Source organism: Streptomyces sp. NK15101 (assembly GCF_020400725.1).
In the GTDB taxonomy this organism is placed as follows: domain Bacteria; phylum Actinomycetota; class Actinomycetes; order Streptomycetales; family Streptomycetaceae; genus Streptomyces.
This window is the reverse complement of sequence record NZ_JAINVG010000052.1, coordinates 1-51,723: the sequence shown is the minus strand read 5'-3', so window position 1 is coordinate 51,723 and position 51,723 is coordinate 1. Positions and strand designations below refer to the sequence as shown.

Sequence of the window (51,723 nt, the reverse complement as noted above, 5' to 3'; positions counted from 1 at the left end):
CCAGCGGGACGACCGCCCACACGGGCGGGGGCGGGGGCGCCATACGGCCCGGCGCGGGCCCCACACGCCGGGCACGAGCCCGCACGGGCGTGAGGCCCCGCCGGTGGGAAGCCCCGCCGGCATGAGGCCCGCCGGCATGAGGCCCCGCCGATGGGAGGCCCTGGCAGCAGGAGGCCCCGCCAACGGGAGGGCTCGTCGGCGGGAGGGCTCGCCGGCGGGAGGCTCTGCCGGCAGGAGGCCCGGCGGCGTGAGGTCCCGTGTCAGCGGAGGCGGCGGAGGAGGCGGCCCGCCCTCGCCTTCTGGGAGTAGACCGCGTCCACGACCCGCCCCACCTCCCGGTGCACCCGCGCCCGCCCGGCCCCATGCACCCGCCGCCCCGCGCCCCGCGCGACGAGTTCCGTCCACAGGGCCTCGTGCCGCGCGGCGATCCGCGACGGGTCGAAGCGCTCGGACGCGGCGAGCGCAGCCCGCCCGGCCTCGGCCCGGAGCTCCTCGTCCTCGACGAACGAGCGCAGCGCCCCCGCGACCGCGGCGACGTCGTCGACCGGCACGAGCCGCCCGTCGACGCCGTCCTCGATGATCTCGCGCGGCCCGTGGGGGCAGTCGGTGGAGACGACCGGCAGTCCGCACCGCATCGCCTCGACGATCGTCATGCCGAAGGACTCGCGCTGTGAGGTCACGGCGGCGATCGAGCCCTTGGCCCACTCGGATTCCATGGGGGTGACCGTCCCCATGAGGAAGACCTGCCCGTCGAGCCCTCGGTCCTTGACCTGCCGGGCCAGTGCGCCCCTGAGGTCCTGGACGGCGTCGCCGGAGCCGTAGATCCGCAGCTTCCAGTCGGGGTGATCGGCCGCCACGTCGGCGAAGGCGTCGATCAGCACGTCGTACCGCTTGACCCGGGTCAGCCGGCCCGCCGCGACGACGGTCCTCGCCGTGGGGTCGGCGGGTGGTACGGAAGGGGCGGGCACGCTGTTGGGCACGGCCTCGATGCGCACGCCGGGCAGCCGGAGCTCGCGGTAGGACCGGGCGTCGGCCTCGGTGACGGTGGTGACGGCGTCGAGGAGCGTGTACTCGTGGGCGATGTCCCGGCGCAGCCGGTAGCTGTGACCGCGCAGTATCAGGTGTTCCTGGCCGACGAGAACCGGCCCCCGCCTCGCCTGCCGGGCGATGTGCACGTTGAGCCCGGGACGGGTGCCGACGAGGACGTCGGTCTCCACCCCGCGCAGGTACTCCCCGATCCGGGCGTCGGTGAGCGCGCTGTACTGCTTCCAGCGGCCGTCGCCGCGCGGGAAGACCTCGGCGGGGCGGTGGAAGTCGGGGTGGTCTCCGTCGTATCCGGGACTGTCCCGGCGCAGGTCGACGAGGTGGCGCAGGGTCACGCCCGCCGGCAGGCCGAGTAGGGGCCGGTCACGGTGGCGGAACACCGAGACGATCTCGACCTCGTGGCGTTCCGCCAGTTCCTCGGCGAGCGTGAACGTCGTCTGGATCGTGCCGCCGTAGTGGTAGCCGTTGTGGAGCAGAAAGGAGATGCGCATCGTACTGCCGGTTCCCCCAGGTCAGTCGGTCAGTCGGTCGGTGCCCGACTGTACTGCCGGTGCGGGGGGACTGTTCACGGCCGGTAGCCGAGCTGGGGGACGGTCGCGCAGTTCCGCGTCATCTCGCCCTGGCTCACCCAGCCCCGCCCGTCCTGCCAACGGGCCACGGACAGACAGGTGTTCCGGGTGGCGGGTGGCCGCGCCAGGTGCTCGAACCGTACGGGGAGCAGCAGTCCGCGCGCGGTGTACGGTTCCGGACGGTTCATGAACTCCTCGACGCAGCCGCGGGTGAGCGCGCCCCGGGCGAGGCAGGAGCGGGCCGCGTCGGTGAACCACATCGCCGCCGCCCAGCCTTCCAGCTGCCACTGCGACAGGGGACGGTCGCCCATGGCCGCACGGAAGGCGCGGACCTCGGGATGTCCGGTGTCCTGGTGGTTGCGGCTGGAGCCCGTCACCCACAGCGAGGCCCGGCAGCCGGGGGCCCGGGCGTAGTCGCGGGAGACGGCGGAGGACCAGTTCTGCACGTTGGTCACCTTGGCGGCGACACGGACCCCGAGCGTCTCCATCGCCTCGCACAGGCGCACGTTGCCGTGGGTGTCCATCGCGTCGAAGAGGAGGTCGGCGTGCTCGGCCCGCAGATCGGCGGCGACCGCGCGGAAGTTGGGGAGGGCGAAGTCGACCTGTTCCTCGACGACGCGGTAGCCCTCGGCGCGCAGTCCCCGGACGACCAGGCGGGCGTAGGCGGCGGAGGCGGCCTGGTTGTAGGAGACGACGGCGGCGGTCCGCGCGCCCCGTTCCTTCCGGAACCAGCGGTAGACCTCGGTCCCGCCGTACAGCGTGCCGCCCCAGCCCGGTTCGCGGCCGGTGCGCGGGGCGGAACTGCCGTAGATGCCGTAGAGGTGCGGGTAGGTCTCGTAGGCGGGGGTGAGCGGCTGGCCGCCGATGTCGGGGACCCCGGCCCGGGCGACGAGGGGGGCGCCCGCGTAGTTCAGGGCGGTGGTGGCGACGAGGGCGAAGACGCCGCGCTCGTCGATCAGCCGGTGCACGCACGCGTTGTCGCCGACGCCGCTGCCGCCGTCGTCGCAGGTCTCGACCTCGACGCGGCGCCCGTCGAGGCCTCCGCGCGCGTTGAGGGCGTCGAACCAGGCGCGGGCCCCGTCGCGCGGGCCTGTGAAGGCCTGCCCGCCGACGGGGCTGGTGGCACTGGTGATGATCCCGACGCGGAGCGGCTCACCGCCGGAGGGGTCGGCGGTGGGCCGCGTCTCGAAGACGCGCTCCGGGAGCCGGCTGCCGCACGCCGCGAGGAGGGCGAGGAGCACGGCCAGGAGCAGTGCCCCGACCGCCTCAACAGCCCGGGACGGCGACACCGCTCAACTCGACCAGGCCGCACAGGGTCTTCACGGAGACCTTCCAGGTGTCGCCCTGGAGGACGGAGGTGCCTTTCGAGTCGGGCAGGGCGGGGTTGCCGCCGACGAGCAGGTCGTAGGTCACGTTCGCCCCGTCGGGCGAGGTGAAGTCGATGCCCTTGACCTCGGCCGTCGTCGCCGCCGCGTTCTTGTCACCGGCGAAGGCCGCGAGGACGGGTGCCATCTGTTCGCCGTTCTCCAGCAGTCTGGTCTTCTCGGCCGTCGGGGTCTTCGGATCGAAGAAGGCCGTCCAGTTCTTGGTGATCTCGGCCCGTGCCGCTGCGGGGTCGTCCGGCTGGACGGCGCCACCGGGGGGCTGGCCCGTCATCCCGGGCGGCGCGGTCGTGGTGGACCGGTCCCCGGAGGAGCCACCGTCGTCCGAGCAGCTCGCGACGGCGGGGGTCAGGACCAGGACCGCGGCGGCCGCGAGCGCCGCCCCACGTCGCTTGAGAACCATGTGGCTCACCACCGGGTGTCCGTGCAGGCCGGGCGGCCTGATGATTCCAGGGTGGGACGGTTCAGGGCATAGTGCAAGGAAGAGGACATCCCGCAAGGGGGTGCCGCAGGGAGGCCGCGATGGCGCCGACATCCCGGATCCTGCTCTGGAGCGGTCTCGCGGCCGCCGCCGGGGGCGCGGTGCTCTGCGCGCTCGGCTGGTACGGGATCTCCGGCGAGCGCTTCGCGGAGCGCCAGCTGCCCTATCTGGCCTCGTGCACGGTGCCGGGGGCCGCGCTCCTCGTGGCGGGCGCGGTCCTCGCCGGTGCGGCGGCGCTGCTTCCCGTACGCCCTCCGCGGCCACGCCTCCCCGGCCCGCAGGAGCCTCCCCCGCCGTCCTCGGACGGTCCTCTCCTGCGGGTTCCGGCCGGGACCCTCGCGCACCGCCCGGACTGCCCGCTGGTGGCGGGCAAGGCGGAGGCCGTGGAGGCGGGGGACGCGGAGCTCGCCCCCTGCCCGGTGTGTGAGCCGTGGCCTCCCTGACGTACGAGCTGACGCTCGCCGGCCTCGCGGTCGGCAGCGCCGCCGCGCTCACCGGCATCGGACTGGTCGTCACCCACCGGGCGACGGGGGTGCTGAACCTCGCGCACGGGGCCGTCGCCATGGTCTGCGCGTACGTGCTCCGCCAGCTGGTGGTCGAGTGGGGCTGGCCGCTGCCCCTGGGCGCCCTGGTCACGCTCCTCCTCGTCGCCCCCGCCCTCGGCCTGGTCCTCGACCGGGGCGTCTTCCGCCCCCTGGCGCTGCTCGGCTCCCATCCGGCGCAGACCCTGGTGGCGACGATCGGCGTCTTCGTCCTCCTGGTGGGCGGAGCGGTGCTGCTGTGGGGCCCCGGGGCCCGGGACGACGCGCCCGTGCTGCTCGGCGACGATCCGTGGGCGCAGCTCGCGGCGGTGGTCGCGCTGGCCTGTCTGGTGGGGGCGGTGACCCGGTGGACGCGGTTCGGCCGGGAGCTGCGGGCGGTCGTGGACAACCGCCCGCTCGCCGTCCTGGCGGGCATCGACGCGGACCGGGTCGCGGCGGCGGGCTGGGCGTTCGGCTCGTTCACGGCCGGCCTCACGGGCGTGCTGCTCGCCCCGTACGTACGGCTCGACCCGTACGGGATGCCGCTGCTCGTCGTCGAGGTGATCGCGGTCGCGGTGATCGCCCGGATGCGGTCGCTGCCGGTGGCCGTGGCCGCCGCGCTCGCCATCGGCGTCGCCCAGGCGCAGCTGACCCGGCTGCACCCGGAGGGCTGGGCGGGCCCCCTCCTCCAGGCCGTCGGGGCGAACCTGTTCGTGGTGGCGCTCCTGGTGGCGGCGCTCGTCCTGCCGGGCGTGGGCGGCAAGGGCGAGGACGCCCTGCCGCCGCCGGCACGGCCCGCCCGCGTACCGACGGCCCTGTGGCCGGCGGCCGGCGTCCTGTTCCTCCTCCCGCTCGGTCTCGCGGGCTCCGACCTGCACACGGCGGTCCAGGTCCCCGCGCTCGCCGTGATCCTCCTGTCGCTGGTCGTGGTGGCGGGCCGCGGCGGCCAGATCGCGCTGGGCCAGGCGGCGTACGCGGGCCTGGGCGCCCTCTTCACGGCGCTGCTCGCGGCCGGCGGGGTGCCCACGCTTCCGGCCCTCGGGCTCGCGGTGCCGATGGTGGCGGTGGCGGGCCTGGTGACGGCCCGGCCGGCGATCCGGCGGCACGGCCTGGCCCTCGCCCTGGCGACGCTGGCCGTGGGGGTGGCGGTGAGCCGCTTCGTCCTCACCCAGCCGTACGCGACGGCCGGCCTGGCCCTCGGCCGCCCGGCGGGCTTCTCCGACGACCGCGCCTTCTACGCCCTGGAGCTCGTCGTCCTGGCCGGCTGCCTCGCCCTGGTGGCGGCCCTCCGCCGGGGCCGCACGGGCCGCGCGCTCGCCGCCCTGCGGGACCACGAGCCGGGCGCCGAGGCGGCGGGCGTCCCGGTGCCCCGCCTCAAGCTCCTCGCCTTCGTCCTGGGCGCGGCCCTGGCGGCCCTCGGCGGCGGGCTCCTCGGCATGGGCCTGCGCGCCTTCGACCCCGAGCAGTACGACCCGGTGCGCGGCCTGCTCTGGTTCGCCGCCGTCCTGGTCCTGGGCGCCGACAGCCTCCTGACCCCGCTGGCCGCGGCGGCCTGCCTCACTGCCCTGGACGCGGGACCCCAGGCGGGCACGGCGGCAGCCCTGACAGGCCTCCTGGCAGCGCTGACGGGCCGCATCCCGCCCCTGCTGACGCTGCTCCCGGACCCGAGACGCCCCGAGCCCCACGCCCCACCGGCCACCACGGGCCCGGACGGCCCTCCCGTCGCCGCCCCGGGCAGGTCTCCCGTCGCCGCTCCGGGCGGGTCACCCGTCGCCGCTCCGGGCGGGTCCTCCAGCGGCGTCCCGACCGGGCCCCTCGGCACCGGCCCGGCCGGAGGCCGGCCGCACGCCCACGGCCCGCCGGCCGCCGCCGGAGCCCCGCACCGCCCCGCACCGCCCCGCGAGGGGCTCCGCGCGCACGACCTCACCCTCACCTATCCCGGAGGCGTCACCGCCCTCTCCCACGTCACCCTCGTCCTCTCCCCCGCCCGCGTCACCGCCCTCGTCGGCCCCAACGGCGCGGGCAAGAGCACCCTGTTCGACTGTCTCGCCGGGACCCTCCGCCCCCGCCGGGGCCAGGGGCGGATCACGCTCGACGGCACCGACATCACCGCCCGGTCCGCCCACGCCCGGGCCCGTCTCGGCATCGCCCGGACCTTCCAGCGGCTCGCCGTGTTCCCGTCGCTCACGGTCGAGGAGAACGTCCGCCTCGGCCAGGAGCAGGGCGAGGGGCGCGGGGACCCGGCCGCCGTGGAGCGGAACCTGCGGCTGCTCGGGCTGGCCGGGCCCGTACGGCACCGGGCGGCGGCGGACCTGCCCACCGGAACGCTGCGCCGGGTCGAGCTGGCCCGCGCCCTGGCCGGGCGCCCGCACACACTGCTCCTCGACGAGCCGGCCGCCGGGCTCGACGCCGCCGAGACCGCCGCGCTCGCCCGGATCCTGGCCGCGCTCGCGGCGGACGGCCTGACCGTCCTCGTCGTCGAGCACGACCCGGACCTGGTCGCCGGGATCGCGCACACGGTGCACACCATGGAGGGGGGCCGGATCCTGTCGTGAGCGTCGAGATCGCCCTGCGCGCCGCCCGGGTCCGCTACGGCCCCCTGGAGGCCCTGCACGGTCTCGACCTGCCCGTGCCCGCCGGGACGGTGACGGTCCTTCTGGGCCGCAACGGCGCGGGCCGGACGACCGCCCTGCGCGCCCTGGCCGGCACGGTGGGGCTCGCGGCGGGCCGGGTGGAGTGGCGCGGGGCCGACGTCTCCCGCCTCCCGGCGCACGAACGGGCGCGCCGCGGGCTGTGCTTCGTACCGGACCTGCGGGCGGTGTACGCGGGCCTCACCGTCGCCGAGAACCTCGCGCTCGCCGCGCCCGGGGCCGAAGCACCCGACGCCACCGCCCCGTACCCGGAACTGGCCCCCCTCCTCCCCAGGACGGCCGGGACGCTCTCCGGCGGGGAGCGCCGGATGCTGGCGCTCTCCCGCGCGTTCCTCGCACGCGCGCGCGTGGTGCTGGTCGACGAGCCGGCGCTCGGCATGGCCCCGCCGGTCGCGGCCCGTACCTACCGGATGCTCGCGGAGCTCGCCGTGGCGGGCGGGGCGGCCGTGGTCCTGGCCGAGCAGCGGGTACCGGACGGACTGCCGCCCGGCTCGCTCGTGCACGAACTGCGGCGCGGCTCCCGCGCGTCGAGCGGGGAGCCGGCCGAGTACCGCTGAGGCCCCCGGGTCTCAGAGGGGGGCGATCCGCAGCATGGTGCCGACGACGATCCGGTTCGGATCGGGCCCGATCAGGCTCCGGTTCGCCGCGTACAGCGCCTGCCAGCCGCCCCTGAGGGCGAAGCGGCGGGCGATCGAGCCGAGCGTGTCGCCGGACTGGACGGTGTGGACGCGCCCGGAGAGGCCGTACCGCTTGGAGCAGACGGGCCAGGCACCCCACCCCTGGGTGCGCAGCACCTCCTCGGCGACGGTGATCTGCTGCTGCCGGGTCGCCAGGTCGGCGCGCCGGGCGTACTTCTGTCCGCCGTGCTCGACCCAGGTGGGATGCCAGAACTGGAGCCCGCCGTAGAAGCCGTTGCCGGTGTTGACGTGCCAGCGGCCGCTGCTCTCGCACTCGGCGACGCAGCCCCACGGCCACTGGTCCTTCGCGCAGGCGTACGAGGGCACGGAGGCGGCCTCCCGGAGCACCTCCGAGACGCCCAGGAGCACGGCGGAGGCCTCCCGCACGCCCCGCACGCCGACGGCCACGTCCTCCAGGGCTCCGGGCACGTCCCGCGCCCCCGCGACCTGGCCCGGGACGGGCCCGGCGGGCGTGTCCCGGGCCTGGGCGGGCGCCGGAGCCAGGGTCAGGAGCGCGGCCGCGGACGCCGCCACGAGGGAACCCGCCGTCCAAAATCGGATCTTCGACATCGGGGAAGGCTAGGCAGCCCCCCGCCACCGCCGGCCCGTGCCGCGCGGAACACTGTTCACACCCCACCCGGTCGGAGTCACGGCCCCGGACGTCCGCGAACGCCCCCGGAGGGCCGGGGGCGCACGCGCCACCGGCAAGTTGCCTCGCTTCCGCGCGTGACCCCGGCCGAGGCTGACCCGTTGAACTCGGCATGAGACGCCCGGGAACGGCCCGGCGTCCCCGTACCGAGTCCAGGGAGCCCCCCGTGCCGCGCATGCTCGACGTCAGCGAGGACGTACGCGCCGAGATCGGCGACGAAGAAGCGGACCGGCTGCTGGCCGGCGACAACGCCCCGGGCAGCTACGACTGCACCTCCTGCCGCACGCCGGGAGACTCCGACCAGGAGCGCACCAGCACGGTGCTGTTCGTGGGCGAGGAGACCGCGGTCCTCGCCTTCGCCCACGCCAGCTGCATCCCGTCGCAGGTCGTCCGGGTCGCCGAGGAGCAGCTCCAAGGCGCCGTCGCCTCCATCACGGCCTCCGACGCCGCCGACGCGCTCTCCGCCTCCCACCCCGAGCAGGCCGTGCTCGGGGTCACCAGCGGTCTCGTCCTGATCGAGGGCGAGCTGCACCCGGCGCTCGTCGTGGAGCCGACCGCGCCGGTGGCCCGTCCCGGTTCGGACGGCCTCACCGACGAGTTCCTGTCGCTCCTGGCCGAGCAGGGCTTCCAGCCGGTCGTGGACCTGGGCGAGAAGCCGGCGATGCTGCCGGGCTGGTCGGTCCTGGTCGCCATGGGCCAGCTGCACTCCGTGCTCCAGCCGGGGCCGGGCGGTGCCGGTCAGGCCGCCTGGTGGCAGGCGCACCAGCCGCTCCAGGTCACCGAGGGCTGGCGCGCGGCGGCCAACAAGTCGCACACGGTCCTGGTCTTCGCCGCCCCGGTGGGCTCGATCGGCCAGCAGCCGCGCGAGGACCTGCTGCGCGACGCCCTGGAGAAGGCCGCCGCGAACGGCCGTCTGGTGGCCGCCGCGATGCCCCTGGCCGGCACCTGATGGAAGACGGCCGACCGGGCATAGGGCGGGCGCGGCGCCCGGGGGCGGGCGTGCCGACCGTGCCGCGTCCCCGGGCCGCTCCTCTTTCGGAGAGCCGCCCGCATCCGACGGACGGCGGTCTCGTTGGCACCTATGTGCACCCATACGACCCCTTCCCCCAGCCGTATCCGAGCCAGATCCCCGCGATGCGTCCCGCGCGGGACGTCACGGCGGGCCCTTCGCCGACGCCGATCTACGACGCCCTGTACTCGGAGTACCGCAGGTCGTTCCGTACGCTGCCGGGCGACCGCAGCGGCGAGGAGGAGCTGAGCTTCCGGGCCTTCGGCACGGTCCTGAGCACGGGCAGGCACGGGCACGCGACGGGGTATCCGACGGCGTGGTCGGGGCAGCAGCACCCCCACACCCAGGCGGCGCTGCCACCGGGACCCCGCAGAGGCCTCTAGCCCGCAGAGGCCTCCCGTACGGAAGCGGGCAGGACGGCAGGACGAACGGCCGAGGGCCGGGGCGCATCGCCCCGGCCCTCGGCCGTGTGTCACCGCGCGGGTGCGCGGGCGCTACTTCTTGCGGCCGCGCTTCTCGCGCACCCGGACCGAGATGTGGATCGGGGTGCCCTCGAAGCCGAACTCCTCGCGCAGCCGGCGCTCGATGAAGCGGCGGTAGCCGGCCTCCAGGAAGCCGGAGGCGAAGAGCACGAAGCGGGGCGGCTTGGTGCCGGCCTGCGTGCCGAAGAGGATGCGGGGCTGCTTGCCGCCGCGGACCGGGTGCGGGTGGGAGGCGACGATCTCGCCCAGGAAGGCGTTGAGCCGGCCGGTGGGGACGCGGGTCTCCCAGCCGGCGAGGGCGGTCTCGATGGCCGGGACCAGCTTCTCCATGTGACGGCCGGTCTTGGCGGAGACGTTGACCCGGGGCGCCCAGGCGACCTGCTGCATCTCGGTCTCGATCTCGCGCTCGAGGTAGTAGCGGCGCTCCTCGTCGAGCTCGTCCCACTTGTTGTAGGCGATGACGATGGCGCGGCCCGACTCGACCGCCATCGTGATGATGCGCTGGTCCTGGACCGAGATGTTGTCGGTGGTGTCGATGAGGATGACGGCCACCTCCGCCTTCTCGACGGCGGCCGCGGTCCGCAGGGAGGCGTAGTAGTCCGCGCCCTCCTGGAGGTGGACCTTCTTGCGGATGCCGGCGGTGTCGACGAACTTCCACGTCACGCCGCCGAGCTCGATGAGCTCGTCGACCGGGTCGCGGGTGGTGCCGGCCAGCTCGTTGACGACGACCCGGTCCTCGCCCGCCACCTTGTTGAGCAGGGAGGACTTGCCGACGTTCGGGCGGCCGATGAGGGCGATGCGGCGGGGGCCGCCGACCGCGTTGCCGAAGCGCTGCTCGGGGGCCTCGGGCAGCTTCTTCAGGACCTCGTCGAGGAGGTCGCCGGTGCCGCGGCCGTGCAGCGAGGAGACGGGGAACGGCTCGCCGAGGCCCAGGGACCAGAGCATGGCCGCGTCGGCCTCGCCGGACTGGCCGTCGACCTTGTTCGCGGCGAGGACGACCGGCTTCCCCGCGCGGCGGAGCAGCTTGACGACGGCCTCGTCGGTGTCGGTGGCGCCGACGGTGGCGTCCACGACGAAGAGACAGGCGTCGGCGGCCTCGATGGCGTACTCGGCCTGGGCGGCGACGGAGGCGTCGATGCCGAGGACGTCCTGCTCCCAGCCGCCGGTGTCGACGACCTTGAAGCGGCGGCCGGCCCACTCGGCCTCGTAGGTGACGCGGTCGCGGGTGACGCCCGGCTTGTCCTCGACGACGGCCTCGCGGCGGCCGATGATGCGGTTCACCAGGGTCGACTTGCCGACGTTCGGGCGGCCGACGACGGCGAGGACGGGGAGCGGGCCGTGGCCGGCCTCCTCGATCGCGCCCTCGACGTCCTCGACGTCGAAGCCCTCTTCCGCGGCGAGCTCCATGAACTCCGCGTACTCGGCGTCGCCAAGTGCCCCGTGGTCGTGCTGGTCGTTCATGAAGTCCGTTCCTTGATCATTCGTGGTCGGTGGTCCCGGACGGCCGGAGCCGTGGGGGCCACTACTGAGAGTGTCGCTCAGCGCCCGGTGAGGCGCCTGGCGTTTTCCAGGTGGGCGGTGAGCTTCCCCTGGATCCGTACGGTGGCCTCGTCGAGCGCCTTGCGGGTGCGGCGGCCGGAGCCGTCCCCCGCCTCGAAGGCGTCGCCGAAGACGACGTCGACGCGGCCGCGCAGCGGAGGCAGTGCCTTGACCAACCGTCCGCGGCGCTCGGTGCTTCCCAGCACGGCGACCGGGACGATCGGCGCGCCGCTGCGGACGGCGAAGTACGCCAGGCCCGCGCGCAGCGAGGCGAAGTCGCCGTCGCCCCGGGTGCCCTCGGGGAAGATCCCGAGGACGCCGCCCTGCTCCAGGACGCCCAGGGCGTCGCCGATCGCCCTGCGGTCGGTCGAGTCCCGGTCCACCTTCAGCTGCCCGATGCCCTCCAGGAAGCTGCCGAGCGGTCCGACGAACGCCTCCTTCTTGATGAGGAAGTGCACGGGACGCGGGGCGGTGCCCATGAGCATGGGGCCGTCGATGTTGTGCGCGTGGTTGACGGCGAGGATGACGGGGCCGGCGGCCGGCACCCGCCAGGCGCCGAGGACGCGCGGCTTCCAGAGGCCGTACATCAGCCCGATGCCGATGCGACGGCCGACGGCGGCGCCCTTCTCGGAGGGCAGGGTCACTTGGCGGCCGCCCGCTTCTCGTCCACCAGGGTGACGACGCACTCGATGACCTGGTCCAGGGTGAGGTCGGTGGTGTCGACCTCGACGGCGTCGTCGGCCTTGGCGAGCGGGGAGGTCTTCCGGCTGGAGTCGGCCGCGTCCCGCTTGATCAGTGCCTCCTTCGTCGTGTGCACGTCGGCGCCCTTGAGCTCGCCGGAGCGGCGGGCGGCACGGGCCTCGGGCGAGGCCGTGAGGAAGATCTTCAGGTCGGCGTCGGGCAGGACGGTGGTGCCGATGTCCCGGCCCTCGACGACGATGCCGGTCCCGGCGCTGCGGGCGATGGACCGCTGGAGCTCCGTGATCAGGCTCCGCACCTCGGGGACGGCGCTGACGGCGCTGACCTTGGAGGTGACCTCCTCGGTGCGGATGGGTCCGGAGGCGTCGGCGCCGTCGACGGTGATGGTGGGGCGGGCCGGGTCGGTGCCGGAGACGATGACGGGCTTCGACGCGGCGTTCGCGACGGCCTCGGCGTCGGTGACGTCGACGCCGTTGCTGATCATCCACCAGGTGATCGCCCGGTACTGGGCGCCGGTGTCGAGGTAGCTCAGCCCCAGCTTGGCGGCGACCGCCTTCGAGGTGCTGGACTTGCCCGTGCCGGAGGGCCCGTCGATGGCGACGATCACGGATTCCACGGTGGGAACACCTTCCTGGGGTGAACGGTTAGGGCCCGGCGGTTTGCGGGGGACCCCCACAAGGTTACCGAGTCCCGGGCCCCCGTTCGGCCCAGCCCGTACGGCCCCTGTCCGCGCGGGCCGCGGCTCGCCGGGCCGGTGCCCACCCGCCCGTGTGGGCCACGCCCGCCTGGGCGGCGCCCCGCCCCACCCGCCGCGTTCCGCGCCCGGACCCGCACCAGGTGTGAGCTGTGCACGGGGTGCGGGTCCAGGCCCAGGAGCCTCGGGCGCCGGCAAGGGGCGCCGTTCCGTTGTGCCCACCCGTTCCGCCCCTTGCGGAACGCCTGCCCACAACGGTGGGGGTGGGCGCCGGCCCGGCGGAACGGCCGCCCACAACGGCGGGGCGCGTCAGCTCGTGCGCAGGGCCCAGCCGCGTTCCCGGAGCGCCGCCCCCAGCACCGGCGCCGCCGAGGGTTCGACCATCAGCTGCACCAGACCCGCCTGCTGGCCGGTCGCGTGCTCGATGCGGACGTCCTCGATGTTGACGCCCGCGCGCCCCGCGTCGGCGAAGATGCGGGCGAGCTCGCCCGGCTGGTCGCTGATGAGGACGGCGACGGTCTCGTAGACGGCCGGGGCGGCACCGTGCTTGCCGGGGACGCGGGCGCGCCCGGCGTTGCCGCGGCGCAGGACGTCCTCGACACCGGAGGCGCCGTCCCGTCGCTCGTCCTCGTCGGCGGACTGCAGGGACCGCAGGGCGCGGACGGTCTCGTCGAGGTCGGCGGCGACGCCGGAGAGGACGTCGGCGACGGGCCCGGGGTTGGCGGAGAGGATCTCGACCCACATGCGCGGGTCGGAGGCGGCGATGCGGGTGACGTCGCGGATGCCCTGCCCGCAGAGGCGTACGGCGGACTCGTCGGCCTCCTCCAGGCGGGCGGCGACCATGGAGGACACCAGCTGCGGGGTGTGGGAGACGAGGGCGACGGCCCGGTCGTGGGCGTCGGCGTCCATGACGACGGGGACGGCCCGGCAGAGGGCGACGAGCTCCAGGGCGAGGTTGAGGACCTCGGTGTCGGTGTCCCGGGTCGGGGTGAGGACCCAGGGCCGGCCCTCGAAGAGGTCGGCGGTGGCGGCGAGCGGGCCCGACCGCTCCTTGCCGGACATGGGGTGGGTGCCGATGTACGCCGTGAGGTCGAGGCCCAGCGCCTCCAGCTCCCGCTTCGGACTGCCCTTGACGCTCGCCACGTCGAGGTAGCCGCGGGCCAGGCCGGCCGTCATGGCCTCGGCGAGGGTGGCGGCCACGTGCGCGGGGGGTACGGCGACGATGGCGAGGTCCACGGGGCCTTCGGGCTCCTCGTCGGTGCCCGCGCCGAGCGCGGCGGCCGTGCGGGCGCGCGCCGGGTCGTGGTCGCGCAGGTGGACCGTGACGCCCCGGCCCGCGAGGGCGATGGCGGCGGAGGTGCCGATCAGGCCGGTACCGATGACGAGCGCTGTTCTCACTGGGCGATGTCCTTGCGCAGGGCGGCCGCGGCACCGAGGTAGACGTGCGCGATCCGGGTCTTGGGCAGTTCGGTCTCGACGTGGGCGAGGAGCCGGACGACCCTCGGCATCGCGCCCTCGATGTCGAGTTCCTGTGCGCAGATCAGGGGGACGTCGACGATCCCGATGTGACGGGCCGCGACGGCGGGGAAGTCGCTGTGCAGATCGGGCGTGGCGGTGAACCAGATGCTGATGAGGTCGTCGGTGGTGAGCCCGTTGCGCTCGAGGACGGCGGTGAGCAGCTCCTCGACCTGCTCGCGCATGTGTCCGGCCTCGTCCCGTTCCAGCTGGACGGCTCCTCGGACCGCTCGTACCGCCACGTCGTGCTCCTTAGCCTGCGTCAGTGCTCCGTTCAGCCTAGTCAGCGGCGGGGGCGCCGCGCCGCGCCGCCCGCCCTCCGAGACGGACGGGACGGACGGGACGGGCGGGACGGGCGGGAGGGGCGGGACGGCGGCCGGCGTCGGACGCGCTCAGAGCCGCTGCTGCCGGATGATCTCCTCCAGGGAGGCGCCCTCGGGCAGCGAGCCGTTCGGGGTCAGCCTGTCGACGGCCTGCGGCAGGGACCGGGCGATCTCGTCGGCGGCCTCCTGGGGGCTGACGCCGGCGTCCGCCGCGACCTTCCGGAGGGTGTCGTCGGGGAGGGCCCCGGCGATCTGGGCGCCGCTGACGGCCTGGTTCTCGCCGGTGCCGATCCAGGACCGGGCCTGGTCGGTGGGGCCGGACCTGATCAGCATGTCGAGGAGGCCGCCGAGCGGGTTCGAGCCGTTCGCGCCGGTGCCGCCGCCCTTGCCTCCCGCGAGGGCCCCGAGGAGGCCGCCGAGGTCGTCGCCCGCCATGGTCCTGCCTTTCGTACCGGTACGGAACAGGCCCGATGTCACCCGGGCCGGGGTGCTCCGCCACTCGGCGTACACGGCGGGCGGGGCGGCCGTGCGGGGGAGCCGGGCGCCGCGCGCAGGCGTGTTGCGGGCCCCGGGGGCGGGGCGCGCGGCCAAGCTGGCGGCATGACCTCACGCCCCACCACACGCCGTACCGTCCTGTTCGCCGCAGCGGCCCTGACGACGGGCTGCGGCTCGGACGACGGGGGTGCCGACGGTACGAACACGAGCGCGCCGGCCGCCACCGAAGCGTCCCCGACCGCCGGCGAAGCGTCCCCGACCGCCCCGGCCTCCACGGCCGCTCCGAGCGGCGGAGCCCCGCTGGCCAGGACCTCCCAGATCCCGGTGGGCGGCGGCATGGTCTTCCCGAAGGAGAAGGTGGTCGTGACCCAGCCCACGGCGGGCGAGTTCAAGGCGTTCTCCGCGGTCTGCACGCATCAGGGCTGCACGGTGAACAAGGTCGCGGACGGCACGATCGACTGCCCCTGCCACGGCTCCAGGTTCCGCGTCGCCGACGGCTCGGTGGCGGCGGGCCCGGCGCCCAGACCGCTGCCGGCCGAGCAGATTATTGTCTCGGGAGAAACGATCACCCTCGCGTAATCTGCCCCGCATGACTCCGGACGAGCTGGTGCGCGAGCACACGATCTACTCCTGCGTGATGGGCTCGCGCGCCTTCGGTCTGGCGACCGAGGACAGCGACACGGACGTGCGGGGCGTCTACCTCGCCCCCACGCCCCTCTTCTGGCGCTTCGACAAGCCCCCGGCGCACGTGGAGGGGCCCGGCGAGGAGCAGTTCAGCTGGGAGCTGGAACGCTTCTGCGAGCTCGCCCTGCGCAACAACCCGAACGTCCTGGAGTGCCTCCACTCCCCCGTGGTCGAGCACGTCGACGAATGGGGCCGCGAACTCCTCTCCCTCCGCGGGGCCTTCCTGTCCCGCCGGGCCCACCAGACCTTCGTCCGGTACGCGGGCGGCCAGCGCCGCAAGCTCGACGCGGACGTCCGCCAGTACGGCGGTCCGCGCTGGAAGCACGCCATGCACCTGCTGCGGCTGCTGGCCAGCTGCCGCGACCTGCTGCGCACGGGCGAGCTCCGCATCGACGTCGGCGAGGACCGCGACCGCCTCCTCGCGGTCAAGCGCGGCGAGGTGCCATGGCCGGAGGTGGAGTCCTGGATGGACCGCCTCCAGGACGAGGCCGACCGGGCCCACGACACGACCCCGCTCCCCGCCGCCCCGGACGAACCCCGCGTCCAGGACTTCCTGATCCGCGCCCGCCGCGCCTCAGCGCTGGGCGTGCTCTAGCCGGACCCGTACGACGAGGTCGTGCAGCGCGTCGTGGACGCGCACCGACTCCGGGAGCCCCGAGGCCGCCTGGGCCTCGTCCAGGACCGCGTGCAGGGCCTCCGTCTCGGCCCGTACCGCCTCGGGGTCCACCTCGGCCCGCCCGTGCTCGGCCTCCGTCTTCGCCGCGACGAGCTCGGGCAGCCGGGCCGGGGCCTCCGCCACTTCTCCCACCAGGGTCGGCAGATGGGCCTGCACCTCGCCCGAGCGCATCAGGTGGATGCCGGTGAGCAGCGCCCGGTAGGTGTAGAGCAGCGGCTTGAGCTCGCCGCTGCTCTCGAAGAGCCGCCACTGCGTGCCGGCGAAGCCGCGGTAGTGGTGGGCGTGGTGGCGGGTGAGCAGCTCCGGCACGAGGGAGACCAGTTCCGCGTGGGTCTGCGTGGTGTGGGCGACGAGCGGGGAGGTGAGCTGCTCCAGGACGTAGCCGTTGCGGCGCAGCATCAGCCGGGCGAACTTCCGCAGGTCGTGGGTGACGAGGTCCATCTCCACGCCGTCCCGGTCCCACATCCGGCTGCGGGTCTCCTCCGGCTCTCGCAGGCCTGTCAGGGCCTCCAGGGGCAGCAGGTGCGCCCCGCGCAGGTCCACGTCCGAGTCGCGGGACGGGAAGCCGTACAGGTGCGCGCCGGAGACGGTCGCGAAGAGCAGGGGGTCGGGCTGTTCCGCCACGACGGCGGAGAGGTCCGGGTCCAGGGCGAGCGTCATGGATCAAGCGTCCCAGAGCGCGCCGAAGGTCAGCAGGTCGCTGCGGTACTCGACGCGCTCCGCCCACTCCTTCGGCCAGGCGTCCGCGCCGAGGTGGGCGCCGGCGAAGGCGCCCGCGAGGGCGGCGATCGAGTCGGAGTCGCCACGGGTGCAGGCGGCGCGGCGCAGCGCGGTGAGGGGCTCGTCCGGGAAGAGCAGGAAGCAGAGGAGGCCGGTCGCGAGGGCCTCCTCGGCGATCCAGCCGTCGCCGGTGTACTCGCAGGGGTCGAGCTCGGGGTCGGCCGTGCGCTGCACGGCGTCCAGGCGCTCCAGGACCGCCAGGCACTCGTCCCAGCCCCGCTGGACGAAGTGGAGGGCGCTGGGGTCCTGGGAGCGGGTCCACAGGTCGCCGAGCCAGTGCTCGTGGTAGCGGGAGCGGTTCTCGTAGGCGTACGAGCGCAGCTGTCCGACGAGCCCGGTCGGGTCCACGCCCTGCGCGAGCAGGTACACGGCACGGGCGGTGAGGTCGGAGGCGGCGAGCGCGGTGGGGTGACCGTGGGTCAGGCCCGACTGGAGCTGCGCGGCGCCCGCCCGCTGCTCCTCGCTCAGCCCGGGGACGAGCCCGATGGGCGCGACGCGCATGTTGGCGCCGCAGCCCTTGGAGTGGATCTGGCTGGCGTCCTGCCAGGGCCGGTCGCCGTCGAGGAGCATGCAGGCGCGCAGGCAGGTGTTGCCCGGGGCGCGGTTGTTCTCCGGGGAGTGGTACCAGTCGACGAACTCGTCGCGAACGGGCCGGGCGAGGCGCAGCGGGGCGAGCAGGCCCCGGTCCATGGCCGTGCGGATGCCGCGGGCGAAGGCGAGGGTCATCTGGGTGTCGTCGGTGACGTACGCCGTGCCGTTCCTGACGGGCAGTGCCATCTCCCGCCAGGGGCCGACCTTGGCGAGGATCGACGGCACGTCGTTGAACTCGGTCGGGAAGCCCAGCGCGTCCCCGAGCGCCAGCCCGATCAGGGAGCCGGTCGCGGCCTGCTTGGTGGCGGTGCGGGTGAGGTTCATGCGGGGCGTCCTTCCGGTCGCAGGAGGGGCGGGTGGAGGGTGGTGGCCCCGCCCGCCCGGTAGAGGGCGGCCGGTTTCCCCCGTCCGCCGGTGAGGCGCGGCGGTCCTTCCACGGCCTGGACGAAGCCGGGCGTGGTGAGGACCTTGCGCCGGAAGTTGGGGCGGTCGAGTTCGACGCCCCAGACCGTCTCGTAGACCTGCCTCAGCTCGCCGAGGGTGAACTCGGGCGGGCAGAAGGCGGTCGCGAGGCAGGTGTACTCGAGCTTGGCGCCGACCCGTTCGTGGGCGTCGGCGAGGATCCGGTCGTGGTCGAAGGCGAGCCGGCCGTGTGTTCCGTACGGGATCCAGCGGGCCTGCGCCGCGTCGCCGCCGCCGCGCGGTTCGGGAGGGTCGGGTACGAGCGCGGTGAAGGCGACGGAGACGACCCGCATCCTCGGGTCGCGGTCGGGTTCGGTGTAGGTGCGGAGCTGTTCGAGGTGGAGGCCGGCGACGGTGGCCTCGGAGAGTCCGGTCTCCTCGGCGAGTTCGCGGCGGGCGGCCCGCTCGGCGGACTCGCGGGGCAGCACGAAGCCGCCGGGCAGGGCCCAGGATCCGGCGTACGGCTCCTGCCCGCGCTCGACGAGCAGGACGTGGAGGCGTTCCTCGCGGACGGTGAGGACGGCGAGGTCGACGGTGACGGCGAACGGCTCGAAGGCGTAAGGGTCGTAGCCCTCGGGGGCCCGGTGGTCGGTCATCGGCGCTCCGGCAGGGGGTCGGTGAGGTGCCAGCCCTCGGCGAGCAGCGCGTCGACGGCGGCGACGGCGGCCGCGAGCCGCTCCTCGTGGGGGCCGGTGAGGACGGCGGTGCGGCGGCCGGTGTGGGCGAGCTGGGTGAGGAAGCGCGCGGTCATCCAGGGCCGCAGGTGCTCCCCGTCGCGCAGGCCGTCGTCCTCGAAGTCGACGCCCCGGTGGTCGGTGAGGAGCCAGAGGTGCTGTCGACCGAGGGCGGCGATCTCGCCGGTGGCGCGGCTGGTGGTGCCCATGTAGCGCTCGTGCCAGATGGTGGTGGCGAAGGCGTCGGTGTCGCAGAAGAGGACGGGCGAGCCGTCCCGGGCGGCCTCCTCCTCCAGTTCGGCCTGGCGCTGGGCGATGACGGGGAAGTCGGAGGAGCGGAAGGCGACCTCGGACCAGTCGGCGCCGGGGCGTTCGGCGCGGAGTTCGGCGAGCTTGAGTTCGCTGTACTCGCGCCCGTACTCCGGTACGTATCGCGTGCGGGCCCAGACGCCGCCGCGCCGCCGGTAGTGGTCGGCGAGGGCGAGGGCCATGGTGGTGGTGCCGGTGGACTCGGCGCCGAGGACGACGACCCGGCGGGTGAGCGCGGCCCGCACGGGTGCTTCCAGGAAGTCCCAGCAGCCGGCGGGGTCCGCACGGACGGCGGTGCCGGAGACGGGGTGGCGGACGCGCTCCTGGTCGACGAGGACGGATGCGGCGCCGAAGCGGCGGCCGAGCTCCTCCCCGTACGGCTCCGAGGTGAAGACGGCGTCGACGCGCTCGGGCACGGCGGCCCGGAAGACGGCCATGTGGGCGGCCCACACGTCGGGGTCCCGGAGGTCGACGGGGATGTCGTCGACGGCGCCGACGACGAGGACGTCGGGGTGGATCTCGCGCATCCAGGCGACCCGGTCCTCCAGGGGGATGCTCTCCACGGAGGAGGCGCAGACCAGGACGGTGAGGCGCTCGCAGCGGTCGCGGGCGGTGCGGACGAGGTGGTGGTGGCCGGCGTGCGGCGGATAGAACTTGCCGAGGACGAGGCCGTGGCCGTAGCGCTTCACGCGGTCGCTCCCGCCGGTCGGGGGGAGCCCGTGAGGTCCCTGGTCCAGCCGCGCAGGCCGACGGCGCAGAGCATCATGAAGCCGACGTACAGCAGGGAGGTCAGGTAGAGCCCCTTGTACGCGTAGAGCGGTACGTAGACGACGTCGGCGGCGATCCAGAGCCACCAGGACTCCAGCCGCTTCCGGCACTGGCCGTACGTCGCCATCAGGGAGAGCGCGGTCGTGAGGGCGTCCCAGAAGGGGACGGTCGAGTCGGTGGCGCGGTCGAGGAGCAGGGTGAGCGCGAGGGTCCCCACCGCCCCCGCCGTGAGCAGCCAGGTCCACTCGGTGCGCGTGGTGCGGCGCACCGGGAGGCCGTCGGAGCCTGGTCCACCCCCGTGGGTCCAGGTCCACCAGCCGTACACGGCGAGGGCGATGAAGACGATCTGGAGGCCGGCGTCGGCGTAGAGCCCGGCCTGGGTGAAGAGCAGGACGAAGAAGAGGTTGTTGGCGATGCCGACGGGCCAGTTGGCCGTGCGCCGGCGGGCGACGAGCCAGACGCAGAGCGCTCCGCTGCCGAAGCCCAGGACCTCGGTCCAGCCGACCGGGGTGTCCAGGACGGTGAAGAGGGGTTGCTGCAGGGGTGCGAGTACGTCTGCGAGGCTCACGCCCGCCTCCTTAAGAGTCATTCTGACTATAAAGGTGGACGGGGTGCCGCCACAAGCCCCGTCGCGGACGCGACGAAGCCCGTGACCGCCGGGCGGTCACGGGCTTCGTCGGTGGAGCGGGGGCCTTACATGCCGACTTCCTTCATCAGCATGCCGACCTCGGTGTTGGTGAGGCGGCGCAGCCAGCCCGACTTCTGGTCGCCCAGGGCGATCGGGCCGAAGGCGGTGCGGACCAGCTTCTCGACCGGGAAGCCCGCCTCGGCGAGCATCCGGCGCACGATGTGCTTGCGGCCCTCGTGCAGGGTGACCTCGACCAGGTAGTTCTTGCCGGTCTGCTCGACCACGCGGAAGTGGTCGGCGCGGGCGTAGCCGTCCTCCAGCTGGATGCCGTCCTTCAGCCGCCGGCCGACCTCGCGGGGCAGCGGGCCGGTGATGGCGGCCAGGTAGGTCTTCTTCACGCCGTACTTCGGGTGCGTGAGGCGGTGGGCCAGCTCGCCGTGGTTGGTGAGCAGGATGATGCCCTCGGTCTCCGTGTCGAGCCGGCCGACGTGGAACAGCCGGGTCTCGCGGTTGGTGACGTAGTCGCCGAGGCACTGGCGGCCGTCGGGGTCCTCCATGGTGGAGACGACGCCGGACGGCTTGTTCAGCGCGAAGAAGAGGTACGACTGGGTGGCGACGGTCAGGCCGTCCACCTTGATCTCGTCCTTCTCCGGGTCGACGCGCATGCCCTGCTCGAGGACGATCTCGCCGTTGACCTCGACGCGGGCCTGCTCGATCAGCTCCTCGCAGGCGCGCCGCGAGCCCATGCCGGCGCGGGCGAGGACCTTCTGCAGCCGCTCGCCCTCCTGCTCGGCGCCGGGGAAGGTCTTGGGGGTCTTGATCTCGGGCTTGCCGGCGTACCGCTCCCGGTTGCGCTCCTCCGTGCGGGCGTCGTACTCGCGCGAGCGGGCGGGCGCCGTACGGCCGCCGCCGCGCTGCGGGGACTGCCGGGGACCGCCCTTGGCGCCGCCGCGCGCGGCCGCGCCCCGGCCGCGCTTGGGGGCGTCCGAGGAGCCGCCGGAGCTGTAGCGCTCGTCGTAGGTGCGCTCCTCCGGGCGCGCCTTGCGCGGGCTGGAGCCGGTCGGCCGGCCGCCGCCCTGACCCGGGCGCCCGCCACCGCCCTGGCCGGCACGGCTGCCGCCGCCCTGGCCGGGACGGCCGCCGCCCTGCCGGTCGTCGCGGCCGTTGCCGGCGCCGCGGTAGTTCCCGCGCCCGCCGCCACCGCCGCTGTTGCCGCGGCCTCCGCCGCTGCCGCCGCGGCCGCCGCTGTTGCCACCACGGCTCCCGCCGTTGTTTCCGCTGCTGTTCCTGCCGCTGCTGCTTCGCATCAAAGTTCCGTCTTGTCGTCTACGTCTGCGTCCGGGTCGAACGACGGGACGCCTTCCAGGGAGTCCGCCTCGACCGCCTCGGCCTCGGGGAGGAAGGGGGCGAGTTCGGGGAGTTCGTCCAGGCCGCGCAGGCCCATCCGCTCCAGGAAGTAGTTCGTCGTCCTGTACAGGATCGCACCTGTTTCGGGTTCCGCGCCCGCCTCCTCCACCAGGCCCCGCTGGAGGAGGGTCCGCATCACGCCGTCGCAGTTGACCCCGCGGACCGCGGAGACCCGGGAACGGCTGACCGGCTGGCGGTAGGCGACGACCGCGAGGGTCTCCAGGGCCGCCTGGGTGAGCCGGGCCTGCTGCCCCTCCAGGACGAAGGCCTCGACGGCCGGGGCGAAGGCGGGACGGGTGTAGTAGCGCCAGCCCCCGGCGACCCGCCGCAGCTCGAAGCCGCGGCCCTGGGCGGTGTACTCCTCGGCCAGCTCGTGCAGGGCGTCGGCCACCTCGGCCGGGGAGCGCTCCAGGACCTTGGCGAGGTGCTCCTCGGTGGCGGGCTCGTCGACGACCATGAGGACGGCTTCGAGGGCGGGCTTGAGGTCGCTCATGCGGTGGCCTCCTGGTCGAATTCGTCGGTCACGGCCGCGGACGGGTCCGTCTCCCCGCCGGTCCAGGAGACCGTGAGGTCCCCGAGGGCGGTCTCCTGGTCGAGGGCGACGGCCTTCTCCCGGTAGAGCTCCAGGAGGGCCAGGAAGCGGGCGACGACGGTGAGGGTGTCGCCGGCGTCCTCGATCAGCTCCCGGAAGACGGCCGAGCCGCGCTCGCGGAGCAGGGCGACGACCACCGCGGCCTGGTCCCGGACGCTGACGAGCGGGGCGTGGATGTGGTCGACGTACACCTGGGGCTCGGGCTTGGGCTGCATGGCCTTGGCGGCGAGCCTGGCGAAGCCCTCGGCGCCGATGGAGATGACGACCTCGGGGAGCAGCTCGGCGTGGTGCGGTTCGAGTCCGACGGTACGGGGGTGGCGGTGGCCCTCGGACTCCCAGCGCTCCTCGAAGATCTCGGCGATCCTCTTGTACGCGCGGTACTGGAGGAGCCGGGCGAAGAGCAGGTCGCGGGCCTCCAGGAGGGCGAGGTCGGCCTCGTCCTCCACCTCGGCGGCGGGGAGCAGCCGGGCGGCCTTCAGGTCGAGGAGGGTGGCGGCGACGACGAGGAACTCGGTGGTCTGGTCGAGGTCCCCGTCGGGCCCGAGGGCCCGCAGGTGCGCCATGAACTCGTCGGTGACCCGGGAGAGGGCGACCTCGGTGACGTCGAGCTTGTGCTTGGTGATCAGCTGGAGGAGCAGGTCGAAGGGCCCCTCGAAGTTCGAGAGCCGCACGGTGAACCGCCCGTCGCCCCCCTCGGCGGCCTCGCCTCCGGCCGGGGCCTCGGGGCCCCCGGGGACCTCCAGGGCCTCGGGCACTCCCGGGGTCTCAGGGGTCCCCGGAGTCTCCGGGGCCTCGGCCGGAGCGGCGGGTGCCGTCCCCGGCGTCTCGCCCGGGCCGCGGCCCAGGGGGCGGCGACCCGGCGGGCGGGACGTTTCGTCAGAGGCGTGGTGCATGGGGGTCCAGGGGGAACGAGGTGGACGGCAGCCCGCAGGCTACCGTCAGCGGCCGCGCAGGCGGCGGACGAGGATGCTCGCGTCGCCGCGGGACTCCAGGTCCGCCAGGACGACCGCGACGGCCTCCCGGACGATCCGGCCCCGGTCGACGGCGAGACCGTGCTCGCCGCGCAGGACGAGCCGGGCGTGCTCCAGGTCCATCAGCTCCTCGGCGGAGACGTAGACCGTGATCTTCTCGTCGTGGCGCTCGCGGCCGCTGGGCCGCCGGTTCGTGGTGCGGCCGCGTCGCCGGGCCGCCGCGGGGGCGGGCACCTGCGCGCCGGGCGCGGTCTTGGGGGCCGGTCCCTCGGGCTCGGCCGTCCGGGCCCGCGGCTCCGTGGCCTCGGAGTCCGCCGGGGCGTGCTCCGCGGATCCCTCGGCCGCCGCCGTGTCGCTCTCGGCGGCCGGTGCCGGGACGGCCCGGCGGGGTGCGGACGCCTGGAGCGCCGTCCCCCCGGTCGTACGGAAGAGTTCGTCGGCTCCGGGCAGACTCACTCGGCGTGACACCGGGCGAGCACCTCCCTGGCGAGCTGACGGTAGGCGGCGGCGCCCACCGAGTTGGAGGCGTACGTGGTGATGGGCTCGCCGGCGACCGTGGTCTCCGGGAAGCGCACGGTCCGCCCGATGACCGTGTGGTACACGTGGTCGTCGAAGGCCTCGACGACGCGCGCGAGGACCTCACGGCTGTGCACGGTCCGGGAGTCGTACATCGTGGCGAGGATGCCGTCGAGCTCCAGCTCGGGGTTGAGCCGCTCCTGGACCTTCTCGATGGTCTCGGTGAGCAGCGCGACTCCGCGCAGCGCGAAGAACTCGCACTCCAGCGGCACGATGACCTTGTGAGCCGCCGTCAGGGCGTTCACGGTCAGCAGGCCGAGCGAGGGCTGACAGTCGATCACGATGTAGTCGTAGTCGTTCATCAGCGGCTTCAGGGCGCGCTGGAGCGTGGACTCGCGCGCGACCTCGCTGACCAACTGGACTTCGGCGGCCGAGAGGTCGATGTTGCTCGGCAGCAGGTCCATGTTGGGCACCGCGGTCTTGAGGAGGACCTCGTCCGCCGACATGCCCCGCTCCATGAGCAGGTTGTAGACGGTGAGGTCGAGCTCCATCGGGTTCACGCCGAGGCCGACCGACAGGGCTCCCTGCGGGTCGAAGTCGACGAGCAGCACCCGTCGTCCGTACTCGGCGAGCGCGGCACCCAGGTTGATGGTCGACGTGGTCTTGCCGACGCCGCCCTTCTGGTTGCACATCGCGATGATCTTCGCGGGTCCGTGGTCGGTCAGGGGACCCGGGATCGGGAAGTACGGCAGGGGCCGTCCGGTGGGGCCGATCCGCTCGCGGCGCTGGCGGGCAGCGTCGGGTGCGAGGGTGGCCGCGTACTCCGGATCGGGCTCGTACTCGGCGTCGGGGTCGTAGAAGTGCCCCTCGGGCACCTCGTCGTAGGCGGCGAAGTGGGTGGACTCTCGGCCCATCTCGTTGCCGGCCGTGGCGTTCACGTGTAGGCCGTCCATCGTCTTCATCGTGTGGGCACTCGTCATGGGCTGGTGCGTCGCGAAGGTCCGCACCGCGACGGAGCCGATCGGGGCACCTGGCGCACCGCTCCCGGGAGTAAATGTCGACTCATTCACAAGTCGTCTTACCTCCTTGGATGTGACCAGGAACATTTATCGATAGGTCAGCGTGGCACCATGCCGACGGTTGGCGACTCTATGGCGTGTCACCGCTCCGCAGCAACACAATCCGCCGGACCCGGCCCGATGTGTCGGCAACCGAACACGTCCCTGTCAAGGGTGCGCAGGCATGCATCCACACGTTTCAGGGGTGTGCGAAACGGTTAAAGGGTTACGTTCGAGGCGAGTTGCCCGAACGTTTTGGCAAGCCCGGAGACGCACCCGGCCGGACCTTGTCGAACAAGGTCCGGCCGGGTGCGTGATATTGACGGCACGCGTTGACGGGGCCTCCGTCAACGAGCCTTCGGCGGTCAGGCCAGGAGGCTGCTCAGCTCGACGTGCTCGAGGCCGTGCGCCTCGGCGACCTCCTTGTAAACCACCTTGCCGTCATGGGTGTTGAGGCCCAGGGCGAGGGCGGAGTCGCGGCGCAGCGCCTCGACCCAGCCGTTGTTGGCCAGCGACACGATGTAGGGCAGCGTGGCGTTGGTGAGGGCGTAGGTGGAGGTGTTCGGGACCGCGCCGGGCATGTTGGCGACGCAGTAGAAGACCGAGTCGTGGACCTGGAAGGTCGGCTCGGCGTGGGTGGTCGGGTGCGAGTCCTCGAAGCAGCCGCCCTGGTCGATCGCAATGTCGACAAGGACACTTCCGGGCTTCATCTTGGCGACGAGCTCGTTGGTGACCAGCTTCGGGGCCTTGGCGCCCGGGATGAGGACGGCGCCGATGACGAGGTCGGCCTCGACGACGGCCTTCTCCAGCTCGTAGGCGTTGGAGACGATCGTCTTCACCTTGGTGCCGAAGATCTTGTCGGCCTCGCGGAGCTTGTTGATGTCACGGTCGAGCAGGGTCACGTGGAAGCCCATGCCGACGGCGATCTGGGTGGCGTTCCAGCCGGAGACGCCGCCGCCGATGACGACGCACTCGCCGGCGTGGGTGCCGGGGACACCGCCGGGGAGGACACCGCGGCCTCCGACGGAGCGCATCAGGTGGTACGCGCCGACCTGCGGGGCCAGACGGCCCGCGACCTCGGACATCGGGGCGAGCAGCGGGAGCGCGCGGTTGGCGGTCTCGACGGTCTCGTACGCGATCGCGGTGGTGCCGGACGCGAGCAGCGCGTCCGTGCACTCGCGGGAGGCGGCGAGGTGCAGGTAGGTGAAGAGCGTCTGGTCCTTGCGGAGGCGGTGGTACTCCTCCGCGATCGGCTCCTTGACCTTGAGGAGCAGGTCGGCGGTGGCCCAGACCTCGTCGGCGGTGGCGAGGATCTCGGCGCCGGCGGCGACGTACTCCTCGTCCGTGATCGAGGAGCCGACACCGGCGTTCTGCTCGATGAAGACCTGGTGGCCGTTGCGGACGAGCTCGTGGACACCGGCAGGGGTGATGGCCACGCGGAACTCGTTGTTCTTGACCTCGCGGGGGATGCCGACCTTCATCGTCGATCACGGTCCTTGAATCAGGGGGATAACTGGGGCACTGCGATACATACCCGGATGCACTGCGGCACACCGGGGCAGACCACGTTCGAACGCGGCTCACCCAGTCTAATGAAGGAGTTCCCCCTGTCTAGCCTTTCAAAGTACTAATCTTCGACGGAGCCACTGCGGATTTCGTAGGCTGCCGGTTCCGTTTCCAGCAGTCTTTCGGCCGCCGACCGGTGCAGGCCCGCCGCCGCGGGGTCGCCGAGCCGGTCGAGGGTGTCCGCCAGCCGCAGCTGGAGCGCGGCCTGGAGCCGGGTGTCCTTGGCCCGGCGGGCCCACTCCACCGCCTCCTCGCAGGTCCGCAGGGACTCCTCGGGCCGCCCGGCGTACTCCTGGACCCGGGCCGCCTCGCTCAACGCCCTTGCGTAGCCCGGGAGATCGGAGAGCCTCCGGTGGCCGGCCGCGGCGGCCCGCCAGCTCCGCAGGGCGTCCCCGTACCGCCCCGCATAGGTCTGCACGGCTCCCAGGCGGGCGTACAGCCGGACCTGGTCGGCGCGCTCGTCCCGGGCGAGGCGCTGGGCGAGCGCCCGCCCGTACCAGTCGCCGGCCCGCTGCCAGTCCCCCAGCTCCTGATACGCGCCACCTACGGATTCCATTGCGCGACCGGTGGCATACGGGTCATTTGCTGCGCGCCCGGCATCCAAAGCCGACCGATATCGCAGCAGGGCGTCCTTCGTCCTGCCGGTCTTGGCATCCAGATCGGCCAGGTTGAGCAGGGCCGCGGCCCGCTCGCGGTGCAGCCCGCGCCGCTCGGCCACGTCCAGGACCAGCCGGTGCAGGCCGTACAGCTCGGGAGCGGCGGCCTCCGCGCCCCGGTGCGCGGCGAGCGCTCTGACCAGCGAGGCGACGAGACGGCGGGCGAGGGTGTCCAGCTCTCCGTCGGCGACGGCGAGCCGGGCGGAGGCGAGCAGCACGGCCTGCCGGGAGTCCAGCCAGGCGGCGCCCGCGGCCGCGTTCGGGAAGCGCAGGGCGCGCGGGAGCCCGGCCAGCTTCCGGCGGGCCGGCGAGCCCTCGGGTTCGGTGACCGCACGGCAGGACTGGAGGAGCCGTACGGTCCGCTCCAGCATCCGGGCCCGGGCGAGCTGCACCTCGGCGGGCCGGTCGCGCTCCTCCAGCTGGGCGCGAAGGAGGGGGACGAGATGCGCGCGCACCTCGTACTGTCCGTCCTCGCCGCCCGAGACGAGCCCGAGGGCGGCGAAGTCGGCGAGGGTCGTCGCGGCCGCCGAGACCGAGCAGCCGGCCAGGGCGGAGGCGGTGTGGGCGTCGGCCCGGCCCAGCGGGGCCAGGGCGAGGAATCGCAGTATCCGGGCGGCCGTGGCGGGCAGCGCCTCGTGCGCGAGCAGGAAGGTCCGGGTGAGCGGGTCGCCGCTCAGCCCGCGCAGCCGCTTGGCGAGGTCGGCGACCGAGGCCTTCGGCTGCATGGAGAGCCAGCCGCCGGCGAGGACCACCGCGGCGGGCAGTCCCCCGCACTCCTCGACGAGGGCCTCGGCGGCCTGCGGGTCGACGGTGATGCGGACGGAGCCGGTGAAGGCCGTCAGCAGCTCGATGGCCGACTTGGGGTCGAGCCCGCCGAGGGTGCAGGGCCGTACGTCGGGAATGCCGGTGAGCGGACCACGGGCGACCCCCACCACCAGGGCGTCGGGGTTGTCGGGGATCAGCGGGTCGGCCTGCTCGGCGTCGACGGCGTCGTCCAGGAGCAGGACGGCCCGCCGGTCGGCGAGGGCGTTCCTGACGAGCTCGGTCAGCTCGTCCTCGCCGGCCCCCGGTGGTTCGGCGACCCCGAGGGAGGCGAGGAGCTCCTGGGCGGCCCGCGCGGTGGGGACGGGTTCGCCGCCGGGCTCGGTGAGACGGGCGCGGAAGACGCCGTCGGGGTAACGGTCGGCGAGGCCGGCGGCCAGCTCCTCGGCGAGAGCCGTCCGCCCGGAACCGGGCTTGCCGGCGATGAGCAGGACCCGGGCGCGGGGGGCCTTGCGGCCGGTGAGGGTGTCGAGGCCGGTCCGTTCGATGTCGGCGCGCAGGGCCTTCAACTCCCGCTGCCGCCCGAAGAACTGGCGGCTGCCGGCCGCCGCCACCGCCTGATCCGTCACGGGCCACGCTCCCGTCCACCTGCGCACGAGCCGATCCCGCGGGGGGCTCCGCACGGGCGATTCCGAGCGTAGTTCAGGGCGGGAGGGGGACCTGGCGGAGCAGGGCGGAGGAATCCCCTGATCGGATCAACACATCTTCACACCGCGCCCCCGTTGTGGGCGGTCGCTCCGCCGGGGCGAAGGGGGTCCCCCCTGCTCGAGCGGAGCCGAGAGCTTGGGGGAGGGTGGGCACAACGGAACGGCGCCCCTTGCCGGCCGCCCGAGGCTCACGCGCCTGGACCCGCACCCCGTGCCCAGCTCTCTGGTGGTGCGGGTCCAGGCGCGGAGCGCGGAGGCGCCGCTGAAGGGCGCCGTCCCGTGTGCCCACCCGTCCCGCCCCAGCGGGACGACTGCCCACACGGGCAGGGGCGGGGGGCACCGCCCCGCCGGGCGCAGCCCGCACGGGGGGTGGGCGAAAGGCGCCGCCCCGCCGGGTGCGGGCCCCGCACGGCGGAGGGCCACCGCCCCGCCGGCGTGCGCCCGCGCGGAGGGCCCGCCGGGTGCGGACCCGGGAGGGCTACGCCTCGAAGGGGCGGGCCGGCCAAGGAGCCGTGGCCGGACGAAGCGCGTCGAGACCGTCGCCCGCCCGCGCCGCCACCAGCGAAAGCACCCCCACCACCAGACAGTTGTTGTGCAGCTCCCCCGCCAGCACCCCCCGCACCAGCTCGGGCAGCGGCACCCGCGCCAGCTCCATGTCGGCCTCCTCCTCCGAGACCGCGAAGCGCTCGCCCTCCGCCTCACCGAGGTCCCGCGCCAGGAAGATCCGTACGGCCTCGTCGCAGCCGCCGGGCGTCGTGTAGACGTCGGCGAGGACCCGCCAGTCCCCGGCCTTGACGTGCGCCTCCTCGTACAGCTCGCGCTGGGCCGCGTGCAGGGGGTTCTCGCCGGGCACGTCGAGGAGCCCGGCGGGGATCTCCCAGAGCTTCTGCCGCACGGGGTGCCGGTACTGCCGGAGGACGACCACGCGGTCCTCCTCGTCCAGGGCGAGGACGGCCACCGAGCCGGGGTGGACCTGGTAGTCGCGGCGGTGGACCGAGCCGTCCGGCATGACCACGTCGTCCGTGCGGACACTCGTCTTGTTTCCCTTGAAGGGGGTGGCGGTGGCGACGACCTGCCACTCCTCCGGGGTGTCCTGCACCTGCATCAGTAGTCCTCTCGTACGAAAACCGGGGCACGGACCCCTGGGAGGGATCCGTACCCCGGCAACGTTAACGCGCCGTACTACTTGCCCGTCTTGCGCTCCACGGCCGCCTTCACCAGGCCCGCGAAGAGCGGGTGCGGGCGGGTCGGGCGGGACTTGAGCTCCGGGTGCGCCTGGGTGGCGACCAGGTAGGGGTGGACGTCCTTCGGGTACTCGACGAACTCGACGAGCTTGTTGTCCGGGGAGGTGCCGGAGAAGACCAGGCCGGCCTTCTTCTCCAGCTCCGCGCGGTAGGCGTTGTTCACCTCGTAGCGGTGACGGTGGCGCTCCTCGACGTACGGCTCGTCGGCGTAGGTCTCGCGGACGACCGAGCCCTCGGCGAGCTTCGCCGGGTAGAGGCCCAGGCGCATCGTTCCGCCCAGGTCGCCGGCGCCCTCGACGTACGCCAGCTGCTCCTCCATCGTGGAGACGACGGGGTGCGCGGTGGCGGGGTCGAACTCGGTGGAGTTGGCCTCGGGGATGTCGGCCAGGTTCCGGGCGGCCTCGATCACGATGCACTGGAGGCCGAGGCAGATGCCGAGCAGCGGCACCTTGTGCTCACGGGCGTACTGGATCGCGCCGACCTTGCCGGACACGCCGCGGTCGCCGAAGCCGCCGGGGATGAGGATGCCGTCGACGTCGCCGAGCTGCTTGGCGGCGCCGGCCGGGGTCTTGCAGTCGTCGGAGGTGACCCACTTGACCTTGACCCGGGCGCGGTTGGCGAAGCCGCCGGCGCGCATGGCCTCGGTGACCGACAGGTAGGCGTCGGGCAGGTCGATGTACTTGCCGACGAGCGCGATCGTGACCTCGTGCTCCGGGTTGTGGACGCGGTCCAGGAGGTCCTCCCAGACGGTCCAGTCCACGTCGCGGAAGGGCAGGTCGAGCTTGCGGACGACGTAGGCGTCCAGGCCCTCGGTGTGCAGGACCTTCGGGATGTCGTAGATCGACGGGGCGTCGATGGCGGCGACGACCGCGGCCTCGTCGACGTCGCACATCAGCGAGATCTTGCGCTTGATGGCGGTGGGGACCTCGCGGTCGGCGCGCAGCACGATCGCGTCGGGCTGGATGCCGATGTTCCGCAGGGCGGCGACGGAGTGCTGGGTCGGCTTGGTCTTCAGCTCGCCGGAGGGGCCGATGTAGGGCAGCAGCGAGATGTGCACGACGAAGACGTTGTCGCGGCCGACCTCGTGGCGGACCTGGCGGACGGTCTCCAGGAAGGGCAGCGACTCGATGTCGCCGACCGTGCCGCCGACCTCGGTGATGACGACGTCGACGTCGTCCGTCGCCATGCGGCGGATGCGGCCCTTGATCTCGTTGGTGATGTGCGGGATGACCTGCACGGTGTCGCCGAGGTACTCGCCGCGCCGCTCCTTGGCGATGACCTGCGAGTAGACCTGGCCGGTGGTGACGTTGGCCGAGCCGTCCAGGTCGACGTCGAGGAAGCGCTCGTAGTGGCCGATGTCCAGGTCGGTCTCGGCGCCGTCGTTGGTGACGAACACCTCGCCGTGCTGGAAGGGGTTCATCGTGCCCGGGTCGACGTTCAGGTACGGGTCGAGCTTCTGCATCGTGACCCGCAGACCGCGGGCCTTCAGGAGCGCACCCAGGCTGGAGGCGGTGAGGCCCTTGCCGAGCGAGGAGGCGACACCCCCGGTGACGAAGATGTGCTTGGTCGTCGTGGTGTTGGGCGGCATCGCCAAGAGGGGGCTCCCGTGGTCGCGTTCTGGAGGTGCGTGCCGGCTTCCCCTCCGGAAGAATCGGGGGGTGCCGTCGCTGCGGTTTCGGGGTCCTCGGCTGTCGCCGTTTCCCACCGGTCCACGGGGTACCAGGGTATCAGCGACATCGGGAGACCGCTTCCGGCCACACGCGGCAGTCGGGTGTTCACGGACGGCGACGGAGCCGTCGGGGAGGGGGAAAGCCGCAGCTCACCCGTGTGGAGCAGCGCGTTGCCCGTGTGGTCACCAAGGTCACAGGGCCGCCACGTATTCTGCTCGCACATCGCCCGCCCAGCAGGTCGCCGCATCCCGCACACTGGCCTGGTTGACCCATCGCGCACATCGCGCATCACAGACATCCGTAGCAAGCGCCCCGAGGGGCGGACGTGGCCGTTCGACTGGAGTGAAGCACGTGGCCGGGCGTATCGAGGATTACGCACTCATCGGAGACATGCAGACGGCTGCCCTGGTGTGCCGGGACGGGAGCGTCGACTGGCTGTGTCTCCCCCGCTTCGACTCACACGCGATCTTCGCCGGCCTCCTCGGCACCGAGGAGCACGGATTCTGGCGGGTGGGTCCGGCGGGTCCGGCGGACGCGGAGCCGGCCCCCGCCGACCGGCGCCGCTACCGGGGCGACTCGCTGATCCTGGAGTCCGAGTGGGACACCCCGCGCGGCACGGTCCGGGTGACCGACTTCATGCCGCCGCGCGACGGCGCGCCGCAGCTGATCCGGATCGTCGAGGGCGTCTCGGGGCGGGTGCGGATGCGCTCCTCGCTGCGGATGCGGTTCAGCTACGGCCGAATCGTGCCGTGGGTGCACAAGGTCGGGGACCGTACGGTCGCGGTCGCCGGGCCCGACTCGGTGTGGCTCGACACCGCCGTGGAGACCCACGGCAAGGACCTGACGACGTACTCCGACTTCACGGTCACGCCCGGCGAGCGGATCACCTTCACGCTCTCCTGGCAGCCCTCCCACAAGGAGCCGCCCGCGCTGCCGGACCCGGAGGGCTCGCTGGAGGCGACCGCCGACTTCTGGCGCGAGTGGGTCGAGCACTGCACGTACCACGGCCCCTACCGCGAGGCCGTGGTCCGCTCGCTGATCACCCTGAAGGCGCTGACGTACGCGCCGACCGGCGGCATCGTCGCCGCGCCGACGACCTCGCTGCCGGAGGAGATCGGCGGCGTCCGCAACTGGGACTACCGCTACACCTGGCTGCGGGACGCGGCGATCACCCTCTCCTCGATGCTCCGCACCGGCTACCGCGAGGAGGCCCGCGCCTGGCGGGACTGGCTGCTGCGCGCCGTCGCGGGCGACCCGGAGAACCTGCAGATCATGTACGGCATCGCGGGCGAGCGGGAGCTCGGCGAGGCGGAGCTCGACTGGCTGCCGGGGTACGAGAACTCCGGTCCGGTCCGGGTCGGCAACGGCGCCGCGAACCAGCTCCAGCTGGACGTCTACGGCGAGGTCACGGAGGCCCTCCACCTCGCGCACATGACGGGTCTGTCCCGCAACGACTACGCCTCCCTGCTCCAGATCAAGCTGATCAACTACCTGGAGACCCACTGGGACCAGCCCGACGAGGGCATCTGGGAGGTGCGCGGCCCGCGCCGGCACTTCGTGCACTCCAAGGTGATGGCCTGGGTGGCGGTGGACCGCACCATCAAGCTGATCGAGTCCGGGGACGCGGACGGCCCGCTGGAGCGCTGGAAGGAGCTCCGCGACGAGATCCACCGGGACGTCTGCGAGAAGGGCTACGACAAGGAGCGCAACACCTTCACCCAGTCGTACGGCTCCCAGGAGCTGGACGCCTCGCTGCTGCTGATCCCGCAGATGGGCTTCCTGCCGCCGGACGACAAGCGGGTCATCGGCACGATCGAGGCGATCCAGCGCGAGCTGTCCACGGAGGACGGTTTCGTGCTGCGCTACCCGACGGCCGGCGAGGAGGCCGGAGTGGACGGCCTGGAGGGCGACGAGGGCGCGTTCCTCGCCTGTTCCTTCTGGCTGGCGGACGACCTGGCGATGATCGGCCGGGTCGACGAGGCGCGCACGCTCTTCGAGAAGCTGCTCGCGCTCCGCAACGACCTCGGGCTGCTCGCCGAGGAGTGGGACCCGCGGCTCCAGCGGCAGGTGGGCAACTTCCCGCAGGCCTTCAGCCACGTCCCGCTCATCGACACGGCGCTGCGGCTCACCGCCTCCGGCGCGTACGGCGGCTGAGGGGCGCGCTCAGGGGCGTCCCGTCGGTCGGCCCGGCCCGATCGGCAGGACACCCCACGGGGGCCGGACCTACGATGAGAAGGTCCTGTCGCCCCTCGTGAAAGGGGGGCTCCCATGGCTCCCCACATATCCGAAAGCGCCCTGGCCGGGCTGGTCGACGACCTGGCCGGTGAGGTGATCGTCCCCGGTCATCCGGGCTACGACGAGGCACGTGCCCTGCACAACGGCATGATCGACCGGCGCCCGTCGGTGATCGCCCAGTGCGCCACCCAGGCGGACGTGTCGAACGCGATCCTGTTCGGCCGGGAGGCCGAGCTGCCGATCGCGGTGCGCGGCGGCGGCCACAGCGTCGCCGGGACCTCCATGATCGACGGCGCGCTGATCGTGGACCTCCGCCGGATGCACGGCGTCGTCGTGGACCCGGAGGACATGACGGTACGGATCGAGGGCGGGGCGACCATGGCCCACCTGGACCACGCCTGCCAGCCGTTCCACGTGGCGACGACCGGCGGGCGGGTGTCCACCACCGGGGTCGGCGGCTTCACGCTGGGCGGCGGATCGGGCTGGCTGGAGCGGAAGTTCGGCCTCGCCAGCGACAACCTGCTGGCCGTCGACCTGATCACCGCCGAGGGCAAGCACGTCCGCGCGGACGCGGAGGAGAACCCGGAGCTGTTCTGGGCGCTGCACGGCGGCGGCGGCAACTTCGGGGTGGCGACCTCGCTGACGATGCGGCTGCACCCGCTGCCCCGGACGAGCGTCGCGATGCTGTTCTTCCTGCCGGACAAAGCGCCCGAGGTGGTGCGCACCTTCCGCGACCTCGGCCTCCGCGCGCCCGACGAGATGGGCGGCGGCGCCATCTACCTGCCCGCGCCGCCGGAGCCGTTCATCCCGGAGGAGCTGGTCGGCAAGCTGGTCTGCGGGACGCTGTTCACGTACGCGGGGCCGGTCTCCGAGCTCCGGGAGTTCGCGGCGCCGCTGTTCGCGCTGAAGCCGGCGGTCGAGATCGTCACGGACATCCCGTACGTGGACCTGCAGTCGATGATGGACGACCCGCCGGGGCTGCGGAACTACTGGTCGGCCGAGTACCTGCGGGAGTTCTCCGACGAGGCCGTGGACGTCTTCTGCGAGCGCGGCGCGGGGATCCCGGCCGGGACCGCCACCCAGCAGGTGCTGTTCCTGATGGGTGGGGCCGTGGCCGCGGGGCCCTCCGAGTATCCGCAGCCGTGGCGCACCGCGCCCTGGGCGATGCACCCGTTCGCGACCTGGGAGGACCCCGCGCTGGACGAGCGGGCGACGCAGTGGGTGCGCGACGTGCGGGCCGACGTGCGGCCGTGGGCGCTCGACGCGACGTATCTGAACTTCGTCGGCGCCGAGGGCGAGCAGCGGATCGTCTCCTCCTTCGGCGAGGAGAACTACCGCCGGCTCGCCGCCGTGAAGGCCGCGTACGACCCGGACAACGTGTTCCGCTTCAACCACAACATCGTGCCGGCCGGCTGACCGGGTTCATCGCAGCACGGCGATCACCTCCCGGGCGGCGCGCTCGCCCTCGGTCGCGCCGCCCTCCATGAAGCCCTGGAAGTCGTACGAACAGTGCTCGCCGCCGATGTGGACGTTGCCCTGGGCCGTGCCCTCGTACCCGGCGTACCGGTGGAGGTAGCCGACGGGCCAGCAGGAGTACGCGCCGAGGGAGTACGGGTTCTTGTGCCAGGCGGAGAGCTGGGCGCGGCCGGTGTACGCCCGGGAGGTGCCGGGGAAGAAGGCGTCGATGCCGGCCAGGTAGCGGGTGACCAGGTTCCGTACGTACGGGTCGGACTCGGTGGAGAACGGCCCGGCCGGGTTCAGGTTCCGGGCCAGGCTGCCGCCGCCGTACTGGATGAGGATGCCGCCGGTGCCGCCCTGGACCTTGGTGGTGTCCCAGGTCTGCTGGACCTCGGCGTCGGTGAAGCAGTCGCCGGCGGAGACCCCGGGCCAGGGGCCGGTGCCGCGCCAGGGCCTGGTGCCGAACTGCATGTTGAGCTTGGTGCAGTAGCCCATGCGGGCGTCCCGCAGGAGGCTGCGCATGAGCGGGTCGAATCCGGCCTGGGAGAGGTCGAGTTGCTGGAGGATCGGCAGCGGGACGCACAGGATCGTGTGGTCGGCGGTGACGGTCCGGGTGGCGCCCGCCTCGGTGAAGGTGAGCGTCTGGGTGCCGTCGGCGTTGGCCCGTACGGCGGTCAGCGACCAGCCCATCCGCAGGGTGCCGGGGGCGAGCGCCGCGGCGACGGCGTTCGGGAGCCGGTCGTTGCCGCCGACGACGTGGTAGCGCTCGTTGGAGAGGCCCCAGACGTTGAAGTTGCCCGGATTGGTCTGGTAGCCCATGAGCAGGACGAGGGCGAGCGAGGACTGTTCGGTGGTGTCGGCGCCGTACTCGACGTTGTAGGCGACGTCGATGAACTTCCCGAGCGGTGAGGAGTGTCCGCCGGGGACCCGGGTCTCGATCCACTCGTACAGCGACATGTTGTCGAGGGCGGTGCCGGTGGGGGTGGTCTGGTTCCACTTCACCTCGCCCGCGTCCAGCAGGTCCCGGTGCAACGCCTGGTAGACGGCGTTGAAGTCCTCGTCGGCCTGGGCGCGCGGGTAGTAGGCGCCGCCGAACCAGAGGACCTCCTCGGCCCCGTTGGGCCCGCCGCCGAGGAAGTCCTCGGTGGCGAGGCCGAACCTGCGGCAGAGTTCCAGGATCTTCTTGTGGCTGGTGTCGATCAGCTCGCCGCCGATCTCGGAGGTCTGGCCGTACGCCCAGTGGTCCCGCTGGGTCCACATGCGGCCGCCGACCCTGGACGGGTTCGCCTCGTACAGCACCGGGCTCAGGCCGGCGTCCTGGAGGGTGAGGGCGGCGGTGAGTCCGGAGATCCCGGCGCCGACGACGGCGATCCGGGCCGTGCTCCTGACCGGCGGGGTGGGGGTGGCGGCCGCGGCGGGGACGGCCGAGCCGACGCCGACGGCGATGCCGGCGGCGGTGGCGTACTTGAGCAGGGACCGGCGTCCGAGGACGTCGGCCCGCATGCCGCGCAGCTCGTCGACGGGCAGGTTCAGCCGGCGGGCGGCGGCGTGCTCGGCGGCGAGGTTCTTCAGGAGGTGCATCGGGTTGGTGCGTGCCATGGGGCTCTCCTGGCGGGTGAGGGGGATTCAGCTCTGGGGTACGGAGGCGGGGAGGGGGGTTTCCTCGTCGGTGCGCTCGGTGGCGTCCTCCAGGACGATCCGGCCGATGATCTCGTAGCGCTCGGGCCGCTTGGCCTTGAGGTAGAGGCCGAGGCCGAGGCCGCCGAGGAAGACGGCGCCGACGATCCAGGGGATCGCCTTGAAGAAGAGGGAGTCGGCGGCGAGACCGGCCGCGGTCTCCATGTTCATGATCAGCAACACGACGACGGCGATCATGCCGACACCGCCGAGGAGCGGGGCCGTGAGGGTCCTGAACCAGTGCCGGTCCTCGGGGTGGTTCTTCCGGAAGTAGCCGATGACGGCGAAGGAGCAGAGAGTCTGGACGATGAGGATCGCCATCGTGCCGAGGATCGCGAGCAGCGTGTAGAGGTGGATGTACGGGTCCTGGCCGGTGAGCCAGAAGGCGGCGACGAGGGCGACGGCGATCGCGCTCTGCACGTACGAGGCGATGTACGGCGAGCCGTGCCGGGCGTGGGTGCGGCCGAGCGCCGGGTGGAGGAAGCCCTCCCGGCCGATGGCGTACAGATAGCGCGAGGCGCACTGGTGGAAGGCCATGCCGCAGGCGAAGGAGCCGGTGAGCAGCAGCCACTGGAAGGCGTCGACGGCCCAGGCGCCGATGAAGCTCTGGGTGGGCGCGAAGAACAGGTCGAGCGGGCTCGCGGACGAGGACAGCTTCACGGAACCGGCGAGCCCGTTCCCGGCGATCGTCATCCAGGAGACGTAGATGTAGAACAGGCCGACGCCGATGACGGAGATCAGGGTGGCCCGCGGGATGACCCGCTTGGGGTCGCGGGACTCCTCGCCGTACATCGCGGTCGACTCGAAGCCGACCCACGACCAGAAGGCGAAGAAGAGACCGAGACCGGCAGAGGTGCCGGTGAAGGCGTTCTTGGGGTTGATCGGCTCGACCGGGATGCCGTCGGGGCCGCCGCCGGCGATCAGGACGGCGGTGGCGACCGCGAAGAGGACGGCGATCTCCGCGACCAGCATCACCCCGAGCGCCTTGGCGGTCAGGTTGATGTCGAAGTACGACAGGACGGCGGTGACGGCCAGCATGACCGCCGCGTACAGGATCCACGGCAGGTCGACGCCGAGCTGGTCGGCGACCGTGGTCTTGGCGAAGTAGGCGAAGACGCCGACGATCGAGGCCTCGAAGACGATGTACGCGAGGACCGCGAGCATGCCGGAGGCCATGCCGGCGATCCGGCCCAGGCCGTGCGAGATGTAGCCGTAGAAGGCGCCCGCGGCCGTGATCCGCTTGGCCATGGCGACGTAGCCGACCGAGAAGACGGTCAGGACGAGCGTCGCGAAGAGGTATCCGGCGGGTGCGCCGGTGCCGTTGCCGAAGCCGACGGCGATGGGGAGGTTTCCGGTCATCGCCGTGATCGGGGCGGCGGTGGCGACCGCCATGAAGACGACGCCGACGAGTCCGACCGAGTTCGCCTTGAGCCGGTGGACCTCTGGAGTGGGGTTCTCTGCCATGGGCCGAGAGGATCCTCGTGCGTGACGTAGGCCACAATCGACATGCGGTCGCACAATTCCCGCCATGGGGCGACGAGTTGTCGCCCTGGTGTACGAACTGTCCGGTCCCGTGACCGTGCGGTGATGTCGTCGCAACACGGACGCGGGTAGCGTCCGGCTCCATGGACAACCAGGGCGGGATCACCGTGCAGCGGGCGCTCGAACTTCCCGGGCTGCGCAGCGGGCTCCCGGAGGTCGTGGCCGGCGCGGACCGGCTGCACCGCACGGTGCGCTGGGTGCACGCGGGCGAGGTGCCGAACATCGCGTCGCTCCTCAAGGGCGGCGAACTGCTCCTCACGACGGGCCTCGGCCTGGGCACCCGCCCGGCCGAACAACGTGCCTTCGTCCGCCGGCTCGCCGACCGGGGCATCGCGGCGCTCGTCGTCGAGCTGGGCCCGCGCTTCGCCCGCCTCCCGGCGACGATAGTGGAGACCGCCCGGGCCGCCGGCCTGCCGCTCGTCCAGCTCCACCGCGAGGTCCCCTTCGTCGCCGTCACGGAGGAGATCCACACCGAGATCGTCAACGGCCACTACGCCCTCCAGCGGCAGGCCGAGGAGGTCCACCGGCAGTGCACGGAGGCGCTGCTCGGCGGCGGTGGGGTGCCACAGGTCCTCCGCATCCTCTCCGACTTCGCCGCCAACCCGGTCTTCCTGGAGACCGCCGACGGACAGCTGCTGTACGCGGCGGGCACCGAGTCCGCGCCCGCCGACCCGCTCCAGGTGTGGGACGGGCTGCGCGGCCAGCGGGCGGCCCGCGAGTCCGGCCCGCCCTCCGGCACGGTCCTCGTCGACGTGCCCGGCGGCGGCCCCGGTACGGGCTCGGTACGGGCCCGCCTCGTCCTCCTCGCGGTCTCCGGCGCACTCTCCCCCGTCCACCGGATGGCGGCCGAGCGGGCGGCGGGACTCCTCGCGGTCGTCCTCATGCAGGCACGCCAGGAGGAGGAGCTGGCCGCGCGCGGCCGGGGCGACTTCCTGACGGACCTCGCGGAGGGCCGCATCACGGCGGAGGACGCCCCGGCGCAGGCGAGGGTCCTCGGCTTCAAACCGGGCGACGGCCCCCTGCTCCCGGTGGTCATGCGCCTGGCCTCGGAACTCTCCCCCTCGGGCAACTGGGCCCTGCTGGCCCGCGCGGTCCTGGAGGAGCTGTCCTCGGTCGGCGTCCCGGCCCTCCTGGGCGTCCGCCCGGTGGAAGGCCGGGTGCCGCTGTTGCTGGGTCTCCGCTCGGAATCGGAACGGACGGCGGTCGCGGACCGGGTCGCGGCGGCGCTGCGCGCGGGCGTGGAGCGGGCCGGTCTGGAACGGGCCGGGGTGCACCCGCCGGTCGTCGTGGTCGGCGTCGCGGGCGGCTGGGCGGCGGCCTCGGCGGGCCTGCGGCACGCGGCGGAGACGGCGACGGCGGCGCAGGGCCTCTCGGAGCTGCCCTGGTACGACGCGCGGCGCCTCGACATCGACCTGCTCCTGTGGCGGCTGCGGGACCATCCGGACCTGGCGGCCTTCGTGGACCGCGCGATCGGTCCGCTGCGGGACCACGACGCCACGTCCCGCCCGCCGCTCCTCCCCACCCTCCAGACGTACCTCGCCCATGCGGGCCGCAAGGCGGAGACGGCCCGCGAGCTCCACCTCAACCGCCAGACCCTCTACAACCGGCTGGCCCGCATCTCCGAACTCCTCGGCACGGACCTGGACGACCCCCAGACGGTCCTGGCCCTCTCCTTGGCCCTCCGCGCCCGTCGCCACACGCCGTGACCCCGGGCAGCACCCCTTGCCCGGATGACCCCGCACCGAAACGGGCGTCGCCCCGCCCGTGTGGGCCCGCACCCGGCGGGGCGGTGCCCCCCGCCCGTGCCCGTGTGGGCAGTCGTCCCGCGGGGCGGGACGGGTGGGCACACGGGACGGCGCCCATAGCGGCGCCTCCGCGTCCCGCGCCTGGACCCGCACCCCGAGCGCCGGTGCACCGGTGGTGGCCGTTCAGGCGCGGGAGCGGGGGTGGGCACCGCTCCTGCGGAACGACCGCCCACGACGGACAGCGGGCCGCGGAGCGGAGGGCCGCGACGGGCGCAGGCCCTGAAAACGTCAGCGTCCCGTCAACTCGTCGTACACCGCCAGCACATGCGCCACCGTCTCGTCCTCCGTGGGCCAGGACCCCGCCTGCACCCGCCCCGCCGCCGCCAGGTCCATCCGCCGGTCCGCGTCCTCCAACAGCCCCCGCACCGCCCCCGCCAGGGCCCCCGCGTCCCCGTACGGCACCAGCTCCGCCGCGTTCCCGACGAGTTCCGGCACACCGCCGACCGCCGTCGCGACGAGCGGCACCCCGAGTCGGAGCGCCTCCTGCGCGAGCAGGGAGCGGGCCTCCCACCGCGACGGCAGGACGGCGACGTCGGCGGCCGCGAGCAGCTCGGCGACGTCGTCCCGGCGCCCGATGAGCCGCACGGACAGCCGCTCCTCGACGATCCGCCGTTGCAGGAAGGCCCGTTCACGCCCCTCCCCCGCGATGACGAGCAGCGGCTCCGGATCGAGCCCCCGCCACAGCCGCGCCGCGTCGAGCAGCGTCCGGTACCCCCGGCCGCGCTCGAGCGCTCCGACGGCCATGAGCAAGGGCCGGTCGACGGCGCCGAGTTCGGCGCGGGCCTTGCCGTCGTGGAGGCAGACGGGCCCGCGCGCGGGGGGAACGGTGACGGGGGCGAGGCGGGCGTCCCGGGCCCCGCGCCGCCGGGCGCGGTCGACGAGTTCGGAGGAGGTCCCGAGGACGACGGTCGCGGCCCGCGCGGTCTTCCGTTCGAGGAGCCGCAGCACCCCGCCCCGCGCCCCGTCCACGTGGTTCCGGCTGTGCCAGGTGGTCACCAGGGGGGTACGGCCGCCGCCCGCCAGCGCGAGCGCGGCCCGTACGGAGGCCTGGAGGCCGTGCGCGTGCACCACGTCCGCGCCGATGCAGGCGTTGCGGAGCGCGGTGACGGTGGCGGGGTCGCCGAGACGGGGCAGGGGGACGAAGTGCGCGCCTGCGCCCAGGTAGTCGTATGCGCGGTCGAGTTCGGCCGGGGCGCACACGGTCACCCGCACGCCCCTCGCCACCAGCCCCGAGGCAAGTGATCGGACGTGCGCGCTGCTGCCCGCGCCGCCGCCGCCCAGCACTTGGACCGTACGGAGCTGTGTCACGCGCCCAAGGATGCCAGTCCGTGCCCTCGACCGTACGCACGTTCCGGCACCGAAATGGCGTCGTTCCGGTGCGCGGGAGGCGTACGGGCCGGGCACGCACTCCACGGCTTCACCCACACGGGTGAGCGCACGAATACCTCGCTCGCTCCCCCCGCGTCAGCTTGGCGCCCCTCAGACACCCTCAGGCGCCCTCAGACACCCTCAGGCGCCCTCAGGCAGAGGAAGCCGCCCGCCGCACCACGTTCGCGCCCCTCAGGCGGAGGAGGCCGCCCGCTCCCCCCACACGGCGGCGGCGACCAGACCGGCCGCGTGCGCGACGAGCCCGAGCCGCCCGTTGGAGGCGGCGACGGCACTGCCGACGGCGGCGCCGAGCGCGTGCGCGCCCATGTCGCCGAGCATGCTCACCTCGCCGAGGTCGTCGGCGAGGAGCGCCGCGGCGGCCCCCATCGGAGCCGCGGCGAGCGTCCCTCGCAGCAGCCCCGGCGCGCCGATCCCGAGCACGAGGAGGCCCGCGCGCCCCGGCCGTACGTCCACGAGGTTCACCAGGTGCGCGGTACCGGCGATGACGACCCCGGCGAGGACCTTGTCGACGGGCTTCTCCCTGAGGAGGGCCCCGGCCACCAGGGAGGCCCCACCGATCCCGAGGAGCTTGACCGCCCCGCTGGTCACCTCGCCGCCCCGCAGCGCCGCCAGGTGCGCCCTGAAGCCGCGCCGGTGGTCACCGCGCAGGTCGTCGTACCGCCCGCACACGGCCGCCGCCGTGACGGCCAGGGCTGCCGCGGGCGCCGAGGGCAGGGCGGCGGCGGCCGAGCCGAAGGCCGCGGCCGGACCGGCCTGCAGGAGGACCGGCCGGCCGGCGTGGTTGGTCCGTTCCCAGCTGCCCGGGTTGCCCGGCGGCCGCCGCCTCAGCCGCCCGTACGCGAGCCGGGTCGCACCGAAGGCGGCCACGAACGTCCCGAGCCGCGTCGCCCCGAAGGCACCGAAGGCACCGAAGGCACCGAAGGAACCGAAGGCACCGAAGGCACCGAAGGCACCGGCGACCGTACCGAGCCGTCCCGGCGCCCGGGTCACACGTCCGCCCGCGCCGTGGCGAGCAGCTCCTCCGCGTGGGCCCTGGCCGTCTCGGAGTCCTCCTGGCCGGCGAGCATCCGGGACAGCTCCCGGACCCGCTCCTCCCCCTCCAGGACGGTGACGCCGGAACGGGTCACGGAGCCGTCGTTCGTCTTCTCGACGAGCAACTGCCGGTCGGCGAAGGCCGCGACCTGCGGGAGGTGGGTGACGACCACGACCTGAGCGGACTTGGCGAGCTTGGCGAGCCGACGGCCGATCTCGACGGCCGCCTTGCCGCCGACGCCCGCGTCGACCTCGTCGAAGAGGTACGTCGGCACCGGGTCGACCCCGGCGAAGACGACCTCCACGGCGAGCATCACCCGGGACAGCTCACCGCCGGACGCGCCCTTGGCGATGGGCCGGGGCGGGGCGCCGGGGTGCGGGGCGAGCAGCAGCTCGACCTCGTCGGCCCCGGACGGGCCGTAGGCGACTCGCCGGCCGCCGACCTCGACGCCCTCGGGGTCCTCGGTCTGGGCGATGGCGAAGGACACGCGCGCGTGGGGCATGGCCAGCGAGGCGAGTTCGGCGGTGACCGCGTCGGCGAACCGGGCGGCCGTCTCCGTACGCGCGTCGGTGAGCCGCTGCGCGAGCACCGACAGTTCGTCGCGCAGCCGGTCCCGCTCGGCGGTGAGCTCCTCGATCCGGTCGTCGTCGCCCTCGAGCTCGCCGAGCCGCGCCGCGCTCTCCTCCGCCCAGGCGAGGACGGCGCCGATGTCCTCGCCGTACTTCCTCGTCAGCTGGGTGAGCAGCGCCCGCCGCTCCTCGACGGCGGCGAGCCGCAGCGGGTCGGCGTCCAGGTCGTCGGCGTATCCGGCCAGCTCCTGCGCCACGTCCGAGAGCAGGATGGAGATCTCGCCCATCCGGTCGGCGAGTCCCGCGAGCGCCGGGTCGTGCGACCGTACGGCCTCCAGGGCCCGGCCCGCGCCGGCGACCAGGGTGGTCGCGTCGACGGCCTCGGGGTCCTCGGGGTTGCCCGCGAGCGCGGCGTGCGCGAGCGCGGCGGCGGAGGCGAGGGCCTCGGCGTGCCCGAGCCGCTCGGCCTCGGCGGCGAGTTCGGCGTCCTCGCCGGGCAGCGGGGCGACGGCCTCGATCTCGCCGAGCCCGAAGCGCAGCAGATCGGCCTCCTGGGCGCGTTCCCTGGCCCGGGTGGTGATCTCGTCCAGCTCGGCGGTGACGGCGCGCAGCCGCCGGTACGCCTCGCCGTAGGCGGCGAGCGGCACGGAGACGGCCTCGCCCGCGTACCGGTCGAGCGCGCCGCGCTGCCGGGCCGGCTTGAGCAGGCCCTGCTGGTCGGTCTGGCCGTGGACGGCGACGAGCTCGTCGGCGAGCTCGGCGAGCAGCCCGACGGGCACGGAGCGCCCGCCGAGGTGGGCGCGCGAGCGCCCCTCGGCGGAGACGGTACGGCTGACGATGAGCACGCCCTCGTCGAGCTCGGCACCGGCCTCCTCGGCGCGCACGGCGACGGGTGAGTCCGGGGGCAGGCTGATCCGTCCCTCGACGACGGCCGAGGCCGCGCCGATCCGCACCAGGGCCGGGTCGGCACGTCCGCCGAGCAGCAGCCCCAGGCTGGTCACGACCATGGTCTTGCCCGCACCGGTCTCACCGGTCACCGCGGTGAAGCCGGGCGACAGCTCGACCACCGCGTCGTCGATGACCCCGAGCGACCGTATCCGCATCTCCTCCAGCACGCCCCAGACCATACGAGGTTTACCGGGTCCGATGCGACATCACCCCCGGCCGTGACTCTCGGACGCGCCGTTCGTTACGGACCCGCCGGGGGCGTCAGCGCGGTGCGCCCCGCCACCCCGAGACGGGCAGGGCGAACTTGGCGACGAGCCGGTCCGTGAAGGAGGCGTGGTGCAGCCGGGCGAGCCGGACCGGTACGGCACCCCGCCGCACCTCGACGCGGGCCCCCGCCGGGAGTTCCACCGTCCGCCGCCCGTCGCACCACAGAACCCCGTGCGGGGTGTGCGGCTCGACCTCGACGGCGAGCACCGACTGGGGGGTGGTGATCAGCGGCTTGGCGAAGAGGGCGTGGGCCCCGATCGGGACCATGAGCAGCGCCTCGACCTCGGGCCAGACGACCGGCCCGCCCGCCGAGAAGGCGTACGCGGTGGAGCCGGTGGGTGTCGCGCAGATCACCCCGTCGCAGCCGAAGCCGGTCACCGGACGCCCGTCGATCGCGAGCACGACCTCCAGCATCCGCTCCGGCGAGACCTTCTGCACGGCGGCCTCGTTGAGCGCCCAGTCGCGGTACAGGACGTCGCCGTTCTCGTACACGACGACGTCGAGGGTCATCCGCTCCTCGACCTCGTACGCCTTGGTGACGACCCGGTCGACGACCTTGTCGAGGTCGTCGCGCTCGGCCTCGGCGAGGAAGCCGACGCGCCCCAGGTTGACGCCGAGCATGGGCACGCCGGAGGCGCGGGAGAACTCCGCGCCGCGCAGCAGGGTGCCGTCACCGCCGAGGACGACGAGGAGTTCACAGCCGTCGAGGGCGTCGGGACAGCCTTCCGGCACCCTCTCGACGGACGGCGGCAGCGGCAGGTCCGCGGCCTCGGCCTCCAGGACGCGGACGCCGATGCCGCAGCGCAGCAGCCCCAGGACGACCAGTTCGGCGCTGCGCACGGCGGCCGGACGGCCGGTGTGCGCGAGCAGGAAGACGGTGCGTGTTGTTCCCGATGGTGCTGCTGCAGTTGAGCTCAACGAGGTCCCTCCGCCACGGCGCGGTCGACGTCCGCCGGATCCAGCGCGGGCGCGCCTGCCCGCAGCCACAGAAAGTACTCGACGTTGCCGGAGGGGCCGGGCAGTGGGCTGGCCGTGACGCCGAGGACGCCGAGGCCGAGCTCGCCGGCCTGCCGGGCCACGTTCTTCACGGCGTCCGCGCGGAGCTCGGCGGAGCGCACGACTCCGCCCGCGCCGAGCCGCTCCTTGCCCACCTCGAACTGCGGCTTGACCATGAGGACGAGGTCGGCACCGGGCGCCGTGCAGGCCGCGAGGGCGGGCAGGACGAGGCCGAGCGGGATGAAGGACAGGTCGCCGACGACGAGGTCGACCGGGACGCCGTCGATGGCGTCGAGCGTCAACTCGCGTACGTTCGTGCGGTCCTTCACGGTGACGCGCTCGTCGCTCTGCAGCGACCAGGCGAGCTGTCCGTAGCCGACGTCGACGGCGACGACGTGGGCGGCGCCCGCGCGCAGCAGGACGTCGGTGAAGCCGCCGGTGGAGGCTCCGGCGTCCAGGGCGCGTCGTCCCTCGACCACGAGCCCCTGGGGCACGAAGGCGGCGAAGGCCCCGGCGAGCTTGTGGCCGCCGCGCGAGACGTAGTCGGGGTCGGAGTCGTCCTGGACGACGACGATGGCCGCGGCGGTCTCGACCTGGGTGGCGGGCTTGGTGGCGACGGTCTTGCCGACGGTCACCCGGCCCGCGGCGATCAGCTGGCTGGCGTGCTCGCGCGAGCGCGCGAGCTTGCGCCGGACCAGCTCGGCGTCGAGACGGCGGCGTGCCACTCCTGCCACGTTCGGTTCAGCTCCTGTTGTCGTACGGACGGGGGGCGGGGTGCGCGTCGAGCGAGGTCAGCTCGGCGCGCAGTCCACGGTGTACATCCTCGTACACCTCCAGGTGTCCGTCCGCCGGGAGGTGGTCGAGCTCGGCGAGACGTGCGAGGTGGGCGTCGACGGCGGGGTGGCCGGTGGGCTCGAGGGCGACACCGAGCGGCGCGGGTCCTGCGGGCTCGTGCGTCTCGGCCGGGGCCTGCTCCTGCGGGGCTTCGGGGGTGGCGTCGCTCATGCCTCGACGCTACCGCGAAGCCCTGGGGTACCGTCGACGGCGATGGCGACGATCACGGAGTGCCGCGGCGCACTGGACAGACTTTCGGACAATCTCGCGCGGGCGGACGAGGGCGTGCGCGGTGCGGCCGCGCTCGACCGCAGCCTGAGCTGCCACATCACCGACCTCGACACGACGTTCACGGGCCGTCTCTCGGACGGCCGGATCCGGGTCGACGCCACGGTGGCGGGCCCGCCGCCGGCCAAGGCGCAGATCCGGCTCGCGATGACCGGCGACGACCTGGTGGCGATGGTCGACGGCGAGCTGAGCTTCGCGAAGGCCTGGGCCGCGGGCCGGGTCAGACTGGAAGCCGGCTTCCGCGACCTCCTGCGCCTGCGCTCGCTTCTTTAGCCCGGCCGTCTGCGGCCGCCGGGATCACTTCTGCAGCGCGGGTTCCTGGGAGACGGGCCGCTCCTCCCGCGCCGCCGCGGTCGCCCGGACGCGCGCCTTCCGCCCGGCCGGCACGACCAGCGGCGTCCCCGTCTCCGGGTCGTCGATGACCTGGCAGCGCAGCCCGAAGACCCGCTCGACCAGCTCGGCGGTCACCACCTCCGCCGGCGGGCCCTCGGCGACGACCTCGCCGTCGCGGACGGCGATGAGGTGGGTGGCGTACCGGGCGGCGTGGTTGAGGTCGTGGAGGACGGCGACGAGCGTCCGCCCCTGCGTCTCGTGCAGCTCGGCGCACAGGTCGAGGACGTCGATCTGGTGCTGGATGTCGAGGTACGTGGTGGGCTCGTCCAGCAGGAGCAGCGGCGTCTGCTGGGCGAGCGCCATGGCGATCCAGACGCGCTGGCGCTGACCGCCCGAGAGTTCGTCCACGTACCGGTCGGCCAGCTCGGCGACGCCCGTCGCCGCCATGGACTCGCGCGTGACGCGCTCGTCCTCCGGGGACCACTGGCGCAGCAGCCCCTGGTGCGGATAGCGGCCGCGGGCGACGAGGTCGGCGACGGTGATGCCGTCGGGGGCCACGGAGGTCTGGGGCAGCAGCCCGAGGGTCTTGGCGACCTTCTTGGCGGGCATCGTGTGGATCGACTGCCCGTCCAGCAGGACGCGGCCCTCGCTGGGCTTCAGCATCCGCGAGAGGGCGCGCAGGAGGGTGGACTTGCCGCAGGCGTTGGGCCCGACGATGACGGTGAACGAGTTGTCGGGGATCTCGACGGACAGATCGCGGGCGATGACCCGCTGCTCGTACGCCAGGGTGACCGATTCCGCGCTCAGGCGCTGCTGCTGCCGACCGTCCATACCCGCACTCCCGCCGTCTCGTCCGTGGTCGTGCCCGGCGGTGACGACCACGACCCACGCGAAGTTAGGTTAGCCTACCCAACTTCATCCCCCACCTGGGGTGCCGAGGTCTCACACCCCCAGAAGCGCCAGCGCCTTCCCCGCGTCCGGCACACCACCACCCGGCCGGTCCGCTTCCGACCAGGCCGCCCCGCACAGCGCCCGCACAGCGTCCAGCACGTCCGCCCCCTCGCCCGGCGTGCCGTCGAGGACGAGCTCACCGCCGCCCACGGAGGCCCGCCACCCCCCGCACACGAAGCCCCCGCCACCGTCCGCGACCACCTCGGGCTGCCCCACGAGCAGCCCCCGCAGATCGGCCGCCACATACGTGGGCCGGTGCTCGGGCACGGCCGCGAGCAGCTGCGCCACGTCCGTCACCCCGGTCAGCACGAGCAGCGAGTCCACCCCGCCGTTGAACGCGCCCTCGATGTCCGTGTCCAGCCGGTCGCCCACCACCAGCGGCCGCCGCGCCCCCGTCCGCAGCACCGTCTCCCGGTGCATCGGCGGCTGCGGCTTCCCCGCCACCTTCGGCTCGAACCGGCCCCCGGTGGCGATCCGCACGACCTCCACGGCCGCCCCGTTCCCCGGCCCGATCCCCCGCGCCCCGGGAATCGTCAGGTCCGTGTTCGACGCGTACCACGGCACGCCCCTCGCCACCGCGTAGGCCGCCTCCGCGAACCGGCCCCACGGCATCTCCGGCCCGCCGTACCCCTGCACGACCGCCGCCGGATCGTAGTCCGCCGACTCCACCGGTACGAGGCCCCGCTCGCGCAGCGCCACCCGCAGCCCCTCACCGCCGATGACCAGCACCCTGGACCCCGCCGGCACCTCGTCCGCGATCAGCCGGGCCACCGCCTGCGCCGAGGTGACCACGTCCCCGGCCTCCGCCGGCACGCCCAGCTCCGTCAGGTGCTCCGCCACCTCACCGGGCGTCCGCAGCGCGTTGTTGGTGACGTACGCCAGGTGCATCCCCCCGGCCCGGGCCGCCACGAGCGCCTCCACGGCGTGCGGAACGGGCTCCCCGCCGGCGTACACGACACCGTCCAGGTCCAGGAGCGCCGTGTCGTACGCCTCGCTCAGCGCGACCGCGCTGCCCCCCGGATGCTTCCTGCCGTCGTCCCGCCGCCCCTGACCGTTCCGCACCGTCACCGCACACTCCTCGGATCACGCGGGCGATTTCCCCCGCTCCCCCGATCATCGCTCATGGCCTCCGCCCACATACGATGACGGGATGAACACATCAGGTCACGCGGCCGACGACGTCCGCGACGACGCCACAGGTCTGCGCCTGGCCCCGTTCCGCGGACTCCGGTACGTCCCCGAGCGGGTCGGCAGCCTCGCCGCCGTGACGTCCCCTCCCTACGACGTCGTCGTACGACCTGACGGACTGCTCCATCTGGAGTCCGCCGATCCGCACAACATCGTCCGGCTGATCCTCCCGCAGGCCATCACCGCCGGCACCCGCCACCGCAAGGCCGCCGTCATCCTCGACCGCTGGCTCGCGGACGGCGTCCTCGCCCCGGACCCGGTCCCCGCGCTCTACGTGTACGAGCAGCAGGGCGACGGCATCCTCCAGCGCGGCGTCATCGGCGCCCTGGAACTCTCCACCCCCGCGGAGGGCATCGTCCTCCCCCACGAGGACGTCATGCCGCACGTCGTCGAGGACCGCGCCGCCCTGATGCGGACCACGGCCGCCAACCTGGAGCCCCTGCTCCTCACCTACGTCGGGGACGACGACGGCGGCGCCGACGCGGTCATCGAGCGCACCGTCCGGCAGCAGCCCCTGCTCTCCACCACCACGGAGGACGGTTTCCGGCACCGCCTGTGGTCGGTCACGGACCCCGCCGAACTCGCCGCGATCGCCGGCGAACTGGCCCGCCACCAGGCCCTCATCGCCGACGGCCACCACCGCTGGGCGACGTACCTGCGCCTGCGCGAGGAGCACGCGGCACCCGGCCCCTGGAACTACGGCCTGGTCCTCCTCATCGACACCGCCCGCTACCCCCTGCGGGTCCGCGCCATCCACCGCCTCCTCAACCGCCTGCCGGTCTCCGACGCCCTCACGGCCCTCGGAGACGCGTTCCGGGTGCGCAGGATCGACCGGCCGCTTCCCGCGGCCCTGGAGGCCCTGGAGGCCGCCGCGGCCGAGGGCAACGCCTTCCTCCTCGCGGGCGACGGCGGCTTCCACCTCCTCGACCGCCCGGACCCGGCGCTCCTCGACCGCACGATCCGCACGGACCGCCCCCAGGCCTGGCGGACCCTGGACGCGACGGTCCTGCACTCCACCCTCCTGGAGCACGTCTGGCACATCCCGGACGCCCCCGAGGACATCGCCTACATCCACGACACGGAGGCGGCGGTCGCCCAGGCGGAACGCCGCGGCGGCACGGCGGTCCTCATGCACCCGGTACGGGAGGAGGTCGTCCGCGACCTCGCCCGCCAGGGCGTCACGATGCCCCGCAAGTCGACCTCCTTCGGCCCGAAGCCCGCGACGGGCCTGGTCCTGAGAAGCCTGGCGCTGGACTGAGGCACCGAAACGAAGAAGGGCGGCACCCGCCGGGTGCCGCCCTTCTCACTGCTCCGGGGGATCAGCCCTTGTCGCCGTCCCGGTCGTCCTCGTCGTCGAGCTCGACGACGCCGGACTCCCGGGGCTCGTCCACCTCGTCCTCGGACTCGTCGAACGCGTCGACGAACTCGACGCCGTCCATCTCGGCGAGCCGGTCGGAGGCGTCCGTGGCGCCGTCCTTGTCGGCCTCCAGGGCCTTGGCGAACCACTCGCGCGCCTCGCGCTCACGGCCGGCGGCGAGCAGCGCGTCGGCGTACGCGTACCGCAGGCGCGCGGTCCACGGGTGCACGGCGCTGGAGGCGAGCTCGGGGCTCTGCAGCGTCACGATGGCCGCGTCGAGCTGCCCCATGTCCCGGCGGGCACCGGCGGCGACGAGCCGCATCTCGACCTGTCCGGCCTTGTCCAGCTTCTGCACCTCGGGCTCACCGGCCATGGCGAGGGCCCGCTCGGGCCGGCCGAGGCCGCGCTCGCAGTCGGCCATGACGGGCCACAGCTCGACACCGCCGCTCATCCGGCGCGCGGCCCGGAACTCGGCCAGCGCCTCGGAGTACTTCTGCGTGGCGTACGCGGCGAAGCCGGCCGCCTCGCGGACGGCCGCGACACGGGACGCGAGCCGCAGGGCGACCCTGGAGTAGCCGTAGGCCTTCTCCGGGTCCTCGTCGATCAGCTGGGCGACCATGACGAGGTTGCGCGAGACGTCCTCGGCGAGCCCCTTGGGCAGGCTCATCAGCTCCTGGCGCACATCCGGGTCGATCTCCTCACCGGTGACCTCCGGCGGGATCGGCAGACGCTTGATGGGCGCACGGTCACCACGGTCGCCACGGTCGTCGCGACGTCCGTAACCGCCCCGGTCGTCACGTCCGCGGAACCCACCGCGGTCGCCGCCCCGGTCATCGCGACGGAACCCACCACCCCGGCTGTCGTCGCGACGGAAGCCACCGCCACGGCTGTCGTCGCGGCGGAACGAGGAGGGACGGTCGCCGCCCCGGTCGTCGCGACGGAAGCCGCCACGGTTGTCGTCACGGCGGTCGTCACGCTGCCCGTACGAAGGACGGTCGTCCCGACGGAACGAGGAAGGACGCTCATCACGCCGGTCGTCGCGACGGAACGACGGACGGTCGCCACCACGGTCGTCACGACGGAAGCCGCCACGGTTGTCGTCACGGCGGTCGTCACGGCGGTCGTCACGCTGCCCGTACGAAGGACGGTCGTCCCGACGGAAGGACGAAGGACGCTCATCACGCCGGTCGTCGCGACGGAACGACGGACGGTCGCCACCACGGTCGTCACGCTGCCCGTAGGAGGGGCGGTCGTCACGACGGAAGGACGGACGGTCGCCACCACGGTCATCGCGACGGAACCCACCACCGCGGTTGTCACCGCCACGGTCGTCACGACGGAACCCACCACCGCGGTTGTCACCGCCACGGCTGTCGTCGCGACGGAAGCCGCCACCGCGGTT

Annotated in this window: 47 protein-coding genes and 1 pseudogene; 12 read left to right on the top strand and 36 right to left on the bottom strand. The window is 73.7% G+C overall.

The window, feature by feature from the left end:
* Positions 1-260 precede the first annotated feature (260 nt).
* The 3 genes from K7G60_RS25295 to K7G60_RS25285 all read right to left on the bottom strand — a co-directional run bounded on the left by K7G60_RS25295 (position 261) and on the right by K7G60_RS25285 (position 3,398).
* A complete protein-coding gene (locus tag K7G60_RS25295) occupies positions 261-1,535 on the bottom strand; it encodes a glycosyltransferase family 4 protein (protein WP_225803236.1) in 1,275 nt (424 codons plus the stop codon).
* A gap of 74 nt (positions 1,536-1,609) precedes the next feature.
* Entirely contained in the window at positions 1,610-2,902 is a 1,293-nt protein-coding gene (locus K7G60_RS25290; RefSeq protein WP_225803235.1) for an ABC transporter substrate-binding protein, read from the bottom strand.
* Positions 2,880-3,398, bottom strand: a complete 519-nt coding sequence (locus K7G60_RS25285; protein WP_225803234.1) for a hypothetical protein — start codon at positions 3,396-3,398, stop codon at positions 2,880-2,882. The genes K7G60_RS25290 and K7G60_RS25285 overlap by 23 nt, the downstream gene beginning before the upstream one ends.
* Before the next feature lie 119 nt (positions 3,399-3,517).
* On the opposite strand from K7G60_RS25285, the gene K7G60_RS25280 reads away from it, so the two are divergent.
* Genes K7G60_RS25280 through K7G60_RS25270 form a run of 3 tightly spaced genes read left to right on the top strand, consistent with a single transcriptional unit; the run spans position 3,518 to position 7,205 of the window.
* Positions 3,518-3,919: a hypothetical protein gene (locus tag K7G60_RS25280; protein ID WP_225803233.1), complete on the top strand. Its 402-nt coding sequence runs from the start codon at positions 3,518-3,520 to the stop codon at positions 3,917-3,919.
* The gene (locus K7G60_RS25275) at positions 3,907-6,552 is read left to right on the top strand and encodes an ATP-binding cassette domain-containing protein (protein ID WP_225803232.1); all 2,646 of its coding nucleotides are present in this window, start codon (positions 3,907-3,909) and stop codon (positions 6,550-6,552) included. Before K7G60_RS25280 ends, K7G60_RS25275 begins: the two co-directional genes overlap by 13 nt.
* Positions 6,549-7,205 (top strand): ATP-binding cassette domain-containing protein, encoded by a 657-nt coding sequence (locus tag K7G60_RS25270; protein ID WP_225803231.1) that lies wholly within the window; start codon positions 6,549-6,551, stop codon positions 7,203-7,205. Before K7G60_RS25275 ends, K7G60_RS25270 begins: the two co-directional genes overlap by 4 nt.
* 12 nt (positions 7,206-7,217) lie before the next feature.
* Here K7G60_RS25270 and K7G60_RS25265 read toward each other — a convergent pair whose 3' ends face one another.
* Positions 7,218-7,895: a transglycosylase family protein gene (locus K7G60_RS25265; protein WP_225803230.1), complete on the bottom strand. Its 678-nt coding sequence runs from the start codon at positions 7,893-7,895 to the stop codon at positions 7,218-7,220.
* A gap of 245 nt (positions 7,896-8,140) precedes the next feature.
* On the opposite strand from K7G60_RS25265, the gene K7G60_RS25260 reads away from it, so the two are divergent.
* Both K7G60_RS25260 and K7G60_RS25255 read left to right on the top strand, forming a co-directional pair.
* Positions 8,141-8,923: a hypothetical protein gene (locus K7G60_RS25260; protein WP_225803229.1), complete on the top strand. Its 783-nt coding sequence runs from the start codon at positions 8,141-8,143 to the stop codon at positions 8,921-8,923.
* Between the two features lie 185 nt (positions 8,924-9,108).
* Positions 9,109-9,366: a hypothetical protein gene (locus K7G60_RS25255; protein WP_263986300.1), complete on the top strand. Its 258-nt coding sequence runs from the start codon at positions 9,109-9,111 to the stop codon at positions 9,364-9,366.
* A 111-nt stretch (positions 9,367-9,477) separates the two neighbouring features.
* Here K7G60_RS25255 and der read toward each other — a convergent pair whose 3' ends face one another.
* The 6 genes from der to K7G60_RS25225 all read right to left on the bottom strand — a co-directional run bounded on the left by der (position 9,478) and on the right by K7G60_RS25225 (position 14,826).
* On the bottom strand, positions 9,478-10,926 hold the full coding sequence (gene der / locus K7G60_RS25250; RefSeq protein WP_225803227.1) for a ribosome biogenesis GTPase Der: 1,449 nt from the start codon (positions 10,924-10,926) through the stop codon (positions 9,478-9,480).
* Positions 10,927-11,003: 77 nt separating this feature from the next.
* Entirely contained in the window at positions 11,004-11,648 is a 645-nt protein-coding gene (locus tag K7G60_RS25245; RefSeq protein ID WP_374115679.1) for a lysophospholipid acyltransferase family protein, read from the bottom strand.
* On the bottom strand, positions 11,645-12,310 hold the full coding sequence (cmk, locus tag K7G60_RS25240) for a (d)CMP kinase (protein ID WP_225803241.1): 666 nt from the start codon (positions 12,308-12,310) through the stop codon (positions 11,645-11,647). Before cmk ends, K7G60_RS25245 begins: the two co-directional genes overlap by 4 nt.
* A gap of 396 nt (positions 12,311-12,706) precedes the next feature.
* Entirely contained in the window at positions 12,707-13,795 is a 1,089-nt protein-coding gene (locus tag K7G60_RS25235) for a prephenate dehydrogenase (protein ID WP_225803226.1), read from the bottom strand.
* Positions 13,792-14,154 carry a chorismate mutase gene (gene aroH / locus K7G60_RS25230; RefSeq protein WP_225803225.1) on the bottom strand — a complete coding sequence of 121 codons (363 nt, stop codon included), beginning with the start codon at positions 14,152-14,154 and terminating at the stop codon, positions 13,792-13,794. The genes K7G60_RS25235 and aroH overlap by 4 nt, the downstream gene beginning before the upstream one ends.
* 150 nt (positions 14,155-14,304) lie before the next feature.
* Positions 14,305-14,826, bottom strand: coding sequence for a YidB family protein (locus K7G60_RS25225; protein ID WP_225803224.1), 522 nt, complete (start codon positions 14,824-14,826; stop codon positions 14,305-14,307).
* A 9-nt stretch (positions 14,827-14,835) separates the two neighbouring features.
* On the opposite strand from K7G60_RS25225, the gene K7G60_RS25220 reads away from it, so the two are divergent.
* Together K7G60_RS25220 and K7G60_RS25215 are read left to right on the top strand one after the other, a co-directional pair.
* Entirely contained in the window at positions 14,836-15,309 is a 474-nt protein-coding gene (locus K7G60_RS25220) for a Rieske (2Fe-2S) protein (RefSeq protein WP_225803223.1), read from the top strand.
* A 10-nt stretch (positions 15,310-15,319) separates the two neighbouring features.
* Positions 15,320-16,009, top strand: coding sequence for a DNA polymerase beta superfamily protein (locus tag K7G60_RS25215; protein WP_225803222.1), 690 nt, complete (start codon positions 15,320-15,322; stop codon positions 16,007-16,009).
* On the opposite strand, the gene K7G60_RS25210 is transcribed toward K7G60_RS25215, so the two are convergent.
* The 14 genes from K7G60_RS25210 to K7G60_RS25145 form a co-directional block, all read right to left on the bottom strand.
* Entirely contained in the window at positions 15,989-16,750 is a 762-nt protein-coding gene (locus K7G60_RS25210) for a DNA polymerase beta superfamily protein (protein ID WP_225803221.1), read from the bottom strand. The genes K7G60_RS25215 and K7G60_RS25210 overlap by 21 nt on opposite strands.
* Before the next feature lie 3 nt (positions 16,751-16,753).
* The gene (locus tag K7G60_RS25205; protein ID WP_225803220.1) at positions 16,754-17,785 is read right to left on the bottom strand and encodes an ADP-ribosylglycohydrolase family protein; all 1,032 of its coding nucleotides are present in this window, start codon (positions 17,783-17,785) and stop codon (positions 16,754-16,756) included.
* The gene (locus K7G60_RS25200) at positions 17,782-18,519 is read right to left on the bottom strand and encodes an NUDIX domain-containing protein (RefSeq protein ID WP_225803219.1); all 738 of its coding nucleotides are present in this window, start codon (positions 18,517-18,519) and stop codon (positions 17,782-17,784) included. The genes K7G60_RS25205 and K7G60_RS25200 overlap by 4 nt, the downstream gene beginning before the upstream one ends.
* Positions 18,516-19,595, bottom strand: coding sequence for an AAA family ATPase (locus tag K7G60_RS25195; protein WP_225803218.1), 1,080 nt, complete (start codon positions 19,593-19,595; stop codon positions 18,516-18,518). The genes K7G60_RS25200 and K7G60_RS25195 overlap by 4 nt, the downstream gene beginning before the upstream one ends.
* Positions 19,592-20,242, bottom strand: coding sequence for a nicotinamide riboside transporter PnuC (pnuC, locus tag K7G60_RS25190; RefSeq protein WP_225803217.1), 651 nt, complete (start codon positions 20,240-20,242; stop codon positions 19,592-19,594). The genes K7G60_RS25195 and pnuC overlap by 4 nt, the downstream gene beginning before the upstream one ends.
* 125 nt (positions 20,243-20,367) lie before the next feature.
* Positions 20,368-21,609 (bottom strand): pseudouridine synthase, encoded by a 1,242-nt coding sequence (locus K7G60_RS25185; RefSeq protein WP_225803216.1) that lies wholly within the window; start codon positions 21,607-21,609, stop codon positions 20,368-20,370.
* Positions 21,609-22,202: an SMC-Scp complex subunit ScpB gene (scpB, locus tag K7G60_RS25180; protein WP_225803215.1), complete on the bottom strand. Its 594-nt coding sequence runs from the start codon at positions 22,200-22,202 to the stop codon at positions 21,609-21,611. Before scpB ends, K7G60_RS25185 begins: the two co-directional genes overlap by 1 nt.
* Positions 22,199-23,194, bottom strand: coding sequence for a ScpA family protein (locus tag K7G60_RS25175; RefSeq protein WP_225803214.1), 996 nt, complete (start codon positions 23,192-23,194; stop codon positions 22,199-22,201). The genes scpB and K7G60_RS25175 overlap by 4 nt, the downstream gene beginning before the upstream one ends.
* 45 nt (positions 23,195-23,239) lie before the next feature.
* Positions 23,240-23,740 carry a hypothetical protein gene (locus K7G60_RS25170; RefSeq protein ID WP_225803213.1) on the bottom strand — a complete coding sequence of 167 codons (501 nt, stop codon included), beginning with the start codon at positions 23,738-23,740 and terminating at the stop codon, positions 23,240-23,242.
* Positions 23,725-24,750, bottom strand: coding sequence for a ParA family protein (locus tag K7G60_RS25165; protein ID WP_030212665.1), 1,026 nt, complete (start codon positions 24,748-24,750; stop codon positions 23,725-23,727). The genes K7G60_RS25170 and K7G60_RS25165 overlap by 16 nt, the downstream gene beginning before the upstream one ends.
* A 461-nt stretch (positions 24,751-25,211) precedes the next feature.
* Entirely contained in the window at positions 25,212-26,327 is a 1,116-nt protein-coding gene (gene ald / locus K7G60_RS25160) for an alanine dehydrogenase (RefSeq protein ID WP_225803212.1), read from the bottom strand.
* Between the two features lie 146 nt (positions 26,328-26,473).
* On the bottom strand, positions 26,474-28,459 hold the full coding sequence (locus tag K7G60_RS25155; protein ID WP_225803211.1) for an NB-ARC domain-containing protein: 1,986 nt from the start codon (positions 28,457-28,459) through the stop codon (positions 26,474-26,476).
* A 556-nt stretch (positions 28,460-29,015) separates the two neighbouring features.
* Entirely contained in the window at positions 29,016-29,642 is a 627-nt protein-coding gene (locus tag K7G60_RS25150; protein WP_225803210.1) for an NUDIX hydrolase, read from the bottom strand.
* Positions 29,643-29,719: 77 nt separating this feature from the next.
* Positions 29,720-31,369 (bottom strand): CTP synthase, encoded by a 1,650-nt coding sequence (locus tag K7G60_RS25145; RefSeq protein WP_225803240.1) that lies wholly within the window; start codon positions 31,367-31,369, stop codon positions 29,720-29,722.
* 433 nt (positions 31,370-31,802) lie between these two features.
* On the opposite strand from K7G60_RS25145, the gene K7G60_RS25140 reads away from it, so the two are divergent.
* Positions 31,803-33,605 (top strand): glycoside hydrolase family 15 protein, encoded by a 1,803-nt coding sequence (locus K7G60_RS25140; protein ID WP_225803209.1) that lies wholly within the window; start codon positions 31,803-31,805, stop codon positions 33,603-33,605.
* 114 nt (positions 33,606-33,719) lie between these two features.
* A complete protein-coding gene (locus K7G60_RS25135; RefSeq protein ID WP_225803208.1) occupies positions 33,720-35,102 on the top strand; it encodes an FAD-binding oxidoreductase in 1,383 nt (460 codons plus the stop codon).
* Between the two features lie 6 nt (positions 35,103-35,108).
* Here the strand turns inward: K7G60_RS25135 and K7G60_RS25130 are convergent, their stop codons facing one another.
* Both K7G60_RS25130 and K7G60_RS25125 read right to left on the bottom strand, forming a co-directional pair.
* Entirely contained in the window at positions 35,109-36,743 is a 1,635-nt protein-coding gene (locus K7G60_RS25130) for an NAD(P)/FAD-dependent oxidoreductase (RefSeq protein ID WP_225803207.1), read from the bottom strand.
* 27 nt (positions 36,744-36,770) lie between these two features.
* A complete protein-coding gene (locus K7G60_RS25125; protein ID WP_225803206.1) occupies positions 36,771-38,285 on the bottom strand; it encodes an APC family permease in 1,515 nt (504 codons plus the stop codon).
* A 161-nt stretch (positions 38,286-38,446) separates the two neighbouring features.
* On the opposite strand from K7G60_RS25125, the gene K7G60_RS25120 reads away from it, so the two are divergent.
* Complete coding sequence (locus tag K7G60_RS25120; protein ID WP_225803205.1) at positions 38,447-40,069, top strand: PucR family transcriptional regulator; 1,623 nt, start codon at positions 38,447-38,449, stop codon at positions 40,067-40,069.
* Positions 40,070-40,396: 327 nt separating this feature from the next.
* Here K7G60_RS25120 and K7G60_RS25115 read toward each other — a convergent pair whose 3' ends face one another.
* From K7G60_RS25115 to K7G60_RS25090, 6 genes are all read right to left on the bottom strand, one after another.
* On the bottom strand, positions 40,397-41,476 hold the full coding sequence (locus K7G60_RS25115) for a glycosyltransferase family 4 protein (RefSeq protein ID WP_225803204.1): 1,080 nt from the start codon (positions 41,474-41,476) through the stop codon (positions 40,397-40,399).
* Positions 41,477-41,728: 252 nt separating this feature from the next.
* Positions 41,729-42,424: a hypothetical protein gene (locus K7G60_RS25110; protein WP_225803239.1), complete on the bottom strand. Its 696-nt coding sequence runs from the start codon at positions 42,422-42,424 to the stop codon at positions 41,729-41,731.
* A 119-nt stretch (positions 42,425-42,543) separates the two neighbouring features.
* Positions 42,544-44,286 (bottom strand): DNA repair protein RecN, encoded by a 1,743-nt coding sequence (recN, locus tag K7G60_RS25105; RefSeq protein ID WP_225803203.1) that lies wholly within the window; start codon positions 44,284-44,286, stop codon positions 42,544-42,546.
* 82 nt (positions 44,287-44,368) lie between these two features.
* The gene (locus K7G60_RS25100; RefSeq protein ID WP_093876802.1) at positions 44,369-45,292 is read right to left on the bottom strand and encodes an NAD kinase; all 924 of its coding nucleotides are present in this window, start codon (positions 45,290-45,292) and stop codon (positions 44,369-44,371) included.
* Entirely contained in the window at positions 45,289-46,104 is an 816-nt protein-coding gene (locus tag K7G60_RS25095) for a TlyA family RNA methyltransferase (RefSeq protein WP_225803202.1), read from the bottom strand. Before K7G60_RS25095 ends, K7G60_RS25100 begins: the two co-directional genes overlap by 4 nt.
* A gap of 7 nt (positions 46,105-46,111) precedes the next feature.
* On the bottom strand, positions 46,112-46,375 hold the full coding sequence (locus K7G60_RS25090; protein ID WP_225803201.1) for a hypothetical protein: 264 nt from the start codon (positions 46,373-46,375) through the stop codon (positions 46,112-46,114).
* A 42-nt stretch (positions 46,376-46,417) separates the two neighbouring features.
* Between K7G60_RS25090 and K7G60_RS25085 the strand changes: the two genes are divergently transcribed.
* Entirely contained in the window at positions 46,418-46,765 is a 348-nt protein-coding gene (locus K7G60_RS25085; RefSeq protein WP_225803200.1) for an SCP2 sterol-binding domain-containing protein, read from the top strand.
* A gap of 24 nt (positions 46,766-46,789) precedes the next feature.
* Here the strand turns inward: K7G60_RS25085 and K7G60_RS25080 are convergent, their stop codons facing one another.
* Positions 46,790-47,656: an ABC transporter ATP-binding protein gene (locus K7G60_RS25080; protein WP_225803199.1), complete on the bottom strand. Its 867-nt coding sequence runs from the start codon at positions 47,654-47,656 to the stop codon at positions 46,790-46,792.
* A gap of 111 nt (positions 47,657-47,767) precedes the next feature.
* Positions 47,768-48,844, bottom strand: a complete 1,077-nt coding sequence (locus K7G60_RS25075) for an HAD-IIA family hydrolase (RefSeq protein ID WP_374115678.1) — start codon at positions 48,842-48,844, stop codon at positions 47,768-47,770.
* An 82-nt stretch (positions 48,845-48,926) separates the two neighbouring features.
* On the opposite strand from K7G60_RS25075, the gene K7G60_RS25070 reads away from it, so the two are divergent.
* On the top strand, positions 48,927-50,222 hold the full coding sequence (locus K7G60_RS25070; protein ID WP_225803198.1) for a DUF1015 domain-containing protein: 1,296 nt from the start codon (positions 48,927-48,929) through the stop codon (positions 50,220-50,222).
* Positions 50,223-50,283: 61 nt separating this feature from the next.
* Here K7G60_RS25070 and K7G60_RS25065 read toward each other — a convergent pair whose 3' ends face one another.
* Both K7G60_RS25065 and K7G60_RS25060 read right to left on the bottom strand, forming a co-directional pair.
* Positions 50,284-51,048, bottom strand: coding sequence for a tetratricopeptide repeat protein (locus K7G60_RS25065; RefSeq protein ID WP_225803237.1), 765 nt, complete (start codon positions 51,046-51,048; stop codon positions 50,284-50,286).
* 24 nt (positions 51,049-51,072) lie between these two features.
* Positions 51,073-51,723 (bottom strand): annotated as a pseudogene (locus K7G60_RS25060) (tetratricopeptide repeat protein); the annotation flags it as partial.

What these genes read in the sequence shown, in the direction of transcription:
- K7G60_RS25255 (WP_263986300.1), top strand. Translation starts at nt 9,109, where the DNA reads ATGCGTCCCGCGCGGGACGTCACGGCGGGCCCTTCGCCGACGCCGATC.
- K7G60_RS25175 (WP_225803214.1), bottom strand. Translation starts at nt 23,194, where the DNA reads ATGCACCACGCCTCTGACGAAACGTCCCGCCCGCCGGGTCGCCGCCCC.
- K7G60_RS25205 (WP_225803220.1), bottom strand. Translation starts at nt 17,785, where the DNA reads ATGAACCTCACCCGCACCGCCACCAAGCAGGCCGCGACCGGCTCCCTG.
- der (WP_225803227.1), bottom strand. Translation starts at nt 10,926, where the DNA reads ATGAACGACCAGCACGACCACGGGGCACTTGGCGACGCCGAGTACGCG.
- recN (WP_225803203.1), bottom strand. Translation starts at nt 44,286, where the DNA reads ATGGTCTGGGGCGTGCTGGAGGAGATGCGGATACGGTCGCTCGGGGTC.
- K7G60_RS25295 (WP_225803236.1), bottom strand. Translation starts at nt 1,535, where the DNA reads ATGCGCATCTCCTTTCTGCTCCACAACGGCTACCACTACGGCGGCACG.
- K7G60_RS25185 (WP_225803216.1), bottom strand. Translation starts at nt 21,609, where the DNA reads ATGCGAAGCAGCAGCGGCAGGAACAGCAGCGGAAACAACGGCGGGAGC.
- K7G60_RS25125 (WP_225803206.1), bottom strand. Translation starts at nt 38,285, where the DNA reads ATGGCAGAGAACCCCACTCCAGAGGTCCACCGGCTCAAGGCGAACTCG.
- K7G60_RS25165 (WP_030212665.1), bottom strand. Translation starts at nt 24,750, where the DNA reads ATGAAGACGATGGACGGCCTACACGTGAACGCCACGGCCGGCAACGAG.
- K7G60_RS25070 (WP_225803198.1), top strand. Translation starts at nt 48,927, where the DNA reads ATGAACACATCAGGTCACGCGGCCGACGACGTCCGCGACGACGCCACA.
- K7G60_RS25135 (WP_225803208.1), top strand. Translation starts at nt 33,720, where the DNA reads ATGGCTCCCCACATATCCGAAAGCGCCCTGGCCGGGCTGGTCGACGAC.
- K7G60_RS25220 (WP_225803223.1), top strand. Translation starts at nt 14,836, where the DNA reads ATGACCTCACGCCCCACCACACGCCGTACCGTCCTGTTCGCCGCAGCG.
- K7G60_RS25150 (WP_225803210.1), bottom strand. Translation starts at nt 29,642, where the DNA reads ATGCAGGTGCAGGACACCCCGGAGGAGTGGCAGGTCGTCGCCACCGCC.
- K7G60_RS25145 (WP_225803240.1), bottom strand. Translation starts at nt 31,369, where the DNA reads ATGCCGCCCAACACCACGACGACCAAGCACATCTTCGTCACCGGGGGT.
- K7G60_RS25280 (WP_225803233.1), top strand. Translation starts at nt 3,518, where the DNA reads ATGGCGCCGACATCCCGGATCCTGCTCTGGAGCGGTCTCGCGGCCGCC.
- K7G60_RS25265 (WP_225803230.1), bottom strand. Translation starts at nt 7,895, where the DNA reads ATGTCGAAGATCCGATTTTGGACGGCGGGTTCCCTCGTGGCGGCGTCC.
- K7G60_RS25285 (WP_225803234.1), bottom strand. Translation starts at nt 3,398, where the DNA reads ATGGTTCTCAAGCGACGTGGGGCGGCGCTCGCGGCCGCCGCGGTCCTG.
- K7G60_RS25210 (WP_225803221.1), bottom strand. Translation starts at nt 16,750, where the DNA reads ATGACGCTCGCCCTGGACCCGGACCTCTCCGCCGTCGTGGCGGAACAG.
- K7G60_RS25080 (WP_225803199.1), bottom strand. Translation starts at nt 47,656, where the DNA reads ATGGACGGTCGGCAGCAGCAGCGCCTGAGCGCGGAATCGGTCACCCTG.
- K7G60_RS25215 (WP_225803222.1), top strand. Translation starts at nt 15,320, where the DNA reads ATGACTCCGGACGAGCTGGTGCGCGAGCACACGATCTACTCCTGCGTG.
- K7G60_RS25090 (WP_225803201.1), bottom strand. Translation starts at nt 46,375, where the DNA reads ATGAGCGACGCCACCCCCGAAGCCCCGCAGGAGCAGGCCCCGGCCGAG.
- K7G60_RS25130 (WP_225803207.1), bottom strand. Translation starts at nt 36,743, where the DNA reads ATGGCACGCACCAACCCGATGCACCTCCTGAAGAACCTCGCCGCCGAG.
- K7G60_RS25200 (WP_225803219.1), bottom strand. Translation starts at nt 18,519, where the DNA reads ATGACCGACCACCGGGCCCCCGAGGGCTACGACCCTTACGCCTTCGAG.
- K7G60_RS25120 (WP_225803205.1), top strand. Translation starts at nt 38,447, where the DNA reads ATGGACAACCAGGGCGGGATCACCGTGCAGCGGGCGCTCGAACTTCCC.
- ald (WP_225803212.1), bottom strand. Translation starts at nt 26,327, where the DNA reads ATGAAGGTCGGCATCCCCCGCGAGGTCAAGAACAACGAGTTCCGCGTG.
- K7G60_RS25085 (WP_225803200.1), top strand. Translation starts at nt 46,418, where the DNA reads ATGGCGACGATCACGGAGTGCCGCGGCGCACTGGACAGACTTTCGGAC.
- scpB (WP_225803215.1), bottom strand. Translation starts at nt 22,202, where the DNA reads ATGAGCGACCTCAAGCCCGCCCTCGAAGCCGTCCTCATGGTCGTCGAC.